Below are 57,671 nucleotides of genomic sequence, written 5' to 3' on the forward strand. Positions count from 1 at the left end.
TAATAGACCAACGCGGAAGGGATAAAGGTGGCGCAAATTGCCGCCGCGCCGAGCTTGCCGACAATCGGCAGGCGTTTGCCGAACTCACCGCAGGCAAAGCCGAAGAAGGCCAGCGTGGCCACCATGACCACGATGTCGCTCGGCAGTTTTCCGCCCAGGCAATCTATCGCAATCAGCGCGCCCGCCAGAACGAACAGTGGCAGAGGAATAATGCCGATTTTCCAGGTATCCATAATATGCCACCAGCGCTCTTTGAGCGATGGCCGCTGAATATCAATCGGGTCGTGGGTAACAGAGAATGAATCGTCAGTTGTGCTCATAATAAGCCCCTTAGTTATTTTGTGCGTCCAGCTTAGAGTCACAAAGGCTTACTTTATGTGAGGAATGGCATATTAAAAGCGAAGTTTTAATGGCCGCTATGGTTTTAATGGTTTCTTTTATTTAATGTGATTTATGCCTTATTTATTACCGTGGTTTTTATGGTTTCTTTTCTTAACTGAACAAAGAAATAACATTTATTCATTTAGCCTTAAGAGGATAAGACTTTCGAAAAATCTTTTACAGGCTGCGCTGTGCAAGGGATCACAAGTTTTCGGCAAAGCGGGCATCCTGGCCTTAAAAGATGATATATTCAGCCGACCTGTTGATATCTCGCGTGATAGTTATGAAAGTATCGTTTCAGATCAAGCTGTTTATTTCGCTGGTCGCCTTTTTCTCAGTGCTGTTCGCATTACTGGGCGGATATTATTATGTCGATGTCGGCAGGCAGCTTTATCAGGAAATGAGCGCGCGCGCAAAAATACAGGCCGAAGAAATTGCGCTTATTCCTTCTCTGCGAAAAGAAGTCGAACAAAAGGATATCCAGGGCATCCATGACTTTATGCAGAAAATAGCCGCCCGCAGCGACGCCAGTTTTATTGTGATTGGTGACAATAAAGGGCTGCATCTTTTCCATTCCGTGTTTGCCGACCGGGTAGGCAAAACGCTGGTTGGCGGAGACAACGACGAGGTATTACACGGCAAAAGCACCATCACCATCCGCAAGGGCGGGTTAGGCATTTCGCTGCGCAGCAAAGCGCCCATTTTTAATGATGCCGGGCAGGTGGTAGGGATTGTTTCGGTAGGCTATCTCACAAGCTATCTGGACACCATCACCGTCAGCAAGGTGGTTAATATCCTGATTGCCGCCGTGCTGCTGCTTATCGCCCTGTTTATTTTCTCCTGGTTCTTCACCCGCAGCATCAAGAAGCAGATATTCTCTCTGGAGCCGCGCGAAATCGGCCTGCTGGTGCGTCAGCAAAAGGCGATGATGGAATCCATTTATGAAGGGGTGATTGCCATCGACGACGATCTCCGCATTGAGGTGATTAACCAGGCGGCGCGTAAATTATTAGGCTTACGCCAGCCCGCCCGCGAACTGCGGGGTCAACTCATCAGCCAGGTGATCGCGCCCGTCCCGTTCTTTAACGCGCAAACCATGCTTGCGAAAGACACCCACGATGAGATCTGTCGCTTTAACGATCTCACGGTCATTGCCAGCCGGGTGCGGATCATGCTGGAAGATGCGTTGCAGGGCTGGGTGATCACCTTTCGCGATCGCAACGAGATCGACTCGCTCAGCGCCCAGCTCAGCCAGGTGAAGCGCTATGTTGATAACCTGCGCATTATGCGCCATGAACAGCTGAACCGCATGACCACGCTGTCCGGCCTGCTGCATATGGGCCGTTATGACGAGGCGATCCGCTACATACAGGCGCAGTCGGAACACGCTCAGGAGCTGCTGGACTTTATCTCGTCCCGCTTTAGCTCCCCGACGCTGTGCGGTTTGCTGCTTGGAAAGGCCGCCCGCGCGCGTGAAAAAGGCGTTGAGCTGAGCTTCGATCCGGCCTGCCGGGTGGACAAACCCTTCCTGCCGCTGCTCGAATCGGAACTAGTCTCGATCATCGGGAACTTGCTGGATAACGCCATCGAAGCGACCCAACGCGCCCCGCTCCCGCATGCCCCGGTAGACGTGCTAATAAAGTTGAACGAGCAGGAACTGATTATTGAAGTCGCCGACCAGGGCGTCGGCATCACACCGGAGATCCGCGACCGGATCTTTGAGCGCGGCATCACTACCAAAACGCGCGGCGATCACGGTATTGGCCTGTATCTGATTGAAAGCTACGTCACGCAGGCTGGCGGTGCAATTGAAGTTGCCGATAACACCCCACGCGGTGCCATTTTCTCACTGTTTATTCCCGCCACGGGAACGGTCCGGCACCCCGTACAGGAACTGGAAGATACCGACTATGCAACATGAACTTATCGACGTACTGATTGTTGAAGACGAGAACGAACTGGCGCAACTGCACGCGGAGCTTATCGGTAAACATCCGCGCCTGAGGCTGGTGGGGATTGCCGCGTCACTGGCCGACGCGCAGGTACAACTGGAGAGCAAACAGCCGAAGCTGATGCTGCTGGATAACTATCTGCCGGACGGCAAAGGCATCACCCTTATCAGCAACCCGATGCTCACCCGCGCCAACTGCTCGGTGATTTTCATCACCGCCGCCAGCGATATGGACACCTGTAGCCAGGCCATTCGTAACGGCGCGTTCGACTACATCCTCAAGCCGGTTTCCTGGAAACGCCTGAGCCAGTCGCTGGAACGTTTTGTGCAGTTTGCCGAACAGCAGCGCGTCTGGAAGATTGTCGACCAACAGAACGTGGATTCACTCTATCAGCTACAGGCGAAAAATTATCGACTGGACAACGGCAGCAAAGGGATAGAGGAGAACACGCTGGCGCGGGTGCAAACATTGTTTAACAACAAGGCGGCGCACTGCTTTACGGTGGATGAGGTGGTGAGCGAGACGGGACTGAGTAAAACCACCACCCGGCGCTATCTGGAACACTGCGTGGAGGTGGGTTTTCTGACGGTGGAGATGCTGTACGGGAAGATTGGGCATCCGAGAAGGATGTACCGGCGTAGTGCGACTTAACTCCCCTCACCCCGGCCCTCTCCCCAAAGGGGCGAGGGTGAAAAGACGGCTCCGTGCAATCCCCTCTCCCCTTTGGGGAGAGGGTTAGGGTGAGGGGCCCTACTTTAACACGTACCCATACAGTCGCTTGATCCCGTCGGCATCCTTCTCGCTGTAAACGCCCTGCAACTCTGGCGAGAAACCCGGCAGCATATTAATGCCCTCTTCCAGCGCCAGGAAGTAGCGCTGTACTGCTCCACCCCAGACTTCCCCCGGTACCACGCACAGCACGCCCGGCGGGTATGGCAGCGCACCTTCGGCGGCAATGCGTCCTTCGGCGTCACGAATACGCACCAGTTCGACGTTCCCGCGAATGTACTCCTGGTTGGCATCCTGCGGGTTCATCACCACGGCAGGCAGGCTCTCCTGACGGAACATCGCCTTCTGTAAATCCTTCACGTTAAAGCTGACGTAGAGATCGTGCATCTCCTGGCACAGCTGACGGATCGTATAGTCGCGGTAACGCACCGGGTATTTCTGATAGATGGTCGGCAGCACATCCACGAGCGGCGTATCGTCTTCAATATGCTGTTCAAACTGCCCCAGCATCGCCACCAGTTGCATTAGCTTCTCCGCGCTCTCGGCTGGCGTCAGCAGGAACAGGATGGAGTTGAGATCGCACTTCTCCGGCACAATGCCGTTTTCGCGCAGGTAGTGGGCGAGAATGGTCGCCGGAATGCCGAAATCGGTATAGTGCCCTGTTTCCGCATCAATGCCCGGCGTGGTCAGCAGCAGCTTGCACGGATCGACGAAATACTGCTCGCGGGCATAGCCTTCAAAACCGTGCCATTTTGCACCCGGTTCAAAACTAAAGAAGCGACGCTCGCTGGCGATAGCCTGCGTGGGGTGATCCTGCCATGGCCGCCCCGCCACTACCGGTGGGATAAAGGGTTTGATCATATGGCAGTTGGCGATAATGGCCTTGCGCGCTTCAATGCCCAGCTCGACGCACTCAGCCCACAACCTGCGTCCGCTCTCACCCTCGTGGATCTTGGCGTTCACGTCCAGCGCCGCAAACAGCGGGTAAAACGGGCTGGTGGAGGCATGCAGCATGAACGCATTGTTCAGCCGCTTGTGCGGGCAGAAGCGCGACTGACCGCGAATATGGTTATCCTTTTTATGGATCTGTGAGGTTTGCGAGAACCCGGCCTGCTGTTTGTGGACCGACTGGGTCACGAAAATTCCCGGATCGTTCTCGTTCAGTTCCAGCAGAAGCGGAGACGTTTCCACCATCATCGGGATAAATTGCTCGTAGCCAACCCAGGCGGAGTCAAAGAGGATGTAGTCGCAAAGGTGACCGATCTTGTCGATCACCTGACGGGCGTTGTAGATCGTGCCGTCGTAGGTGCCGAGCTGAATGATCGCCAGACGGAACGGGCGCGCCTCGGCGGCTTTCTGCGGCGAGACGTCACGGATCAGTTCCCGCAGCCAGGCCTCATCAAAGCAGTGTTCATCGATCCCGCCGATAAAACCAAACGGATTACGGGCTGCCTCAAGATAGACAGGCGTTGCCCCGGCCTGGATCAGCGCCCCATGATGGTTGGACTTATGGTTGTTACGATCGAACAGCACCAGATCGCCACGGGTCAGCAGCGCATTGGTCACCACTTTATTGGCCGCCGACGTGCCGTTCAGCACGAAGTAGGTTTTATCCGCGTTGAACACTTTCGCCGCGAACTTTTGCGCGTGCTTGGCAGAACCTTCGTGGATCAGCAAATCACCGAGCTTCACGTCGGCATTGCACATATCGGCACGAAACACGTTTTCACCGAAGAAGTCGTAAAACTGCCGCCCGGCGGGATGTTTTTTGAAAAAGGCGCCGTGCTGGTGACCCGGACAGGCAAAGGTGCTGTTTCCCATCGCCACATACTGGCTCAGGGTGTCAAAAAAGGGTGGCAGCAGGTTCTCTTCATACCGGCAGGCGGCAGATTCCAGTTCCAGCAATTCCTGTGCTTTACCCGAGATGATCGCCGTGACACCCTCTGGCACCTCTCCTGGCTCTGTTGAGAACATAAATACCGGTAGCTGAAAGCCCGTACGCTTCAGCAACGCAAGAATGCCGCTGTAGCTTTCAACAACCGTAATGACGACTGCCGCCACATCGGTGAAATCGGTGTTATCCAGCATAACCTTTTCGCGATGCGTAGAAACTTTGGATACCAGCTCACGGCTGACGGCAATTTTCATGGTTTTCATAAGCGCAAATACCCTCACCGAACGGTGAGACAGGAAGGAGAAAATTCGCGCAATCATGTCACCTTTTATTTTCAGGTGCAAGAAGGAATCAGTATGCGTTACGCCTCCCAAAGCTAAGCATAATCAGGGACGGACGTGCCATAATCATGCAATGCCAGTGCTTAAATAACAGGAGTTAAACGTGGTGATTGGACCCTTTATCAATGCGGGAGCCGTATTGCTGGGCGGTGTACTTGGGGCAGTATTAAGTCAGCGGCTGCCGGAGCGTATTCGCGTCTCCATGCCCTCCATTTTTGGCCTGGCGTCGTTAGGGATTGGTATCCTTTTAGTGGTGAAATGCGCCAACCTGCCGGTGATGGTACTGGCGACGCTGCTCGGCGCGCTGATCGGCGAGTTTTGCTATCTGGAAAAAGGCATTAATCACGCGGTAGGCAAAGCCAAAAATCTGATTGCCCGACCGGGCAAGGCAAAGCACGGCACGCACGAGTCGTTTATTCAGAACTACGTTGCGATCATTATTCTGTTCTGCGCCAGCGGCACGGGGATATTCGGTTCGATGCAGGAAGGGATGACCGGCGATCCCAGCATATTGATTGCGAAAGCGTTTCTGGATTTCTTTACTGCCACCATCTTTGCCACCACTCTCGGCATCGCCGTCGCCGCGATTTGCGTACCGATGTTGCTTATTCAGCTGGCGCTGGCCACCTGCGCCACGCTGATCTTGCCGCTGACGACGCCTGCGATGATGGCGGACTTTACCGCCGTCGGCGGCCTGCTGCTGCTGGCGACAGGGCTGCGCATCTGTGGCATCAAGATGTTTGCAGTGGTGAACATGCTCCCTGCCCTGCTGCTCGCGATGCCGCTTTCCGCGCTCTGGACGCACTTTTTCGCTTAAGTTTGCGACGAAATGGTGAGAGAGTGTGCAGCCTGCAACGAAAACAACAAATTTCGTTGACGTCGGAGGGAGGATCGGGTTTAATGCGCCCCGTTGCCCGGATAGCTCAGTCGGTAGAGCAGGGGATTGAAAATCCCCGTGTCCTTGGTTCGATTCCGAGTCCGGGCACCACTATTTAAAGAACCCGCCCAAAAGGCGGGTTTTTGCTTTTTTGACTAGTCCAGTTGTTCAATGCTTCCCCTCTTTTGTTCTTAGACAACGCGGAGCTTATAGCGCTTCGGCGTAATATCCCACGGCTTCATACAGCAAATCGCTGATAGCAGGCGCTTCATTCATGTCGCGAAGCGTTGAGCGCTGTCAATAACAGCATGGAGCAGGAGGGAAACTATGCCAGTACCAATGGTAAAGAAAGGAAAAACGGTTCTTTCTTTATAAAAGAATTTTACGAGCCAGGACTGCAGCGTTTCGCTTGTCTTCTCCCGATCGTCTAAAAGCAAAGCCATTAGAAGATCGGGAGAGACGATTTAGTCATTTTCAGACTTACGGTAACGGAAGGGCTAGATTTGCTCTGGCACAACGCCTAGCGCTTCGGCGATCAGCCATTCAGCTTTGGGCAAGCTATGGGTAAACGCGTTTACCAGAGTGGATGATGCCAGCCCTAAGTTTCGAGAAACGGCAGAAAGCGACATTCCGCGCTTTTTCAGTGCCGCAATAATACCGGCGGAATACCTGTCTGGTTGCATTATGATCATGCCGCCTCCCCATCATAAACTTCTAACCATCGGCGGTACGTAGTCAGCGTGAGGCTTTCATTTCCGCCGCGAAGTAGTTGATCAGGTCATACAGCAGCCAGTTAAGGAATTTCTCTGTTTCTTAGGAAAACCTCTGCTCCGCCAGCATCTGCGTCAGGGCAAGGCTGTGGTGACAAAGCTCTGTGTATTTAGGCCCAATTGGGGACGTTTGCCGAGAGGGTAGCAACGGTCAGGCTTACAACAAGATGGGGAAGGAAAGGTTCAAACGGCGTGTGCTGGAGCAGCATTAGACAAGCGTTGAGTCTGCCGCTAAGCGCCATTTTTAATGTCAGATCTTTACTTTCAATCAGGGTTTAGGCGAACTTTTCGCAGTAGCTGGCGAGGACGGTGAAGTCCGTAACAGCGTTGAAGGGACGGCAAGTAACGAATTTGTTTGAGCGGGGATTTTAGCCATAATGGCAGCCTCCAATAAGTGATTGTTTTAACCACCACCGCAGAGACCAACCTTACGAGTGGTGGCACCGAACTGAGTTGGTCTTACCGGCCTTACTGGACACCGGCGCGTTTTGCGACGCCTCCGCCCGGCCCACCATTGAGATGTAGTCGGATGAACGACATAAAGCGCGTCATATGTCGCCAGTAAGGAATATCTTCAGGAGACCAATCGCGGCACCTGAATTTGCGGGTGCTCGCAAACGATACCGCGTTTAGTTAGCAGCAGCAAGAACTCATCTCATCCATACTTTCTGTACGGTCAGGCTCTGGTACTCGAAGATACACTTCATGTATAGTTATCTATATGATTAACTATAGAGAAAGAGAAATGACTATGGATTTTCTAACAAGTACCATTTTGTCGGGATTACTTTATGACGGATTAAAATCTGGCGTAACGATTAGTGCGGTCTGGTTAAAAGATACTCTTAGAAACTGGCTGATTGACGATAATACTGCGCAAATAATGGCGGATAAAATTACTCAACTGGGCATAAATGATGATTTAAGTGGAAAAGCAATAAAAACCAGAATTGATAACGATCCTGAGTTATTGAGGCTATTAATGGAGATTAAAACTGCACCGCAGACTATTAACCATGTTAGTACTCATCATGGTAGCGGTGATATCGTGCATGGTAATAAAATCATCAATAACTAAAAGTAAGGTCATCAGAAATGAATAATGAATTGCGCTCTTCACATTACGGTTCTGGTGACATTGTCCTTGGTAATAAAATAACATACCCATCAGAACTTACCCCCGAAAACCTATTCCCTATTGCAGAGGACATATTTAGAAAGATACGTAACAGCGATATAGCCACGGCCAAGACCATTATAGACGCTATAAAAAAATTACCTGCCACACCTGTCGCCAGAAAATTTGTAGATGTATTAAATACAGCAATTCTTGCATCAGAAAATGCTTTAACCTCTGGAATTGATGAACTGTATACTCTTGCCAAAGAAGATGATTTATCAGATAAACTAAGAGACGTTGTTTTTTCTGTTATTATGCTTATAGAGTTTAAAAATAACAATCATGAAAATGCTATAGCCATATACTCACAGTCTCCAAAGAAAAAATACTCACACATGTTTTATCTTCAGTGCCTTGCAACTGAAGATGAAATTAACGATTTCTGGAATGAGAACCAGCCTCTCGTTAGTGTAGATGAACTTTATGCAATATCTATAGGTGCCAGCCGGGTAAAAAATCAAATATCAGCAAAAAATTTTGCAACGATCTTAGTTGAAAGAGTACCAACACCTATAAACTCTATTCTGCTTAATTATATTACCGTACTGGAACTTGCAGAAAAATATCACAATATAGATTTACTATCTCTGGATAAAGATGTCTATGATCAAGTAATTAGCTGCATAAATGACACAATCACATTCTTAGAAGCATATCCAGAGAACAAATGGTTGCTTTATTCTTTAAGTAATTTAGTTATGCTTGTTAAAGCAAATCATTATCAACTTATTCAAACAATAGCTAAATATAAGGATAAAATATCAGCCATTAACCAATCTGTTACTGACTTTGTTGATATGCTATTCTCTTTCGATGAAACAGCTCCTCTCACTTTACGTGATATTAAAGAAGATGATGAGTTAACATCAGGCTCTCTGATTGTATTATTAGAGGCCGCTGCAAAAGGAACGTATATTAAGGAAAATATAAAGCAGCTTATTCTGAATACTGATTTAAAACAAGATGATTATATTAAAAACTTGCCTTTCAACTATCAACTTATCTCGTTAAAAGCTAAACTATTATTAAATGATAGTAATGATCACATTAATAAAAATAGAATCAAAGAAGATCTTGCTATTTTCATTCCATTAGCACATAAAGATAAAACATCTCTTTCCGGCAATGGCTTAGTTAATTTATGTGATGATCTACTCTGGTTAGATCTTGCTAAAGAGAGCTGTGATCTTCTCGAACCTCGTTTACCTGAAAATTTATGGCCGTCACGCTTAGTTATAGCCTATTTTGAGTCACTTATTCGTGCAGAAAAGCTAACTACATTAACAGAATGCCTGAGCAGGATAGATAAAACATTATGGGATCACTACACATGGCTCCTTCAGGCCAGAATAGATATTGCATATAACAGTTGGCCTCAGGCAATAATAGCCCTAGAAGAGGCTATTAAGAAAAATGATGATAATTCATACCCTTGGCTTCTACTGATTCGTTGTACCTTAAAAACTGCTCCAGCTACAGCCATTACTATTCTAGAAAGAATACCGAAAACTGTTTTCTCATCTTTCGATACTCATACCTTGTCATTATTGAGACTTATCTCAAATAAAGTAGATCCTCATTTTTCAGAAAAAATAATTTCAGAGAAATTTATTAGCTCGCCACAAAAATTTGCATCTATTCTTTTACAAACACATTTTTCATCTTTAACAGGTTATCAAGCTAAAAAAGCTAATGAATTAAACACGCAATATCCAGATAAAGTTATAAGAGCTATAAAACTGATCCGTAATGGAGTGGAAGAAGAGAAAGTTATTCTTGATATAACACCTGATAAAGAACAAGGTGCCTTATTATCTGCTCACACTGAATATGGAGATCTTCTTGCTAATTTAGCTATAAATGAGGAAGATGTTTATGTCATGGATAGAGTAAAAATAATAGAAGAATTAAATCCTTATCATGTTATTTTCAGATATGCACTAAATATTGTCTCTGAAAAACCAGACATTAACTTCCCGATAAAAAAGATAGAAGTTCCTTCAGACCCAGAGTTAATGTTTCAAAAAATAAAAGACGAATTTTCGCAATATGATCATCAATCAAGAGAAGAACATATTATCAATTGTCAGAATGTGCCTTTATATCTTAAAGCTAATGAACTTGAAAAAGGAAAACCTGTAAAATCTATTTTGAAGCTACTAACCTCTCAGAGAGTCAATAAATCTTTATCATTACCCGAGGGTGAAGTCGATCATCCAGAACAATTTATTACTGATATTCATGGTATCATTTATTTCGCTTTAACGCATTCAGACATAACATTACGCAAAAGTAGATCCAAACTAATAATCACAAATGAGACTAAAACTTGCATTGATAATTGGTTAACTGAAGTTGAAAATCCTTCTTATCTATCTATCGGTGTGCGCGATGATCATCTTTTTAGGATAACGGCAGAAGACATTCAAAGTTCAACAGCATCCATTCGTGACTCCCTGAATAACTTACTTGACTACTGCGAAGTTCACTCAGTTCCGGTAGCGGATACGCCAGATACTTTATTAAATGTAAAAGAGTTTTTAGACGCATCTGTCTATTCTACAATGAAATATGTTCTGTTCACAAAAACACCATATTTTATTATTGATGACTCCTTTAGTGCCCTGACAAAGTCTTTAGACTCTGAAATAAAGATAGTAAATTCGATAGTGTTTACATCCCATCTCTTAGAGCATCTACCGCTACCTATAAGGTTAAAAAATTTCCAATGTCATGTAGAAACTTATCTTCCTATGTATATAAGCTACAAGGATTGTATTGCATTGGCAAATTCAGATGATGAACAACATGTCACTTTAGTGACTAAAATATTTCAAATACACGCCAATCCATTTAATAACTTTAATAGCTTATGTTCATTGTTTACTCATGCTGTCTCTTTGCCATTATTTTCAGTTTATATCAACCATTATAAGAAAAGAAGACCATTATCTCTGGATAACGCTATAATTGTATTATTCAATACTTGTTGCCAAGGTGTCGTTAATGCTTCCGATGGACGTACCGCAGAGGAACGTTTAGTAACATTTACTAAGCTTATTGTTGATGACCGTATATACCCTCAAGGATTTATTTCATTTATTTTTTCAATTTTCAGTTCATTTGCACAGGGCCATTTTCTTGATATTAGCTATATGAACAAACTAATAAATGACGTTAAAACAAAAGAATCACTCGGGGTCAACTCAACTATGGCAAATGAAGCTTCTAATTAAAGTTAAATTTTCCCCAAAAAAAATCAGATGTATAGCAGCTATATTAATAGCTGCTATGCTTCATCAAAAATAACCATATAAAAGTGTAAATAATCCACTATTATATTTTTGATATCACAAATCAGGAATAAACCCTTCTTCCCGCAGAACCTTAATCACTCCACGTATCAGATACGAATTAGAAAATTTCGCCGTATAGGTACGCGCCCCTTCTTCTACAGGCTGGAGCAGTCCCCGTTCAATTAGTTTACCAAGCTGGTAAGTCACCTGCGTCGGTTTCAGATCAGGCAACACAGCACGTAGATCGCCCGCTTTTATCGTCCCCAGTTCAACCGCACGTTTCAGAACCTTTGATTCCAGCGGATTTATCAACCCTCTTTCCGACGAAAAATCGATGGCCGGATACAGGATCTTTTCGCTCAGGAAAGCGTGGTTCGTCAGTTGATCGACTTTCTTCAGCTCAGAGGAGATCCCCGAAAGCACATATAAGCACCATTCTTCCAGCCCCTGCTCTGTTCCCTTATCGGCTAACGAAAGCATGGCGTAATAGCGTTCCCGATCGTTACAGAATACGGCTGTCGGATTGAGAACCCGACCACCTGTCTGAACGTTAAAACCATACTTGATAAGCAACGCATAGGTCAGCAATCTGACCGTTCTGCCATTACCGTTGCCAAAGGGATGTATCCAGCCGAAACGATGATGTACCAGCGCAATCTTCATCAAGTCATACTTTGGCTTATCGGCGCGGTTAATAAAGGAGGTCAGTTCCGCCATATAATCAGGGACGCGGATGTGGTCCGGCGGCAAATGGTCAGACTGAGCGATGCTGACGTTATGTTGCCGATATGCACCGGGCGTTCTGTCGCCTTCCTGTTGCAATCCGGCTACCGCCAGACTATGCAACTCGCGGATAAAATATTCCGTTATCTCATCGCCGTTGCTCAGATATCCGTCGATGTACTCCATCGCGGCTTCAATATTGTTGATTTCTTTGAGCTGATCCGTCGAACTCTGCGTTCCTTCAACCTTGCTTTCAACATAGTCGGCAAGCGTGGTGTGGTTTCCCTCAATTCTTGCAGAACCAAGACTCTCCAGCATGTGGAATACGGCCTTCAACTGCGCAAACAGGATAGGATGAACGTCGGTTTCCAGCCGCAGGTGCCGGAGCAGCTCCAGCTCCGTCAACGCGTCGACCAAAGGGGAGTCAAAGCTGGGGTTCAGAAGTGAGAGTTCAAAGTGATTGAATTGAGCCATGATGTTTAGTTATCTCAACTGGTGTATGGAGATATCTCAAAAGTATAGCAAAAATATTAATATAATCCACAGATTAGAAAGAGCACCGTTTCTAATTATCTCAAAAAGCGTTATTCCAACATATCAAATGTAAGTTTGAAAGATGTTCAATGCGAAGGGGGATAGAGTTTGCCTGCGCAATGCAGCATGGATTTTTTAGCGCCGCTATGCGTGGAGTTCCGGGCGTTATGTGTGGAGTTCCATCCACTATATGTGGACCTCAGACCGTTATGTGTGGACCTGACTCCACACATAACGAAGCCTAATTCGCTAAATAATGATTTTTCGTGATAACCCTCACAAAACCAAAGTGATTTTTTATGGGGCCTTCGTGGGGGCGCTGTTTGCGAGAAATATCAACAAAACCAATAATAAACAGCATGTTAATCGTGGATATGTTCCCGAGTCCGGGCACCAAAATTTATATTAACGGACCTCCACGGAGGTCCGTTTTTGCATTCTGAGCCCGCCAGAATCACTACTTCTGCATTCCCTTAACGACACCCTGACCACTGCGTCAGCAGCGCATGCAGTTTAGCCGGCTCCAGAGGCTTGCGAAGCACCAGGTACCCCTCCTGCTCCGCCTCCAGCAGAACCGGTGAATTAAATTCGCCGCTGACTATCGCGCCGCTCATATCCGGCAGACGGTCAAAAAGCGCTTTCAGGATATCGAAGCCGCTTTCGCCGGATCGCAGGCGCTGGTCGCACAGCACGGCGAACGGCGTAAAGCCGTCGTCGATGATGGCAAACGCTTCTTCAGCGGAGGCCGCACAGCGTACATCGATTCCCCAGACGCTCATCAGGCTCTCCCAGGCAGACGTCACCAGCGGGTCATCATCGACGACCAGGCAGGAACCGTGCAGCGGTGCATAGCGTACCGGCGTGGCGGTGTTATCAGCGGCGGGCGGGGTGTCCAGCGCGCTATCTTCGCCAGCATATTGGGTAAAGCGCATCCAGAAGCGGGAGCCTTTCCCTTCAATGGATTGCATCCCGTATTTCACCTTCATCAGCTTGGCACAGCGGGCGACTACGGCCAGTCCCAGCCCGTGTCCGGCGCTGTCGATCTTCCATGCCAGCTCGGGGCGGTAGTAAGGTGAGAAGATTTTGCCCTTCTCTTCATCGGCGATACCGACTCCCGTGTCCCACACCTCCACCATACACTCGTCACCGCGCGGTCGGATGGCGACCAGCACCCCGCCCTGGAGCGTGTAACGAAGGGCGTTTTGAATCAGGTTAATCAGGGACTGTCGTACCAGCAGCGAATCGCCCATCACGTAGATACGGCGTTTAGGCCGCCGGATGCACAGCCTAAGCGCGCGGCTGTTGGCCTCTTCGCGAAACAGCGTGATGACCGAGTCGAGCAGAGCACCGATATCCACTTTGGTCGGGACAGAGAGGACATTCCCGGATTCTATTTTGCTCAGATCGAGCAGAGAATTGAGCATTAAATGTACCGAGCGAACGCTCTGCTGCAGGTCAAGAAGCTGTGGCGTCAGGCTGTCGTCCCGGTTTCGGTGGAGGATGGCTTCGATCAGAAAGCCCATAGCGTGTACGGGCTGGCGCAGATCGTGGCTGGCGGTGGTCAGAAACTGATTTTTATCCAGCAGTGCCTGCTCCGCGTCCTCTTTGGCCTGACGAAACTGTTCCGCCAGGCGTGAGCTTTTTTCCTCAAGCAGTGCCTGCTGAATAAAGAACGCATGGGAAGTTAACGCATGGCGGTAAATTGCGAAGCCGTAAAGCAGATTCAGCATGAGCACGATGAACATCAACTCATCCAGCCGCCAGATAATACCGAGGTTCAGCACCCCCCAGGAGGCGAAGAAAAAGCGCGTAAAGGTGCTGATGACCGGCGTCAGATGCGTCGCATTGGCGGCGACGATAGCGGCGATGCTGATATTAAGTAACAGGAAAAAGTCAAAATTCTGCGTCTGTGGGGTAATTAAATAGAGCGAAGAAATGCCCAGCCCGTGAATAAAGGCGATATTATTAATACGCGGAAGCCAGCGTCGCAGGACGTCCCTATCACCGTTTTCTTTCGCTTCACGCTGATAGCGTCGGTGCAATAGTCTTATCGCCACGGCACATAGCAGATAAATAATTATCCAGATAATCGTTGGGCCGAGGTCGTCCCCAAGCATATAAATCCAGATGGCGAAAGGAATACCCACAAAGGGCACAGCACTAAAGCTAAATACCAGCCGCAGAAAGGTGTTGTTTAGCAAACGGATCTGCGCCGGAGCAGAGATACCTTCGTTTTGTAAGCTCTGGAAAAACCTCATTCCGACGGTTCCTGCTTGCCGTGCAGAAGCGTGATGGCTTCGACCCGGCTGTTAACACCTATCTTTTTCAATATATTGCTGATGTGTTCTTTGACCGTGGGCTCAGAAATTGAAAGCTGTGCGGCGATTCGTTTATTTGGCAGGCCGCGCATAATCATATTTAATACGTCTATTTGTCGCGGCGTTAAGTTAAATTTACTTAACTTCTCATTATTTGCCTTAACGGAAATTTCGTTTCCCTCAGGATACCAGGTCTGATTATCAGTGAGTGCGAAAACGGCCCGCGAGAACATCTCAGGTGGCTCGCTTTTCAATACAAAACCGTGTCCCCCGGCGGCATTAACTTTGCGCCAGATGTCATTATTGTCATCCCCGCTGACCACCAGGAGTCGTACCTGTGGGTAAAGTTGTTTTACTTCTTTGAGTAATTTCAGGGCCGTTCCGGAAGAGAGCCAAAAATCGATTACCAGCAAACGTGGCGGGCCATGATCCCTAATTTGGCGGTAGCAATCATCCTCATTCGTCACCACACACGCCTGTTTAAACTGGCAATGTGTAATCAGAAAATTGGCGATGCCGCTTGCTACCAATGGATGGTCATCAACGACTAACGCATAATTCTGTCCCAAAGGAGCCTCCTTTTACCTTCGCATATCTTAGAGTACAGATGAATTATTATCTACCCACCCTACTTTAAGAGGGTTTTTTCGATTAGGAAAGAGAAATATATTATTCGCTGATTTGGGTAAAAGAAAACATAAATACAATCAGTGGAATTAACTGGTTGGATATCAAGGATAATTTATGAAAAAACCACTAATCGTTTTAACCGTTACGTTGATGCTAGCCGGTTGTTCCACGTTGAAAACCGATCAGGCTATTCCACTCCTGCAAGCGGAGACCGCTAAAATGCTGGGACTGGGCTCATCGGATGAAATAACCGTGACCAACGTTAATGGCGCCCAGCCGGACGCACTGGGAGGACAAAAACTGTCTTATCGCGCCACGACAGAAAAAGGGCGTATTTTCGATTGTTCATCAATGATGATGCCGGGGATTTTAGGATCCGCACCGAAGCTAAGCGCGCCAACCTGTACACCTGTTGTCACACATAAATAATTAACGCCGCATCAAAAGGCGTACATAAATAACGCCTTTTACATTTTCTGACGTATCTGAGTTTTCATAAAAACGATTTTCCAGACATCACGCTAATGAGTACGGAGATAGCCCGTGAATAACTCTACATCGCATGCTTTAGCGGTTAAGACGCCGCTTTCCAGACTTTACCTCGCTCTATTTTCCGCGCCGCTGTTACTGTTTTTACCTGCCGATATCGCGCGTGCAGCCGATGCCTTTTTTGATGGCGACTCGCGTATTACCGAAACGCTGGGTTACACCGGAGATGTTTATGTTGGACGTAATCAACGCGGAAACCTGCTGATCGATAATGGCAAAATCACCGCCTATAACATCAATATCGGTCGGCTGTTCGACGGCAAAATTTATGAAAGCGTGGTCACGGTCCGTGGGCCAGACGCTGAGCTTAACGCGGTGAACGATCGGTACGTCCTGCGCGGCGACCTGAATCTTGGCCTCGGCACCCTGCGAGTCGAAGAGGGCGCGCTGGCGAGCGCAAAGGAGATCGTTGTCGGCACCATCCGGGGCTACGACAGCCACCTTATCGCGACGGGTGCCGGCTCTCGCGTGACCAGTAATTTTCTGAGCGTAGGCACCGATCTGGGCGCACGCTCCACGCTGGCAATTGAGGACGGTGCGGCGCTCAATACCGCCTACGATGCGCGCATCGGGAATGGTACCGGGCCGGGTGAAACCGACACGCTGAGCCCGAAAGCCACCGTCACGGGGAGTGGCTCACAGTGGAACGTTGGCCGTACGTTGACGCTTTATGGCGACCTGGACGTACTGAACGGCGGAGCGGTTAACGTTGGCGGCGTGCAGGTGGCGGGCGTCTCCGGCGCAGGGAAAACCGCCGAATTGGTTATTGCGGGCAAGGACTCGCGCTTTACCAGCGGCAGCAGCGTGAGCGTGGGCGATTACGGCAATGGCGTGCTGTCTGTGATTGACGGCGGTTCATTTTCCGCTGGCAGCAATGCGCTGATCGTGGGGACATCGGGTTCCGGCTCGAACCGGGGTGCGCTCATCATCGGCAGCCGCGGCAATATGGACACCGGCACGGGTTTAACTGAGCCAACGCCTGGCACGGCGGGCGGCGCAGGTACCCTCGATGCGAAGACGGCAATCAGCCTGCGTGGCGGACTGTTCGGCAGCTATGTCTACTTCAACCATACCGACGGAAATTACATCTTCAGCAACACGATGAGCGGTGAAGGTGATGTGATCAACACCTCCGGGCAGACGACGCTGAACGGCGATCTTTCCGCACTCAAGGCGAACGTAACCGCGCGGGGCGGTAAAGTTATCATTGCCAGCAATATTAATACCCAGCCAGAAGACGATATTTTTGATGTTCAGACGCTTAGCGCCGAGAACGGCGGTACGCTGATCCTCAACGCGACGGCGGGTTCAGACGTCAGCGACGGGGTCGGTTACAGCAGCGCCGCGTCAATCAAGTCCGGCGGCACGCTGGGCGGCAACGGCACGCTGGGCCAGACCGAGATCCTGTCTGGCGGGCATATCTCGCCTGGCGACGGCAATATCGGTACGTTGACGCTGAAACGCTATCTGAACTTTATCGGCGAATCCTTCTATGACGTGGATATCGCGGGCGATGGCAGCAGCGACCAGCTACTGGTATCGGGCAAAACCACCATCAGCGATCGGGCTAAGGTACAGGTCACCGCGCTGGATCCGCAAACCAGCTATAAAACGGGCCAAAGCTACCGCATTTTGACCTCCGACGGGGGAATTGACGGTGAGTTCGCAGGAGCGATTTCCAAATCCGCCTTCCTGGACGTGGCGCTTGAGCAAAGCACCAACGCCGTCGATCTGACCATCGCGCAGAAAGAGACCGGAGGCGAAAATCCTGGGGGCGAGAACCCGGGCGGTGAGAATCCCGGAGGCGAGAACCCGGGCGGTGAGAATCCTGGCGGCGAAAACCCGGGCGGTGAGAATCCTGGCGGCGAAAACCCGGGCAGCGGCAAGCCGGGCATTTTCCAGACCGTGGCCCAAAGCAGCAACCAGTGGAATACCGCTGGCGCGCTCTCCACGCTGACGCAAAGTGGCCCGTCGCTGGCGCTGTATAACTCGCTGTTGCTGCTGAGCGCGCCGGAAGCGCGCGAGGCGTTCAACCAGCTGTCTGGCGAAGTTTATCCATCAATGCAGTCCAACCTGATCGCTGGCAGCACGCAGGTGTTTAACGTGTTAAACCAGCGTATGCAGCGCGCGTTTGATAACGACAGCCTGCCGATCCCACCGTTAGCCATGTCGCTGGTGCAGCAGCCGGAGCCGCAAAACAATGGCGTCTGGGGCCAGACCTTCAGCTCCTGGAGCCGAAACAGCGGCGACGGAAACGTGGGCAAGCTGGACGGCAACACCACCGGCTTCCTGCTGGGGGCAGATCGCAAGCTGGCGGACCATAACGTGCGTGTCGGCGGCTACTTCGGCTACAGCCGGGGTGATTACGACGTCGACAGCCGTCGCTCCTCAACGGATACCGACAACTATCACCTTGGCCTGTATGCGGCGGGTCAACAGGATGCGTTCTCCCTTCGCGGCGCGCTGGGTTACACCTGGCACAAGATCGAGGGCGAGCGCAATGTTGATTTCAGCGGCTTCTCGGATCGGCTGAAGTCAGATTACGACGCTAACTCGCTGCTGGCGTTTACCGAAGCGGGCTACCGTTTCGGCCAGCCAGACAGGAATATTGAGCCGTTCGTCAATTTATCTTACATCCGGCTGCATACCGACAGCTTCAGGGAAGACGGCGGTGCCGCTGCGCTGAGCGTCCGTAACGAAACGATGAACACCTTCTATTCCACACTCGGGGTGCGCGGTGTGACCGAGCTGCCGAAGAACGTTAACCTCTACGGTTCGCTGGGCTGGCAGCACGCTTATGGCGATAAGAATACCTCTTCGCGCATGGCGTTTGCGGGCAGCGACGCGTTCATTACTCAGGGGCAAGCCGTGGATGAGGACGTAATGGTGGGTGATATCGGCGTGAGCGTACAGCTGTCGCGTGCTGCGACGCTGGATGTGGGTTATCAGGGACAATATGGTGCGGATACCCGCGTCAACTCTGTTAACGCCAATCTGCGCTGGTCGTTCTGAATTATTTCCATTAAAAGAACCCGCCCTCGTGGCGGGTTTGTGCTTTTGGCTTCTGACGAAGCTAGGGATCGTTCCCAGCCGCGTCCAGCAGTTTGTTTTTGAAGATAAACAAACACGCCTCGTTGAAGTTCCCTGCCCCTAACCGCTCCGATAGCGCCGTTCGCTTGCGATAGAGGCTTTTAACCGACATATTCAGCTTATCTGCAATCTCTTCCATTGACCTCCCTGCCTTCAGCAACCGGAGCATTATCGCTTCATGTCTACTCAGCCGTAAGTTAAGCAGCCATTTGGTTGTCAGACGCCAGCCTTTCATATCAAGCACCAGATTGAATAACGACGCCATATCCTGAGGCGTAAGCGACGTGTTCATAAACAGCTTCATACTGTGCAGATCCTCCTCTCGAGGGCGCATATCCAGCATAACGCAGCAGATCGTTTTTCTCGTTCTGGCCGGATGGCGTATCAGGTAATCATATAAACGGAGCGGCGTACGGCTATCAATCAGTACAGTATATTCATTTGCGTCGGTATCAAATATGTTTCTGTCTATCGAACAGAGGCAAATTATATCCGGGAAAAATAGCCGCATCCCCCTGACAAGGAAACAATCCTGAGTCACTAACACTATTGAAGTCGCCACTAATCATCCCTTTTAGATTAAAGCAAGCCCGCCTCTTAAGAAACAAGGACGCTTTCGTTTATAGCGCTTTACATTAACGGCAAATGTTTTCTGGCTTTGATCATCCCTCAATATGACATTGGTGAGCTAGACTTTTTGCAGACTATCACTCAATGCCTGTCGTTAATTATAAATAAAAAAGAATTTCAGAAAAGTCACTTCTCTGAACATTAAGAATTTTTGTCATGAAACTTCCCAAACATGCCCCAGAAAGTACTTTAATTAACTCAGCAGAACTTCATTCCAAATATAAAAAAACTGCAAACAGCAAAAGGAAAAACATTTAATATCAATCAGTTAAAAAGAACAATCCTGCACTAAATTATCTAAAAAACTTACTTCTTCCAGAATTATCTCAAAACCTCCCAGCCGCTTTTCAACTTATTTATCCCCCAACACATCGGGTGTACATTAAGCCCAATCAGACCACTGAGATGACGGCGCATAATTACCTTTAAGTAAGTACCCCATAACGTAGCATCATTCAGATTTAATGTTCTCCTTTATGCCCTTTAACGCAGAGTTAAAAGGCGGCCGTGTTATGCAATGGATTCACGATAAACAAATGGCAAATAGATATGGAAAGATCGCTTAGCTTCACTACGTTATTCTTTTATCGCACCACAATATTATTGCTCCTGCTTTTACTCTTTCCTGTTCTGGTTCAGGCTGATGAATCCGTTTATGAGCATCAGATACAACAGGCACGTAACGGTAATTACGCTCTGTTTCTTGATTACCTACAGCGCTATGAGCAACAGCATGCTTTAACACCTGGACAGGTTGCGGACTGGTTACAGGTAGCCTCCTGGGCAGGACGCGATGATGAGGTTATTCGAGTCTGGCAGCGTTATGGTATTTATATGCCGCTGCCCGCTCGCGCCATCGCTGCTGTCGCCCAGTCCAGAAGAAACCAAAAAGCCTGGCCATCCGCCTTATCGCTGTGGAAAGAGGCGCTCAGCCTTGCGCCGGATAACGACGATTACCGCATCGGCTATGTTAAGACCCTGGCCGATGCCCGCAGAGATCGCCTCGCGCTTTCGAAAGCCCGGCAGCTGGTTAAGGACGATCCTTCTCCCGCGCACCTTGAGACGCTCTCCTATGTCTGGATGCGCCAGGGAAAAAACGGGGACCGGCTGCTGGCGGACATGCGCGCGCTGAACGCCGCACCAGGGAATAACGCCCTTCTTCGCGAGACGATCGATGCGCTAACGGATAACCGGGTAAGCACACCCGCACTCTGGCTGTCGCAAAGCGCAGCGATGTCCCCCGCGGAGCGTCGCCGCCTTGAGCGTAACGCCGCGGCTGAAAAGGTACGCCTGGCGGATGTGCCTGGCAGAACGGAAAAAGAGCGGCTGCGGCTGGCACAAAACGCATTAGATCGCTATCACGTCCTGCTTTCCCGCTGGCAAAACGAACCGCAGGCGGCTGAAGACATCATCCTTGCCCGTATCGATCGGCTTGGCGCGCTGTATGCGCAGGGTGATTACCGGCAGGTTATTAGCGAATATGAGGCGCTGACGACCGCACAGCATCCGGTGCCAGACTGGGCCATCGGCTGGGTGATCTCTGCATATTTGCAGGAGAAAAACACCGTCGCCGCCTTCTCGCTTGTACAACGCTATCCACACTACGCCTCCGATCCGCAGGATGAGGAGCATGCGCTTTTCTACGCCTGGCTGGATACGGGGCAGTATCAAACCGCCCGCCGCTACGTTGAGCGCGAGACCCGCAGCGTTCCCTGGACCCGCTACGATTTCGGATCCCCGACCGCTCAGCCGAACGATCGGTGGCTCACCGGACAGTCACTCAAACTTAACTATTTGCTGGCGACCAACGCCCTGCCCGAGGCCGAAAAGCTGTCGTATCGTCTGGCGTCAACGGCGCCGGGAAATCAGGGATTACAGATTGATTATGCCGCCCTGCTTCAGGCCAGGGGCCTGCCGCGCGCGGCCGAGCAAAAGCTTAAACGAGCAGAGGCGCTCGAACCCACGAATCTGGAGCTTGAAAAACAGCAGGCTTACGTCGCAATGGACCTTCAGGAGTGGCGCCAGATGGATTTACTGGCTGATGACTTAATTGCTCGCGCCCCCGCCGATCGCAGCGCCCGCCGCCTGGACAGGCTCAGAGCGGTCCACCATATGTCAGAGCTGCGTCTGAACGCGGGTAAAGGATTGCACTCAGATAACCCCGTCAGCGGTAGCCACGACATGAGCTGGGACGCCACGCTCTATGGCCCACCCGTGGCGGATAACTGGCGGCTATTTGCTGGCGCCCGCTATGCACAGGGGAATTTCGACGAAGGTAAAGGCATCAGCCGCCACCTGTTGGGCGGCGTTGAGTGGCGCCCACGTGACCTCACGCTCGAAGCCGAGCTCTCCAGCAACCGCTATCACGGCACAAACAGGCCGGGCGCACGGCTCTCAACAACCTACAGCCTGAGTGATAACTGGCAGGTCAGCGGTAGCCTCGAGCGCTTATCACGCGCGACACCCTTACGGGCATTACGCAATGGGATCAGCGCCAACCGGGGTGAAGGTGGGGTGCGCTGGTATCAAAACGAGCGACGTGAATACCAGTTCAACGCCGCCGTCAGCCGCTTCTCAGACCACAACCGCCGTCAGGAATACACCCTCTCTGGGAAAGAGCGTCTCTGGCAGACCCCGACCCTGACGCTGGATCTCGAACCGGGGATCGCCGCCAGTAAAAACAGCCTGCGGAATACGCTCTATTACAACCCGGCACGGGATCTGTCCGTGACGGCAGCCCTGTCCGTTGACCATGAGATGTACCGCCACTACGACACCCTCTGGAACCAGCAGTTCGTGGCAGGCGGCGGCAGCTACTGGCAGAAAAATCAGTCGCCTGGCGCCATTACCCTGCTGGGTTACGGGCAACGCATTCAGTGGAACAACGTTGTCGATACTGGCGTGATGCTGAACTGGGATAAACGCCCTTACGACGGCAAACGCGAGAGCAATCTCTCCGTCACGTTAGATGCGACTTTACGCTTTTAAGGATGAATATGCTGAATACACGTTTTTCTGTAAGCCTGATCGTCATCGGCTGGCTCTGCCTCAGCGCGAGTCTCTGCGCGCAGCCGCTCTCCTTTATGGCTCCTGAAGAGAGGCCGCAGCTGGAGGCCAGCAAACCCTGGCCGGAGAATCAGTTTCTGGTCCTGGCCTACCACGACGTCGAAGATGATGCTGCCGATCAGCGCTACCTCTCCGTTCGCACCAGCGCGTTAAACGAGCAGATAAGCTGGCTTTTGCACAACGGCTATCACGCCATCAGCGTGCAGGACATTGTGGATGCGCATGAAGGAAAAAAAGCGCTGCCGCCGAAAGCCGTTTTGCTCAGCTTCGACGACGGCTACAGCAGCTTTTACACCCGCGTTTGGCCCCTGCTTCAGGCCTGGAACGTTCCTGCGCTGTGGGCGCCGGTGGGCAGCTGGGTGGATACGCCGGCAAATCAAAAAGTTAACTTCGGCGGTCTGATGACGCCCCGCGATCGGTTCGCGACATGGGACATGGTACGCGATCTCAGCCGCTCCCCGCTGGTTGAAATCGGCTCGCATACCTGGGCCTCGCATTACGGCATCCCGGCCAACCCGCAGGGAAGCCGTGAACCCGCTATCGCCAACCGTTTTTTCGATAACGCGACGGGGCATTACGAAACCGATGAACACTTCAACCAGCGGATCGCCGCAGACGTACGGAAAGTCACCGAAAAAATCACCCAGGTGACGGGAAAAGCGCCGCGTGCCTGGGTGTGGCCCTATGGGGCTGCCAACGGTACATCGCTCGCTATCGCCCAGAAACAGGGCTATCAGCTGGCCTTTACCCTGGAGGACGGGCTGGCAAACGTGCGCGACCTCGGCAACATCCCGCGCCTGCTGATTGCCGGAAATCCGTCGATAAAAACCTTTGCCAACACGGTTAGCCGCGTTCAGGAGTTTGACCCGGTGCGCGTCATGCATGTTGATCTCGATTATGTCTACGATCCCGATCCGACCCAGCAGACGAAAAACATCAACAAACTGGTCCAGCGGGTCTACGACATGAAAATCAGCCATGTGTTTCTCCAGGCGTTTTCGGATCCGCGGGGCGACGGCAGGATCGGCGCGCTCTATTTCCCCAACCGCCGGCTTCCGGTCCGGGCCGATCTCTTTAATTTTGTCGCCTGGCAGCTACAAACCCGCGCGGGAGTGAAAGTCTTTGCGTGGATGCCGGTCCTCTCTTTCGATCTCAGTCCAGCCCTGCCGCGCGTGCAGCGCCGGGATCGTCAAACGGGAGAGTTGACCGTGGCCGCCGAGCCCTATATCCGGCTCTCCCCCTGGAGTCCACAGGTTCGCCAACAGGTGACGGAGATCTATGAAGATCTGGCCCGCTATGCCAGCTTCAACGGGATCTTGTTCCATGACGACGCGGTGCTGACGGACGTTGACGATGCCGGGCAGGAGACGACGCGCCAGAAAAGCCAGCAGCTTATCGGGTTTACCCAGGCCCTTAGCCAGACGGTGAAGGACATCCGTGGCCCGCAGATCAAGACCGCGCGCAATATGTTCGCCCTCCCCATTCTGCAGCCCGAAAGCGAAGCGTGGTTTGCGCAAAATCTGGATGATTTTCTGTCGGCCTACGACTGGACGGTGCCGATGGCAATGCCACTGATGGAGTCCGTCCCGGCAGAAGAGAGCAATGCCTGGCTGACGCGTTTAGTCAACGCCGTCGCCGCACGCCCCGGCGCGCTGAATAAAACGATTTTTGAGCTACAGGCCAGGGACTGGGCGCAGAAACCGCAGCGTGCCGTAGCCGATGAACGTCTGGTGGAGTGGATGCAGGTGCTCCAGCTGAACGGCATCAAAAATTACGGTTATTACCCCGACGACTTCCTCAACAACCAACCTGATATTTCGCGTATCAGGCCTGAATTTTCTTCGTACTGGTATCCTGACAATGACTGATCGCATTATCGCCTTCTCTATTTTGTGTCTGGTATTCGGGTTGCCGTTAGGCGTAGCCGCGCTGTTTACCGGCGAACTGATTCTGGACTTTGTCTTTTTCTGGCCGCTGTTTATGTCCGTGCTCTGGGTAACCGGCGGCCTCTATTTCTGGTTTCAGCTTGAACGGCACTGGTCGTGGGATAACGCAACACCCGCGCCTGCCTTAGCCGGTGAACCGTTAATCTCGATTCTTATTCCCTGCTTTAATGAGGAACGCAACGCACGGGAGACCATTAGCGCCGCGCTGGGTCAGCGGTACTGGAATGTTGAGGTTATCGCCATCAACGACGGCTCTTCGGACAATACCGCGCAGGTGCTGCATCAACTGGCGCAGGAGCAGCCGCGCCTGCGGGTGATTAATCTCGCGGAGAATCAGGGGAAAGCCGTGGCGCTCAAGGCTGGTGCGGCGGCGGCCCGGGGCGATCTGCTGGTCTGCATTGACGGCGACGCCCTGCTCGATCGCGATACGGCCGCGTATCTGGTGGCACCGCTGATTCAGTATCCCCACGTTGGGGCCGTCACCGGAAATCCGCGTATTCGCACGCGCTCAACGCTGATTGGTCGTATTCAGGTGGGCGAGTTTTCTTCCATTATTGGTCTTATCAAGCGAACGCAGCGGATCTATGGCCGGGTCTTTACGGTCTCCGGCGTCATCGCCGCCTTTCGCCGACAGGCGCTGGCGGATGTCGGGTACTGGAGCCCGGATATGATCACAGAGGACATTGACATAAGCTGGAAGCTTCAGCTGCGCCACTGGGATATTTTTTTCGAGCCGCGGGCGCTGTGCTGGATCCTGATGCCGGAGACGCTCAAGGGGCTGTGGAAACAGCGTCTGCGCTGGGCTCAGGGCGGTGCAGAGGTGTTTCTGGTTAACCTGCGCAAAATGGCCCGCTGGGAGCATCATCGGATGTGGCCCCTGTTTCTCGAGTACGCGCTGTCAACGCTGTGGGCGTTTGCCTATGGAGCGACCGTGGTGTTGTTCATTCTTAGCCATATTATCCCTCTTCCCGCGAACCTGGCCGTTGCGAGTCTGTTTCCCCCGGCGTTTACCGGGCTGCTGCTGGGGGTGATGTGCCTGCTGCAATTCCTCGTCAGTTTGTATATCGAGCGGCGCTACGAGCGGAAAGTGGCAGGCTCGCTGTTCTGGGTGATTTGGTTCCCGATGGTGTACTGGATGATTGGCCTGTTTACCACCCTCGTGGCATTTCCGAAAGTCATGCTTAAACGTAAACGCGCCCGCGCGCGCTGGATCAGTCCGGACCGGGGAAAAGGGAGCATTCAATGAACGAGAATACGTTAATTTTGACTGAACATCGGCTGGCACCGCGTCTTTTCGATGCCGCATTAACGCTGATAGCCTGGGGAGGATTCCTGTTTTTCCTGTATGCCAGGCTGTGGATGCAGTTAACCGAGGAGAGCGATCACCGCTGGAGCGTGATTATCGCCTCTTTTAATACAGTGCTGGTCTATCTGCTGATTGCCGCGTTCAACGGCTGGCTGCTGATCCTGTGGTATCAGTACAATCGCCGCCGCGCGCATGTGAGGCGGCGTCATCCGCAAATGTTGCGCCATGACGAGCTTGCCCAAAGTTTTAACGTCACGCCGCAAATTATGTCCGAGATGAGCCAGTACAACCTGCTGACGGTCTATCATGACCAGATCGGCCGGATCATTGATCTGAAGATCAGCGAGCAGCAGGTCGAGGAAGAAGAGTAATAAAAAGCCCCCGCAGCATACCCTGCGGGGGCTTTTTTATAACAGGGAGACGTTATTTATCCTTCACCACAATCAGCGGTTCAATATCGCTCTCTTTCTTCACCACCAGCGAGTCATCCCCACGCAGACAGGTTCCGCCATAGTTTCCGCCCACGGTAAAGGTGCAGACCTGTATGTATCTGCCGTCAACCTTTGGCAGGCACCATAGCTGCTGGTAGATATTTTTGCGGTCAACAAACTTGCCGCTGGACTGGTCCAGCAGTTGATCCTGGGCGCCGATCAGATCGATATTGCTCCCGCAGCGTCCGGCTATCGGTTTAACGGCATAGCCTGTCCGTTTCAGCAGCGCATTCACCTCAAAATCGGTATCCAGCAGGTAACGGTGGTTCGGGAACAGCTGCCACAGCACCGGCAGGATCGCCTTGTTACCTGGGATCACCGTCCACAGCGGTTCAAAGACCAGCACTTCCGGGCGCAGCAGGACGTCAATCAGGCGCACTTCACCTTGCGGGTGACCGGTACGGATGGGCACGGCGGCGTACTCGGTTTCGCTCACCTCGCGGATCTGCTCGATCGCCGTTTCCCACGCCCAGGTTTTCCATACGCAGTTGACGTGACGGCCTTCATCATCAATCAGTTGCCCGGCGGCATCCCAGCTCAGCGCGCCCAGTCCATGCAGGATTTTGGTTTCAAACCCGGCCTGGATCAGCGAGCGCTGAATAAAGAGCGCGTGGTAATCCTCTTCGATATCGTTGTCCTGCATGATATGGACGAACGGCCGCGCGTGGCTGTGCTTCCAGGCGCCGGTCAGCTCCTCCAGCAAGCCTTCCGCCGGATTGTGGCCGGTGCCGCGATAGCCGTTTTTCACCCACTCTTCAAGAATCAGCCCGCCCTCGGTATGGCAGGAGGCGGAGTCCGCGTTGTACTCGTAAACCTTAATGCCGCGCTCATCCATGCAGAAATCCATACGACCGGTGATCATATGGTGACGACGCCACTGCCACGAGAGGCGCAGACGCGGCCAGAGAATTTTCGGGATGTCGAAAAGCGCGAGTAAGCTGTCGTCTTTCAGCACCTTGTCGGTGGCATGAAGGTACATCAGGTGCAGTTCGTTGGTGGCTTTGATCAGCTCCTGCTCGGCACTTTCGGTAATGGTGAAGTACTGGCAGGGATCGTTGTTAATAACGTGGCCGTTCGCGCGAACGTACGCCTGTTGCAGGGCGTCGTTTTCATTGAGCCATTTTCCGTCGAACTGACGGTTGTTCTTCAACCGCGCGCCGCTGATTTTCAGCAGCTCACCGTCGATCTCCGGCTGAGGAATACTGTGTTCCGTCTCCTCCGTCTGGATCATCCAGCCGAGGATCTCGGTATCGCTGAACGTATCATGAAGCGTATAGCAACCGTTCTCAACGCTCAGACGCAGCTCGCGCGTCCACTGCTGCCCCATCGGCAGCGGGGAGTGAATAACGTTCTGCTCGGCAATGCGCACTTTGTCGTCCAGCAACTGGGTGATGACGGCGACGTGGCCGGTCTCTTGAAACTCACCGCCCTTTTGCCAGATGAGCAGCGCACCGGCCTGCGGCGCGCGTTTTGAGCCATTAGCAAAGGCCTGTAGCGGCAGGATGTTGTCATTCACCACCTGGCGTAAAAAACGCAGGGAGAAGATCTCCCACGCCATCCCGACGTCGGTAAAGACAAACCCGTGGTTGAGAAACAGGAAACGGCGCGCAAACTCTACGCACTGCCATTTATGGCCCATGTATTCGTTGCCGATATAGCTGCGGAATTCCGCGTCTTCCGGATAGTGACGCGGATCGAGACTGCCGTAATTTGAAGAGTAAATCGCCACGCCACCCGGCGCATAGCCTAATAACGTCCCGAAGGGTGCGTCACTGCTTAACGTTCCTTTACGCATGTGTCCAACCTAAAACAGGCAGGCGGCAATTTTTTTGTGGGGTTGTCGTCGTCTGCACGTTGTAATTAACTGACAGAGGTGGCGTTATCATACACCCGCCCTGCCCATTACGCTCGCATCGTTAAACGGTTCCCCTATCTCCTGCTACACTGCCTCAACACAACACCAAAAAGGCAGGCCAACATGTCAGATAACACCTATCAGCCACCGAAAGTGTGGGAATGGAAACAGAATAACGGCGGCGCGTTCGCCAATATCAACCGTCCCGTCTCGGGCGCTACGCACGAGAAAGAGCTGCCTGTGGGCGAGCACCCGCTCCAGCTGTACTCTCTGGGTACGCCGAATGGACAGAAAGTTACCATCATGCTGGAAGAGCTGCTGGCGCTGGGCGTGACGGGCGCGGAATACGACGCATGGTTAATCCGCATCGGTGAGGGCGATCAGTTCTCCAGCGGTTTTGTCGACGTGAACCCGAACTCGAAGATCCCGGCACTGCGTGACCACTCTACCACCCCGCCGACGCGCGTCTTTGAATCCGGCAATATCCTGCTCTATCTGGCCGAGAAATTTGGTCACTTCCTGCCAAAAGATCCGGCTGGACGTACGGAAACCCTGAACTGGCTGTTCTGGTTACAGGGCGCGGCCCCGTTCCTCGGCGGCGGTTTTGGCCACTTCTATAACTACGCGCCGGTGAAGATTGAGTACGCTATCGATCGCTTCACCATGGAAGCTAAACGCCTGTTCGACGTGCTGGACAAGCAGCTGGGGCGCGGTCGTTATGTAGCGGGTGAGGAATATACCATTGCGGATATGGCAGTCTGGCCATGGTTTGGCTGCGTGGCGCTGGGCAGCGTCTACAACGCCGCCGAATTCCTCGACGCCGGGAAGTACACCAACGTGCAGCGCTGGGCAAAAGATGTGGCGAATCGCCCGGCCGTTAAACGCGGGCGCATTGTTAACCGCACCAACGGCGAGCTGAACGAGCAGCTGCATGAGCGCCATTCAGCGAGCGACTTCGATACCCAGACGGAAGATAAACGTCAGGATTGACCCATGACCGGGCGGTTCGCCGCCCCTCTTCTGCGATGAGAAAAATGAGTCAGCACGCGTGCGCAAGGATCCTCGAATGTCAGACCAGACGCTAAAAGCGACCCGACAGCAGAGCATCATCACCCTGCTGAGTAAAAGTGACTGGCTGACCACCGATGCCCTGGCTGAAAAGCTCTCCGTCAGCAAAGAGACGATCCGCCGGGATCTGAAGTCGTTACAGCAGCAGGGGAAACTTCTGCGCCAGCACGGGCGTGCGCGTCTGATTCACCCGGACAGCCGCGACAGCGGTGAACCCTTTGGCGCACGCCTGAAAAGCCATTATGCCGACAAAGCCGATATTGCCCGACACGCGCTGGGCTGGATCAGCGAAGGGATGACCATCGCCCTCGACGCCAGCTCGACCTGCTTTCATCTGGCGCGCCAGCTTCCGGATATCGAACTCACCGTGTTTACCAATAGCCTGCCTGTCTGCCACGAGATGGCGAAGCGCGAGCGGATCACGCTTATCTGCTCCGGCGGAACGCTTGAGCGTAAGTATCGCTGCTATGTTAATCCGGCGCTGGTGACGCAGCTTAAAGGGCTGGAGATCGATCTGTTTATCTTCTCGTGTGAAGGGGTTGATGAGCATGGCGTCCTTTGGGATCCGTCCGAGCACAACGCGGGCTTTAAGGCGCTGCTGTTAAACCGGGCCAGCCAGTCGCTGCTGCTGATCGACAAAAGTAAATTTATGCGGGCAAGCGAAGTGAAAATCGGTCAGCTGTCGCAGGTGACACAGATTATTCAGAGCGATAAATGTCAGGCCGCCAGAGACGGCCTGACGCGATGATGTTACGCGGAGAGACGGAACTTCTGCACTGAGCGCTGGAGTTCTTCGGTCTGCCGTTCCAGTGCGGCCGCAGCGGCGGAAACCTGCTCCACCAGCGAGGCATTCTGCTGGGTCACGCCGTCCATCTGCGTGATGGCTACGCCGACCTGAGAAATACCTTTGCTCTGCTCCTCTGACGCGGTGGCGATCTGCTTCATAATGACGGTCACCTCCGTCACGTCGCGCAGGATAGCTTCCATCGTCGTGCCGGTATCGTTCACCAGCTGCGCCCCCTGCTCCACACGGGCAACGGAATCCGCAATCAGCCCTTCGATCTCTTTTGCCGCATTCGCGCTGCGGCTGGCCAGATTACGCACCTCACCCGCCACGACCGCAAAGCCGCGTCCCTGCTCCCCGGCCCGAGCCGCTTCCACCGCGGCGTTCAGCGCCAGAATATTGGTCTGGAAGGCGATGCTGTTGATAACGGTAGTGATTTCAGCAATTTTCTTCGAGCTGTCCGAAATGCCGCTCATGGTCGTGACCACATCGTCTACCAGCGACCCGCCGCGGCTGGCCGTACTGGAGGCGACATCCGCAAGCTGGCTGGCCTGGCGCGCGCTTTCGGCGTTCAGCTTCACCGTTGCGGTAAGCTGTTCCATGCTGGCCGCGGTCTCTTCCAGCGCAGCGGCCTGCTCTTCGGTACGCGAAGAGAGATCGTTATTCCCGCTGGAGATCTCCGTTGCCCCGCGCCAGATATTCTCGCTGCCGGAACGAATCGTGCTGACCGCCTCCCGCAGGCTGTCCTGCATGGCGCTCAGCAGCGGAACCAGTTGCCCCACGCAGTTGCGGCCAATGGGCTCAATCGGCTGGCTGAGATCGCCCTGCGCAATCTGGCGGAACTGCTGACGGATACGCTCCAGCGGTTTTACCAGCAGCGCCACCAGGTAGCGGTCGGTGAACAGCAGGATCAGCAGACCCACGATCGTGGCGGTGATAATCACCGTCCGGGTCATGCTGGTCAGGCTGTCGACCACAACGCGCGTACTGTCGAGCGCCTTCACCGCAGAATTGTTAAAGTTCTCAACCGCGGCGCCAAACGCGCGGCTTAGCGGCGGCGTAACGTTGTTGGCATGCTGACGATAGCCTTCGAGCGTCGCCTGCTTTGCCTGCACCATCTGAGGCGTAACGCCCCGATCGAGCAGCGCCTGCCAGGTGGAAATCACCTGTGCAGAGACCTTTTCATCCATCGGGCCCGGGGAGATAGCCTTCATCTCTGCCAGCTTTTTACTCATGTTATCCAGCGCCTGCTGAGCAGGAGCCAGGTCCGGCGTGCCGCCCGCTGCTTTAGCTTCCATCGCCCGGCTCAGGCGGGTGACGAAACGGAAATACTGATCGTTGCCCTGGCTCAGCACCGTCATTTGCCTGACCAGCTGGCGGTCAACGTCATTACCATCAGAAACACGAGACAGAGACCAGGTGCTGTAAAGCCCCACGCCTGCCCACATGACACAAAAGATCCCCAGTACCGTCAGCATGACGAAACGGATGGTGAAATTACGAAGCATCTTCATTGAGTATTCCTTGCCGTGAGGGTGAATTCGCCCAGGGGCGAGTACTACCCTCGTTATCGGCAGGGACAGGGGAAAAGATAACCCTTTGTGATGATTTATTTAAGCAGGGCTTATCATTCCAGATATTTTTTAAACCAGCTTAACGTTCTCGACCAGGCCAGCTCGACTGCGGGCTGGTCATAGCGTGGGGTAGAATCGTTGTGAAATCCATGGTTTACGCCGGGGTAGATATACGCTTCATAAACCTTATTATTTGATTTCAGCGCGGCTTCATAGGCAGGCCAGCCCTCGTTAATATTTTTGTCCAGCTCGGCATAATGAAGCAGGAGCGGCGCGCTAATTTTTGGCACATCCTCCACCCGCGGCTGACGACCATAGAAGGGCACCGCGCAGTCGAGTTCCGGATACGCTACGGCGGCGGCATTCGATACGCCGCCGCCGTAGCAAAAACCGGTAATCCCCACCTTACCGGTGGCTTCCGGATGATTTTTCATAAACTCTATGGCGGCAAAAAAGTCGTTCATCAGCCTTGTCGGGTCGACCTTCTGCTGCAAAACCTTTCCTTCGTCGTCGTTGCCGGGGTATCCCCCCACCGAGCTCAGGCCGTCGGGAGCCAGCGCGATATACCCCGCTTTCGCCACGCGTCGTGCCACGTCTTCAATATACGGATTCAGCCCCCGGTTCTCATGCACGACCACTACCGCGGGCGTTTTCGCGGTAGCTTTGGCCGGCTTCACCAGGTAACCGCGCACTTCGCCGTGACCATTGGGCGAGGGATAAGTGATGTATTCCGGAAGAATATCGGGATCGGTGAATTTAACCTGCTCCGCGAGGGCGTAGTTGGGTTTAAGCATATTAAACAGCATCAGCGCCGTTACGCCGCCTGCGGCATAGCGCGCCGCGAGATTCAGAAATTCGCGTTTGCTGATTTTACCGTGGGCGTAATAGTCATAGTAATCAAGCAGCTCTTGCGGAAAATCTTTGGCAGTCAGGCGCGTCATCGCTTATCTCCATGATTTATGATTTGATAAGCTTAGAATAAAAACGCTGTTTCGAAAATTCACCGATAAGAAAGGAGACATCATGTCCTGGCACCCTTACACCGGCCGATACGAAAACATGCAGTACCGATACTGCGGCAAAAGCGGCCTGCGCTTACCGGCGCTGTCGCTGGGTCTGTGGCACAGCTTTGGCCACGTTCAGGCGCTCGATTCCCAGCGCGCGCTGCTGCGTAAGGCCTTCGATCTCGGCATTACCCATTTTGACCTTGCCAACAACTACGGCCCCCCTCCAGGCAGCGCTGAAGAAAATTTTGGCCGCCTGCTGCGAGAAGATTTTGCCGGGTATCGCGACGAGCTGATCATCTCCACCAAAGCGGGCTACGACATGTGGCCAGGACCGTATGGTTCGGGTGGTTCACGTAAGTATCTGCTCGCCAGCCTCGACCAGAGCCTGAAACGCATGGGCGTGGAGTATGTGGATATTTTCTATTCTCACCGCGTAGACGAAAACACGCCGATGGAAGAGACCGCCGCCGCGTTGACACACGCGGTGCAGAGCGGAAAAGCGCTGTACGTCGGCATTTCGTCCTACTCCACGGAACGCACGACGGCGATGGCCGAATTGCTGCGCGAGTGGAAGATCCCGCTTTTGATCCACCAGCCGTCTTACAACCTGCTTAACCGCTGGGTCGACAAGACTGGTCTGCTGGACGCGCTGGAGAAAAACGGAACGGGCTGTATCGCCTTTACCCCGCTGGCGCAGGGCCTGCTGACCGGGAAATACCTGAACGGTATTCCGGACGGTTCACGTATGCAGCGCGAAGGGAAAAAAGTGCGCGGCCTGACGGAGAAAATGCTGACGGAAGCCAACCTGAGCAGCCTTCGTCTGCTGAACGAGATGGCGCATGCGCGCGGGCAGACGATGGCGCAGATGGCGCTAAGCTGGCTGTTGAAAGATACACGTGTAACGTCAGTGCTGATTGGCGCGAGCCGCCCGGAGCAACTGGAAGAGAACGTTCAGGCGCTGAATAACCTGTGCTTTACCGAAGATGAACTGACGCGGATTGACCAGCACGTGGCGGATGGTGAGCTGAATTTGTGGCAGGCGTCGTCGGATAAATAAATAGTGCGGTCCGATGCTTTCGCCCCTCACCCTAACCCTCTCCCCAGAGGGGAGAGGGAACTTGAACACCCTCTCCCCTCTGGGGAGAGGGCAGGGTGAGGGGCCTGGTAAATTTATTTCTTACTGATCTTATCCAGATATCCCATCACAAACGCCGACAGTACAAACGTCAGGTGGATAATCACATACCACATCAGCTTATTATCCGGGACGTTTTTAGCATCCATAAAGACACGTAACAGGTGAATAGACGAAATCGCCACAATCGACGCCGCGACTTTATTTTTCAGCGATGAGGCGTCCATTTTCCCCAGCCAGTTGAGCTTTTCTTTGTGCTCGGCGATATCAAGCTGAGAGACGAAATTCTCATAACCGGAGAACATCACCATCACCAGTAATCCTCCTACCAGCGTCATATCCACCAGCGACAGCAGAACCAGAATCAAATCGGCTTCTGCAACGGAGAAAATGTTTGGCAGGACGTGGAATATCTCCTGGAAGAACTTGATCGTCAGGGCGACCAGCGCCAGAGAGAGACCAAAATAGACGGGTGCGAGCAGCCAGCGAGAGGCATACATTGCGTTTTCAAAGAAGCGTTCCATAAAATCCTGTCTGCAAACGAAACCAGCGCTCAGTATATCTCAACTATACCTCGTTGGGATCCACATCCGGACGCGCATACTCCGGCCAGACCAGTGCGACCAGTTCCGGGTAGGCTTCCAGGCTAAACTCGCGAAAACACTGGCGCAGATTTAATACGTCTAAATCGGAATACGACACCTTCTCGCCATTCAGACAGCGCTTTTTGATATTGTCGTAATATTTATAGACCGCCGAATTAAGGTCGCTACAGCGGCGCTGCGCGTCGAACAGGCCGGGCGTATCATTAATTTCGGCCATTTTCATTCGCTTAATTGTCGCATGGAGGAAATCGATATATTCGTGATTCACCCGCCAGTACCAGACTGGCGTCACAGCGTTCATCAAGACGGAGAAATGATCTTCCCCCTCCTCTTTGGACATCAATTCAGGCTGCGGTGGTTCACTGGCGTCATTTGACACTTTCGTTTTATTGAACTCTTGCATCAATAAAAGCACGCCAGCGGTCAGTAATAGTAACGTTACGACCGTGAAGAAAATGCTGTTCATGGGTAGGCTCCATTTTTTTTGATTTTAAAATTGCCTCATGATATTGTCAACGAATCTCACCCTTTTTCCAACCCCACCCTTTTGAAATTAAAGGAAATTAAAATGCTGCCCGACAATCTTGTCCCGGCAAAGTACCACATTACGCCTGTGGAACAGCCTTCGACGGAAGCAGATAAAGAGGCGAATTTCACTCAAGGAAAAAGAAAACTCTCCGACTATGAAGCCGATATATTAATTGGTGTTTCACGCACCGGCAAATCCCGTAATATGGTGCTGGAAGAGCACGATCGCCATTTAAAAGAACGGTTATTTCGTGCCATCAAGATTGAAGCCTTAGTTCATCTGCTAAATGATTTACAGGCCGAAGGGGAAATAGATGCCCAGGCTCTAAGTCAAATAATGGCCGAGAAAACACAGCAAATAAATGAAGCTGGCAATGAAATTTGGCTTAACTTAATTACGCGTGAAAAAAGCAATCCCATTTTTTATAACCTGGGGGATGATTAACGTGAATGATGATAGCGGTAATAACGTTTATTTGACTTTAGATGATAAGAAAAGCGATGAATTTATCTTAAAGCAGAATCTCGACGCCCTGAAAAAGATAAAAAATGACGAGATGACGCGAATAACGCAGGACTTGGTTTCGATTCCGGCCACGCTGGTGCGCCTGAAATGGCAGAACCGTCGGGAAATTTATGCCTTGCAGGCCAAAGAGGAGATTTACGGCGCGGTGATGAACGCTATTATTGAGCTGCGCCCTGAGCTTAAAGAGAAGATCCTTGGGCGACTGGAGACGAACTATCAGTACCTGCTGGCACGCGAGACAGCCACCCTGCGCCTGACCCGTAAACTCTCGGAAGGCAACTATCGCACATCAAACGTCACCTGCGTGGCGCTCGATGAAGAGGCGTCAACAACATCTTCTAACTGCTGACAACGTGGTTCGCCCGGCGGCGCTAGCCTGAGATTGTAGGCCGGGTAAGGCGAAGCCGCCACCCGGCACGGAAGGCGGCTTCGCCTTCGTTTTACTTCGCGGCCGCTTTCTCTTCGCCGACCAGACCAATCTTCAGGTATCCCGCCTGATGCAGCGTGTCCATTACCTTCATCATGGTTTCATAATCGACGGTTTTATCCGCGCGGAAGAAGACGGTGGTGTCTTTCTTGCCGCCGGTCAGCTGGTCCAGCGCCGGAATAACCGAGGCATCCGTCACCGGATCGTTGCCCAGGAACATGGACTTATCGGCCTTCACGGACAGGTAGACAGGCTTTTCCGGACGCGGCTGCGGCTGGCTGGAGGACGCAGGCAGATTCACCTTCACGTCCACCGTCGCCAGCGGCGCGGCAACCATAAAGATAATCAGCAGAACCAGCATGACGTCGATAAACGGCGTCACGTTGATCTCATGCATTTCACCGTTATCGTCCAGATTTTCATTAAGACGCATTGCCATACAATCAACCTACGCGCAGTTTGGACGCCGCATGCACCGGTTTAACGGCGCTGGCGTTCAGGTCCAGATCGCGGCTTTGCAGCAGCAGAACCTGCGCGGCAACGTCACCCAGTGTGGCTTTGTAACTGCCAATCATGCGCGCGAAGATGTTATAGATAACTACCGCAGGGATAGCGGCAACCAGACCGATAGCCGTTGCCAGCAGCGCTTCTGCGATACCCGGCGCGACGACCGCAAGGTTAGTGGTCTGCGTCTGGGCGATACCGATAAAGCTGTTCATGATGCCCCAGACGGTACCGAACAGGCCGACGAACGGGGAGATAGCGCCGATAGTCGCCAGGTAGCCGTTACCGCGGCCCATATGACGACCCACGGCCGCAACGCGACGCTCCAGACGGAAGCCGGTACGCTCTTTAATGCCTTCGTTATCTTCACTGCCTGCGGAGAGTTCCAGCTCGTTCTGCGCTTCGTTCACTAACAGGGTAGTCAGGCTTTTCGCATGGAAGGATGAGGTGATATCAGAAGCCTGATCCAGAGAGCGGGCTTCCGTCAGCTGCTTCTGCTCACGCTTGAGGCGGCGTTTTTGTGAAAGAAGTTCGGCGCTCTTGCTGAAGAAGATAGCCCAGGTGATCACGGACGCCAGAATCAGGCCGATCATCACAACCTTAACGACGATGTCAGCATGTTGATACATGCCCCAAACGGAGAGATCCGTCTGCATCAAATTATTACCCACTCTGTATCTCCAGGACGCAAATCACACAATCTGAACGTAATAATATCAAAACGTCGTCGAATTGATAGTAGTTCTCATTAGTATTTACATAGTGCCGTAATTTTCGCTCACTTTCCTTGCGCTTACGCAGTAAAAATTTCTTATGCGAATATTTGATAATATTTTCTGCTTATTCGATAAGCATCCGGATGCACATTCTGACAATCGTGGTAGTCTGGACGTCCAGACGTATAAAAATAGGGTTAGCGAACATGACTAAAAAGCAGCTTGAGACCACGCTGGTGCAGGCAGGACGCAGTAAAAAATACACCCAGGGCTCGGTCAACAGCGTGATCCAGCGTGCCTCCTCGCTGGTGTTTGATACCGTCGAAGATAAAAAAATCGCCACGCGTAATCGCGCGAAGGGCGGGCTGTTTTACGGTCGCCGTGGCACGTTAACCCATTTCTCGTTGCAGGAAGCCATGTGCGAACTGGAGGGCGGCGCGGGCTGCGCGCTGTTCCCGTGCGGTGCGGCGGCGGTCGCCAATACCATTCTGGCGTTTGTGGAACAGGGTGACCACGTCCTGATGACCAATACCGCCTACGAGCCAAGCCAGGACTTCTGCACCAAAATACTCAGCAAGCTCGGCGTCACCACCAGCTGGTTCGATCCGCTGATTGGGGCCGGTATTGCCGGGCTTATTCAGCCCAACACGCGCGTTGTGTTCCTGGAATCTCCCGGCTCCATCACCATGGAAGTGCATGATGTCCCGGCCATCGTGAAGGCGGTGCGCAGCATAGCGCCGGAAGCGATCATCATGATCGACAACACCTGGGCGGCAGGTGTGCTGTTTAAAGCCCTGGAATTTGACATCGATATCTCCATTCAGGCGGCGACCAAATACCTGATTGGCCACTCAGACGGCATGATCGGTACGGCGGTATCTAATGCCCGCTGCTGGGAGCAATTGCGTGAAAACGCCTACCTGATGGGCCAGATGGTGGATGCCGATACCGCCTACATGACCAGCCGGGGCATCCGTACGCTCGGCGTGCGTCTGCGTCAGCATCACGAAAGCAGCCTGCAAATTGCTCAGTGGCTGGCGCTGCATCCGCAGGTGGAGCGCGTTAACCATCCGGCGCTGCCGGGCAGCAAGGGCCACGAATACTGGCAACGTGACTTTACGGGCAGCAGCGGGTTGTTCTCATTTGTTCTTAAGAAGCGCCTGAATGACGCCGAGCTGGCAAGCTATCTGGATAACTTTACCCTCTTCAGCATGGCCTATTCATGGGGTGGGTTTGAATCGTTGATCCTGCCCAATCAGCCGGAGCAGATTGCAGCCCTGCGCCCGGGCGGCGAGGTGGACTTCGAGGGGACCTTAATCCGCCTGCATATCGGGCTGGAAAATGTGGACGATTTAATTGCGGATTTATCGGCAGGATTTGAGCGCATCGTGTAAAGTGCTGGCTGACATGTACTCCCTGGACGCTATTCTGAACACCGCAAGCAGAAAAGTCTGTATGAGATGCGCCTGCGATCAACCCCGACAGGCAAAATTGGGAGTACAATAGCGTTATATCTGCTGTTCCACAGGAAAGTCCATGGCTGTTATTCAAAATATCATCACGGCGCTCTGGCAACACGATTTTGCCGCGCTGGCGGACCCACATGTCGTCGGGATTGTCTATTTTGTGATGTTCGCGACGCTGTTTCTGGAAAATGGATTACTGCCAGCCTCATTTTTACCCGGTGACAGCCTGCTCCTGCTCGCAGGGGCGTTAATCGGCAAGGGCGTGATGGACTTCGCACCAACAATGGTGATCCTCACCTCTGCGGCCAGTCTCGGCTGCTGGCTGAGCTACCTGCAAGGGCGCTGGCTTGGAAACACCCGCGTGGTGAAAGGCTGGCTGGCGCAGCTGCCGCATAAATATCATCAGCGCGCGACCTGCATGTTTGACCGTCACGGCCTGCTGGCGTTGCTTGCCGGGCGTTTTCTGGCGTTCGTTCGCACCCTGTTGCCTACCATGGCGGGTATTTCAGGCCTCTCTAACCGCCGCTTCCAGTTCTTCAACTGGCTGAGCGCCCTGCTCTGGGTGGGCGTGGTTACCACGCTCGGCTACGCGCTGAATATGATCCCCTTTGTTAAGCGCCATGAAGACCAGGTGATGACCTTCCTGATGATCCTGCCGATTTTCCTGCTGGTTGCAGGGCTGGTGGGGACCATTGCGGTGGTGATCAAGAAAAAGTATTGCAGCGCATAAATAAAAGCCGGGTGGCGCTACCGCTTACCCGGCCTCCGTTTCCCCTCACGCTCCCTGCATGGTTCTGATACGTGACGCATCTTCCCCCGGCGTGACGCCGAAGTAACGCTTAAACTCCCGACTAAACTGCGACGCGCTTTCATACCCGACCCGCATCGCCGCGGCGCTGGCCTTCATGCCATCGTGGATCATCAGCATCCGCGCCTTATGCAGACGGTAAGTTTTGAGGTACTGCAACGGCGACGTGCTGGTGACGGATTTAAAGTTATGGTGAAACGCCGAGACGCTCATATTGGCTTCCGCCGCCAGCTGATCAACGCTGAGGTTTTCCGTGTACTGGCTCTCGATGCGCTTCAGCACGCGACTAATGAGGCTGAAGTGCGTTTGCCGGCTTACCAGCGCCAGCAGCGCCCCGCCGCCCGGTCCCAGCAGCACATGGTAAAGAATTTCTCGGATAATCTGCTTTCCGAGAATACGCGCATCCAGAGGCCTTTCCATCACGTCTAACAGGCGTTCAATCGCGCAGAGAATTTCCTCCGATAGGGTCGCGGAGTTGATACCGCTTGCCGCCATCGACGGCCGGAAAAGTTCGTCCTCCCCAATCTCCATCAGCAACTCCTGCAACTGGAGAATGTCGACGTTGACGCGGATCCCGGCCAGCGGTACCTCCTCTGTCGCGAAAGTTTCACATTCGAAGGGTAAAGGTACAGTCAGAAGCAGATATTCATTGGTGTCGTAACGGAACACGCGCTCATTGATATAGCCAATCTTATGGCCAGAAAAGAGAAACACGATGCCGGGCTGATACATCACCGGGGTGCGCGTTCCGGGCTGGGTACCGTAGAGCAATCGGATATCCGGCAACAGCTCAGCCGAATCATTTCCGTTATCTATCAGTCTTTTAATCTGCGACGTTAGCTGGCGGCAGATGGCATCACGGTTCATTTTCAGTTACTCCGGGTACGGTTTCCGACGCTGACAGTGTGCGCATTTTCTTACCGTTTCTCCAGAGCGCTGTAGAAATGGGCAAGACATCGGCAGGAATGTGCATTGAGAGGATAGCGCCTGCCCGCCACAATGTGCAGCATCAGGTTGCCTTCTGCGCCACCACGATTTTTTACCCACTACAGGGAACAAGCCATGAACAACTTTAATCTTCACACCCCAACCCGCATTCTGTTTGGTAAAGACGCTATCGCTGACCTGCGCGCGCAAATCCCGACGGACGCCCGCGTCCTGATTACCTACGGCGGCGGCAGCGTGAAAAAAACCGGCGTACTGGATCAGGTTTACAGCGCTCTGGAAGGGCTGGACGTACGCGAGTTCGGCGGTATCGAGCCTAACCCGTCTTATGAAACGCTGATGAACGCGGTAAAAATCGCCCGTGACGAGCAGATCACTTTCCTGCTGGCGGTGGGCGGCGGTTCCGTGCTGGACGGCACCAAATTCATCGCGGCGGCAGCGCATTACGCTGACGGCATCGACCCGTGGCATATTCTGGAAACGGGCGGCAGCGACATCAGCAGTGCGATCCCGATGGGCTCCGTGCTGACGCTGCCGGCCACCGGCTCTGAGTCCAACAAAGGCGCGGTCATCTCCCGTAAAACCACCGGTGACAAGCAGGCCTTTATGAACGAACACGTTCAGCCCGTGTTCGCGATCCTCGATCCGGTTTACACCTATACCCTGCCTGCGCGTCAGGTGGCGAACGGCGTGGTCGACGCCTTTGTTCACACCGTTGAGCAGTACGTCACTTACCCGGTGAACGCCAAAATTCAGGATCGTTTCGCGGAAGGCATTCTGTTGACGCTGATTGAAGAAGGTCCGAAAGCGCTGAAAGAGCCTGAAAACTATGACGTGCGTGCTAACGTGATGTGGGCTGCAACACAGGCACTGAATGGCCTTATCGGTGCAGGCGTGCCACAGGACTGGGCGACCCATATGCTCGGCCACGAGCTGACGGCGATGCACGGCCTGGATCACGCCCAGACGCTGGCGGTGGTTCTGCCTGCGCTGTGGAATGAAAAACGTGACGCTAAACGCGCCAAACTGCTCCAGTACGCCGAACGCGTCTGGAACATCACCGAGGGTTCCGACGATGCGCGTATCGATGCCGCGATTGAAGCCACCCGTCACTTCTTTGAAAGCCTGGGTGTGCCAACGCGTCTCTCTGACTACGACCTGGACGGCAGCTCCATCCCTGCCCTGCTGGCGAAACTGGAAGCACACGGTATGACGCAGATCGGCGAGCACGGCGACATCACCCTGGACGTCAGCCGTCGTATTTACGAAGCGGCACGCTAAGCGTTTTTAGGATCCTGACTTTCGTTTTTTGACATTTCGTCCAGACTTAATGCACATCACATCGTCGGAGGTTCCCTCCGGCGATGAGCACCTGAAGGAGGAAAAATGGCAAACCAAACCGTAATCAAGCTACAGGACGGCAACGTGATGCCCCAGCTGGGGCTAGGTGTATGGAAAGCCGGTAACGACGAGGTCGTCTCCGCCATTCATAAAGCCCTGGAAGTCGGCTATCGGTCCATTGATACCGCCGCCGCCTATAAAAACGAGGACGGCGTGGGGACCGCGCTTGCCAGCGCTGGCATTCCCCGCGATGAGTTATTCATCACCACCAAGCTGTGGAACGACGATCAAAAGCGTCCCCGCGAAGCGTTGCAGGAGAGCCTGGAGAAACTCCAGCTCGATTTCGTCGATCTTTATCTCATGCACTGGCCGGTACCGGCTATCGACCATTACGTTGATGCCTGGAAAGGGATGATTGACCTGCAAAAAGAGGGGCTGATAAAAAGCATCGGCGTCTGTAATTTCCAGGTTCATCACCTGCAACGCCTGATTGATGAAACGGGCGTCGCGCCGGTGATTAACCAGATTGAGCTACACCCGCTGATGCAGCAGCGCCAGCTTCATTCGTGGAACGCCACGCACAAGATCCAGACCGAATCCTGGAGCCCGCTGGCCCAGGGCGGCGAAGGGGTGTTTGACCAGAAAATCATCCGCGAGCTGGCGGATAAGTACGGCAAAACCCCGGCGCAGATCGTCATTCGCTGGCATCTGGATAGCGGTCTGGTGGTGATCCCGAAATCGGTCACGCCATCGCGTATCGCCGAGAACTTCGACGTCTGGGATTTCCGCCTGGATAAAGACGAGCTGGGTGAGATTGCGAAGCTGGATCAGGGCAAGCGGCTTGGGCCGGACCCGGATCAGTTTGGCGGGTAGTTTCCCCTCACCCTAACCCTCTCCCACAGGGAGAGGGAATGCTTTCCACCCTCTCCCTGTGGGAGAGGGCCGGGGTGAGGGCATCATCGTTATCCGATCTTACGTTTTCCCGTTTTTTTCGTCCCCGAAGCCCCACCGTTCGAACGCTGATGCACAATTGGCGTGTGCTTGGTCAGCGCCGGGCGCGTATTGCGGTTCTGGCGGCGCGCTTCGCGCATCTCTTCCAGCGTTGGCGCAGGCACCAGGCAATCACGACGCGAGCCGATCAGGTGCTTTTTCCCCATCTCTTCCAGCGCCTGACGGATCAGCGGCCAGTTTTTCGGGTCGTGATAGCGCAGCAGCGCTTTGTGCAGACGGCGCTGTTTATCCCCTTTCGGCACCACCACGTCTTCACTCTTATAGCCAATCTTACTTAGCGGGTTTTTACCGGTGTAATACATGGTCGTCGAGTTAGCGAGCGGCGACGGGTAGAAGTTCTGCACCTGATCCAGACGGAATCGACGCTGCTTCAGCCACAGCGCCAGGTTCACCATGTCTTCATCACGGGTGCCGGGGTGCGCGGAGATGAAGTATGGGATCAGATACTGCTCTTTCCCCGCCTGTTTTGAAAAGGTATCAAACAGCTGTTTAAAGCGGTCATAGCTGCCCATGCCCGGCTTCATCATTTTGGACAGCGGGCCCTCTTCGGTGTGCTCCGGGGCGATCTTCAGATAACCGCCAACGTGGTGCGTCGCCAGCTCTTTGATGTAGCGCGGATCTTCCACCGCAATGTCGTAACGCACGCCGGAGGCGATCAGGATCTTCTTGATGCCTTTCAGGTCACGGGCGCGACGGTAAAGGTTGATCGTCGGCTCGTGGTTGGTGTCCATATGCTCGCAAATGCTCGGATAGACGCAGGAGAGACGACGACAGGTCTGCTCAGCGCGCGGCGATTTGCAGCGCAGCATGTACATGTTAGCCGTTGGACCACCCAAATCGGAGATTACGCCGGTAAAGCCCGGGACCGTGTCGCGAATCGCTTCGATCTCGTTAACAATCGACTCTTCGGAACGGCTCTGAATAATACGACCTTCGTGTTCGGTGATCGAACAGAAGGAGCACCCGCCGAAGCAGCCGCGCATGATGTTGACCGAGAAGCGGATCATCTCGTACGCCGGAATACGGCTGTTGCCATATGACGGATGCGGCACACGCTTGTACGGCAGGGCAAAAACGCTGTCCATCTCTTCGGTAGAGAGCGGGATCGCCGGCGGGTTAACCCAGATATAACGCTCGCCGTGCTTTTGCATCAACGCGCGGGCACAGCCCGGGTTGGTTTCATGGTGCAGAATACGGGAGGCGTGTGCGTAGAGCACCTTGTCAGCTTTGACCTTCTCATATGACGGCAGCAGCACATAGGTCTTTTCCCACGGCTTCGGACGCGGCGGCTGCACCACCACGGCCTTTGCTTCCGCTTTCTTCGGCTCAACTGGTTTGTTATCCGCGCACGGCAGATCGTCACCGTACGGGTGCGGGATAGGGTCGATTTTGCCCGGCATATCGATAATGCGGGAATCCACCCCGCTCCAGCCCGGCAGCGCCTCTTTCACCATGATCGCGGTGTTGCGCACGTCGCGGATCTCGCTGACCGCTTCCCCCTGCGCCAGGCGATGCGCCACTTCCACCAGCGGACGCTCGCCGTTGCCGAAGATCAGCATGTCGGCTTTTGAATCCACCAGCACCGAACGGCGCACGGTGTCAGACCAGTAGTCGTAGTGCGCGGTGCGGCGCAGGCTCGCCTCGATGCCGCCCAGGATCACCGGCACGTCTTTCCATGCTTCTTTGCATCGCTGGGTGTAGACGAGGGTCGCGCGATCGGGACGTTTACCCGCCACGTTGTCAGCCGTATAAGCGTCGTCATGGCGCAGCTTACGGTCCGCGGTATAGCGGTTGATCATCGAGTCCATGTTGCCCGCGGTCACGCCAAAGAACAGGTTAGGTTTACCCAGACGCATAAAGTCGTCTTTGCTGTTCCAGTCAGGCTGAGAAATAATCCCCACGCGGAAACCCTGAGCTTCCAGCATACGGCTGCAGATCGCCATGCCAAAGCTCGGGTGATCGACATACGCATCACCCGTCACCAGGATGATATCGCAGCTGTCCCAGCCCAGTTGATCCATCTCTTCCCGGGACATCGGCAGGAACGGCGCCGGTCCAAAGCAGGCTGCCCAGTACTGGGGCCAGGAGAAGAGGTCGCGATCCGGCTGGATCAGGGAAATTGCGCTCATAATGCTTCCGAAGAAAAAATAGACAAAAGGAGCGGGATTATACGCTGGTTTATCGGGGGAAATGAAGGGGTATTTATTGCCCGGTAACGCTACGCTTACCGGGCCTACGGGCCTGTAGGTCGGGTAAGGCGAAGCCGCCACCCGACTCGTTTTACGGTGCCGGATTCACCAGCATCTGCCCTACCGACCCCCTGTCCATCATCTCCAGCGTCTGGCTGTGGAACAGGAACGGGAAGTGCGGCCATGACGGCTGTCCATAGTAGACGAGCAGTTCTACCTGCCCATCCACCCAGACGGTGTCTTTCCAGCCCCTGTCTTCCGGGAACGGCATCGCCCCGTTGACGTTGCGGATCAGGAATGACACCCCTTCAATATGGAAAGACTGCGGCATCTCCGAGCGGACTGTCCAGCGCTCCCAGGTTCCCTGCTGGGCGGTGATATCAATACGATTTACGTCCCACAGCGCGCCGTTGATGCCCGGATCGTCGCCAAGGCTGATATCGCGACTGCGTACTGCAGGGCCGGTCACAATTTCCTGCGGCAGCAGGCGCATCGGCAGACTGTCGGTCACCAGCGGCAACAGGCCGGTCGGGCGCAGCGTCAGCACCAGCGTGGAGACCAGAACGCTCGACGGTTCAAAGAAGCCGCGAATGCGGTCAACAATGCTTGCCGCTTCGCCGCAGGTCACGGACACTTCATCCCCGTTGGTCATATCCACGAGGATTTCACGACGTTCGCCCGGCGCCAGCGCCAGCTGTTTGACCGACACCGGCGCAGGTAATAACCCCTGATCGCCTGAAATCACATGCAGGGCGCGGCCGTCGCTCATTTGCAGCAGGTAGCGGCGCGAGTTAGAGGCATTCAACAGACGCAGGCGCACCCAGCCACGAGACACTTCGACATACGGGCTTTGCGCGCCGTTAACCAGCAGCGTATCGCCCACAAAGCCACCGCTGCCCGGCTCGCTGTACTCCGGCGTACCGAAGTTATCCAGACTCTTGTCCTGAATAATGATCGGGAAATCATCAACACCGTAGTGATTCGGGATCGGCAGCGTTTTACTGACCTCATCTTCAATCAGCCACATCCCGGCCAGGCCGTTATAGACCTGCTGGGCGGTGCGGTTCGGGGTGTTGGCGTGATACCACAATGTCGCCGCGCTCTGACGAATCGGGAGGACGGGCGCCCAGTCGGCATTCGGCGACATCATGCGCGCCGCGCCGCCCATCAGCGGCCCCGGCACCTGCAACCCACTGACGGTCATTGCGACATTTTCCGTCGTCCGGTTACTGTAGATGAGCTTGACGTCATCCCCATTCCACACGCGAATGGTCGGCCCGAGGTAGCGTCCGTTAATGCCCCATACCTGCGCGCGCGTTCCCTGGGTAAAGGACCAGTGGCTACGCTGAAGCGTGAGGAATAGCGGCTGTCCGCGACGGGATTCAATCAACGGCGGAATAGGCAGCGGCTGTTGCTGCCCGGCGGCGCTGGCTGTCCGCGGCATCGCACCCGCACAAAGGGCGATACCCGAAGCCTGAATAAACTGACGCCGACTGAGTGACATATAAGCTCCATCTGAAACGACTAACAACGCGGGAATTCGTTTTCCCTTGAACGAAACCGGGTTAAATCTTACCGGCGGCTTCTCGCTCTGCAACTTCTTTATCGAGCTGTGCAATGTGCTGAGCCATCAGCTCGCGGCAGTGCGTGGCCAGCTCGCGCACCTGGTCTTTACCGTATTTGGAGGTATCCACCGGCGGTAGCATTTCGACAATGACCAGTCCGTTTTTCAGACGGTTAAGATTAATCTTATTCGATGTATTGGAAACGCACACGGGAATAATTGGAACGCCTGCCGCAATTGCAGCATGAAACGCGCCGGTCTTGAACGGCAGCAGGCCGCGACCGCGGCTGCGCGTCCCTTCCGGGAACATCCAGATTGAGATCCGGCGCTTTTTAAACTGATCCACCACTTCCGCAATGGTGCCATGCGCTTTCGCACGGTTGTTGCGGTCAATCAGCAAGTTACCGGTGAGCCAGTACAGTTGGCCGAAAAGCGGGATCCACAGCAGGCTCTTTTTCCCGACGGTTACGGTCGGCGGAATAACAATATTTGAGGCCGTCACCATATCGTAGTTGTTCTGATGGTTAGCGATATAGATGGCGTTACCGAAATTCTCCGCCCCTTCAGGCAGACGCTTTTCAACCTTCAGGCCGAACAATGGCGCAAGGCGACCAAACATGTGCCCGAACGTCGCGACATGTTTTGGGTTACGCGGGCTGAACAGGCAATAAATCGATCCGAAAATACAGACCAGAATGCAGTAAATAACGGTAAGAATAAGACGAACAATGTATAGCATAGCGACCTCTGAAGCCCTGACAGCTGACAATTATACTTCACCTGTGGCCAGGTAAGGACTTTATTACGAGCGCGTATTGTTAATCGCAACGCACGAATTAACAACGTTTTTACGGGAAATTTTATGGTAATCCCCCTCCGGAAAGAGGGGGGGATGAAACAGGTTACTCTTCGCTGTCGTCCGCTTTGCTGCGCGCCGGCGAGTCGATCTCCACGCGGTCGATGCGCTGCAGGCCACGCATCAGTGAGCCGCGACGTCCGCGCTCGCCAACCACCTTCTGCAACTCTTCCGGACGCAGTTTGATCTTACGTTTGCCGACATGAATGGTCAGCGTGCTCTGCGGCGGCAGCAGGAAGAGATGCGCCAGGCTATCTTCGCCTTTTGCCGCTTCCGCTGACGGGATACTGATGATCTTGTTGCCCTTCCCTTTCGACAGCTCCGGCAGATCGCTGACCGGGAACATCAGCATGCGTCCGGCAGCGGTGATCGCCAGCAGCATATCGCTTTCGTTCTCGATGATCAGCGGCGGCATGACGTGGGCGTTATCCGGCAGGCTGATCAGCGCTTTACCGGCGCGGTTACGCGATACCAGATCGTTAAAGGTGCAGATAAAGCCGTAGCCAGCATCAGACGCCATCAGCAGTTTTTGATCGTCGGCTTCCATCAGCATATGGTCAACCGTGGCGCCCGGCGGCAGCGTCAGCTTGCCGGTCAGCGGTTCGCCCTGCCCGCGCGCGGATGGCAGCGTGATCGGATCAATGGCGTAGCTGCGGCCCGTGGAGTCGATAAACGCCACCGGCTGGTTGCTCTTGCCCTTCACCGCCGCCTTGAAGCTGTCACCGGATTTGTAGCTCAGACCCGGCGCGTCGATATCGTGGCCTTTGGCGCTACGCACCCAGCCGCTCTGGGAAAGCACGATGGTCACCGGCTCGGACGGCAGCATGTCGTGCTCGTTCATCGCCTTCGCTTCTTCGCGCTCATGCAGCGGAGAACGACGGTCGTCGCCAAAGGCGTCGGCATCGGCCTGCAACTCTTTCTTCAGCAGGGTGTTCATCTTGCGCTCGGACGCCAGAATCGCCTGAAGCTGATCGCGCTCTTTTTCCAGCTCGTTCTGCTCGCCGCGGATCTTCATCTCTTCCAGCTTAGCGAGATGGCGCAGCTTCAGTTCGAGGATCGCTTCAGCCTGGGTTTCGCTGATGCCAAAGCGCGACATCAGGGCAGGCTTAGGTTCGTCCTCGGCACGAATGATCTCAATCACTTCGTCAATGTTGAGGAACGCCACCAGCAAACCTTCGAGGATATGCAGGCGCTTAAGCACTTTCTCCAGGCGATGGTTCAGACGGCGGCGCACCGTATCGCGGCGGAAGGCTAGCCATTCGGTGAGGATCTCCAGCAGGTTTTTCACCGCCGGACGACCGTCCAGACCAATCATGTTCAGGTTGATGCGGTAGCTTTTTTCCAGATCGGTAGTGGCGAACAGGTGGTTCATCACCTGCTCCATATCCACGCGGTTAGAGCGCGGCACGATCACCAGACGGGTCGGGTTTTCGTGGTCCGATTCGTCACGCAGGTCGTCCACCATCGGCAGCTTTTTATTGCGCATCTGGGAGGCAATCTGCTCCAGCACCTTCGCGCCGGAGACCTGGTGCGGCAGCGCGGTGATCACCACGGCGCCATCCTCTTTGGTCCATACCGCGCGCATGCGCACGGAGCCGCGGCCGTTCTGGTAGATTTTACGGATTTCCGCACGCGAGGTGATGATCTCGGCTTCGGTCGGATAGTCCGGCCCCTGCACGATATCCAGCAGATCGTCCAGCGAGGTTTTTGGCTGCTCAATCAGGGTGATGGCGGCTTTCGCCACTTCACGCAGGTTGTGCGGCGGAATGTCCGTCGCCATGCCCACGGCGATACCGGTCGTGCCGTTCAGCAGGATGTTCGGCAGACGCGCAGGCAGCATTTTCGGCTCCTGCATCGTACCGTCGAAGTTTGGCACCCAGTCGACCGTACCCTGCCCCAGCTCGCCCAACAGCACTTCGGCATATTTAGACAGGCGGGATTCGGTATAACGCATCGCCGCGAAGGATTTCGGATCGTCCGGCGCCCCCCAGTTCCCCTGGCCATCCACCAGCGGATAGCGGTAAGAGAACGGCTGGGCCATCAGCACCATCGCTTCATAGCAGGCGCTGTCACCGTGCGGATGGTATTTCCCCAGCACGTCACCAACGGTACGGGCGGATTTCTTGAACTTGGCGGTCGCATTCAGCCCCAGTTCGGACATCGCATAGACGATGCGGCGCTGAACGGGCTTCAGGCCATCCCCGATAAACGGCAACGCCCTGTCCATGATGACGTACATGGAGTAGTTCAGGTAGGCGTTTTCCGTGAATTCATGTAGCGCGAGGCGCTCTGCCATATCGCTCATTACGTGTAATTCCTCAACTCAGAAACCGATGGGTTTCAGGCAATATTGCCGCAGATACTACCTCATCTGGCGAGTTGAGTCACAAAGAAAAAGGGCCGCTCATGCGGCCCTTTCCGGGTTATTTGTTCAGCTTGATAACCTGCTTCACGTCGATTTCAAACTCGTTCCAGTCTTTATCGATTTTACCCTGGAGTTCGACTTTATCCTGTGGCGTCACCGTCACGCCGTTCCAGCGCTTGTGGTCGATCTCCACCACCACCGTGCCGCTTTCATCGCGGAAGGTGTAACGGTCATCGGACAGGCGCTCGGTAATATTACCGCGCAGCTTCACCCAGCTGTCGTCCTTCATATCTTTGACTTTAGCCGCGGTAGTGAGGTTGGCGTTATTATCGACAAAGCCACCCTGCTGGGTTTGCGTCTGGGTCTGTGTCGCAGATGGGCCAGAGAAGCCACCCTGTGCAGCAAAAACAGGGGCAGTGGTCATCATCATAATGGCAGCAATTGCAGCGTATTTTTTCATCTTAATCTCTCCCTTTAATGTCGTTTCACAATCCATTAAACAGGGTAAACCTTAACAACTTCTTAAGGGGAAAATTTATTTATTTTTACTGTACAGCAGGCGCTTGCAGAAGGTTTACTGACGGCATCAAGGAGGAAATATGCGCATTTTACTGGTAGAAGACGACAAGCTCATCGGCGATGGCATCAAAGCGGGCTTAAGCAAAATGGGCTTTAACGTGGACTGGTTTACCGACGGTAAAACCGGGCAGGCGGCCCTGTACACCGCGCCGTACGATGCCGTGGTGCTGGACCTGACGCTGCCGGAAATCGACGGGCTTGAGATCCTGCGCGCCTGGCGCGAAAGCGGTAAGAGCGAACCGGTGCTGATCCTCACCGCGCGGGATGCGCTGAATCAGCGCGTCGAAGGGTTACGCCTGGGGGCGGATGATTACCTGTGTAAGCCGTTCGCGCTGATTGAAGTGGCAGCCCGCCTCGAAGCGCTGGTGCGCCGCAGCCACGGGCAGGCGCGCAGCGAGCTGCGTCACGGCAAGGTCACGCTCGATCCGGCAAGTCTTGTCGCCACGCTGGAGGGCGAAACGCTGGTGCTCAAACCCAAAGAGTTCGCCCTGCTGGAACTGCTGATGCGCAACGCGGGCCGCGTGCTGCCGCGCAAGGCCATCGAAGAGAAACTCTACAACTGGGATGATGACGTCTCCAGCAACGCCGTCGAAGTCCACGTTCATCATTTACGCCGCAAGCTCGGCAGCGAATTTATCCGCACCGTGCACGGCATCGGTTATACCCTGGGTGACGCATGAAACTGACCCAACGCCTGAGCCTGAAGCTGCGCCTGACGCTCCTCTTTTTGCTGCTGTCCCTGGCGGCCTGGTTTGCCGCAAGCGTGGTGGCCTGGCACCAGACGACCGACAAGCTCGATAAGCTGTTCGATACCCAGCAGATGCTGTTTGCCAAACGGCTGCTGACGATGGACGTGGACGAACTCCGCGCCCCGGAACGCATGCGCGAGGTGCCGAAAAAAGCCAAACACGGCCATCTTGACGACGATGCGCTGGCCTTCGCAATCTTCACCGCAGACGGCAGCATGGTGCTTAACGACGGTGAGAACGGGCGCGACATACCTTATCACTACCGCCGGGACGGATTTGATGACGGTCGGTTGCAGGATGACAACGACGAATGGCGTTTCCTGTGGCTGACCTCCCCGGACGGGAAATACCGCGTGGTGGTTGGCCAGGAGTGGGAGTACCGACAGGATATGGCGCTGGACGTGGTCAGCTCGCAGCTGACGCCGTGGCTGGTGGCGCTGCCCGTAATGCTGCTGTTGCTGATTGTCCTGCTGAGCCGGGAACTGAAACCGCTGAAAAACCTGGCGCAGACCCTGCGTTCACGCTCGCCGGATGCGACCGATACGCTGCCCACCCACGGCGTGCCGACGGAGGTTCGCCCGCTGCTTGATGCGCTTAACCATCTTTTCGCCCGTACGCAGGAGATGATGGCCCGCGAGCGCCGCTTCACCTCGGATGCCGCTCATGAGTTGCGCAGCCCGCTGGCCGCGCTGAAGGTGCAAACCGACGTGGCGCAGCTTTCCCTTGACGATCCCGGGGCGCAGTCTAAAGCGCTGGGGCAATTGCATGCGGGCATCGACCGCGCCTCCCGGCTGGTGGATCAGCTTCTCACCCTGTCGCGCCTGGATTCACTGGATAATCTTGATGACGTCGAACCCGTGATGATGGCCGATTTGCTGCAATCCGCGGTGCTGGATATCTGGCATCCGGCGCAGCAGGCGGGCATTGATATTCGGCTCAACGTCAACGCGCCCGAGGTGATGCGTCACGGACAGCCGCTATTGCTGAGCCTGCTGGCGCGTAACCTGCTGGACAACGCCGTTCGTTACAGCCCGCGCGGCAGCGTGGTGGACGTGACGCTGAACACCCAAAGCTTTACCGTGCGCGACAACGGCCCGGGCATTTCAACCGATGCGCTGGCGCGTCTCGGCGAGCGCTTTTATCGTCCACCGGGCCAGGACGCCACCGGCAGCGGTCTGGGGTTGTCTATCGTGAAGCGCATCGCGGCGTTACACGGGATGCGCGTCTCGCTGGGCAATGCGCCTGAAGGGGGCTTTGAGGTGACCGTCAGCTGGTAGCCATTATTGCGATGAGCGCAAAAGACTTTGCACATTTTGCTTATTTTTCCGCTCCGTCCTCGCGCGTAGAATACCTGGCATACTCTCAGCATCGAGGACAAATAATGAGCAACATTCTGATTATCAACGGCGCGAAAGAATTTGCGCACTCTAAAGGCCAGCTCAATGACACCCTGACCGAGGTCGCGGATGGTTTCCTGCGCGACGCCGGACATGATGTTAAGGTCGTGCGCGCGGACAGCGATTACGACGTGAAGGCCGAAGTGCAGAACTTCCTGTGGGCCGACGTGGTTATCTGGCAGATGCCGGGCTGGTGGATGGGCGCACCGTGGACCGTGAAAAAATACATGGACGATGTGTTTACCGAAGGTCACGGTTCGCTGTATGCCAGCGACGGCCGCACCCGCTCAGACGCGTCTAAAAAATACGGTTCCGGCGGCCTGTTGCAGGGCAAGAAATACATGCTCTCCCTGACCTGGAATGCCCCGCTTGAAGCGTTCACCGAGCAAGATCAGTTCTTTGAAGGCGTAGGCGTAGACGGCGCGTATCTGCCATTCCACAAGGCGAATCAGTTCCTGGCTATGGAGCCGCTGCCGACCTTTATCGTCAATGACGTAATTAAAATGCCGGACGTCCCACGCTATATCGCAGAATATCGCAAGCATCTCGCGGAAATTTTTGCTTAACTGGTAGCCTGGAATTAGAAGGAGTTAATTATGCTTACCGTTATTGCTGAAATCCGTACGCGTCCTGGCCAACATCACCGCCAGGCGGTGCTGGATGAGTTCGCAAAGATCATCCCGACCGTACTGAAAGAAGAAGGCTGCCACGGCTACGCGCCAATGGTGGACGCCGCCACCAGCGCAAGCTTCCAGGCGACCGCGCCAGACTCGATCATCATGGTTGAGCAGTGGGAAACCGTCGCGCACCTTGAAGCGCATTTGCAGACCGCGCATATGAAAGCGTGGAGCGACGCGGTGAAAGGGGACGTTCTGGAAACCCATATCCGTATTCTGGAGCAAGGGGTTTAAGTTCTGTGAAATTTGCCGGGTGGCACTGCGTTTACCCGGCCTACAACTTCCCTCCCAGGCCCGGTAAGCGTTAACGCCACCGGGCTTTTTTTATCACCTTAACACTCAACTGCTATGCTTATTCTGACTTCATGTTAAACAGGAGGATGGAATGGGTCTTTTTAATTTCGTAAAAGAAGCAGGCGAAAAGCTGTGGGACAATCTGACCGATCATAAGGGTCAGAGCGACAAAATCACCGAGCACCTCAAGAAACTCAACATTCCCGGTTCCGATAAGGTTCAGGTTGACGTCACCGACGGCAAAGCCAGCGTGACGGGCGACGGGCTGACGCAGGAGCAGAAAGAAAAAATCCAGGTCGCCGTCGGCAACATCGCAGGCGTCAGCGAGGTGGAGAACAACATCACCGCGACAGATGCCAAAGATGAAGCTACTTACTATACGGTAAAATCCGGCGATACCCTGAGCGCGATCTCTAAAACCGTGTACGGCGATGCTAACCAGTACAACAAGATTTTTGAGGCTAACCGCCCTATGCTCTCCAGCCCCGATAAAATCTATCCCGGCCAGACGCTGCGTATTCCTAAAGCATAACGTCTAAAACAGTCGGTTCACGTCGCGCAGAGGAACAGAATGAAAATAGCTTGTCTTGGCTGGGGTTCGTTAATCTGGAAAAGCGGCGCGTTACCGGTAGCCGGTGAGTGGCAGACCGACGGGCCTTCTTTGCCCGTCGAGTTCTGTCGGGTCAGCGATGGCGGTGAACTGGCGACCGCCATCTGTATGAATGCCCCTGCCGTGCCGGTGCTTTGGGCATGGCTGGAGGCCACAACGTTGAGCGTGGCCTGCCGCGCTTTGCGTGAGCGCGAAGCCATTCCCGAGGATCGCTGCGATGGTATTGGCTCGCTGCTAATCACCGGACGCGACACGGGTATCCTGACAACATGGGCCAGGGAGAAAGGTATTGAAGCGATCATCTGGACCGGGCTCCCGCCGAGAAGCGCGTCACAGGAAGGCAGGGTTCCTGCCGTGGACGAAGCCATCGCTTATCTCGACGGCCTCAGCGGAGAGACCCGCAGCCATGCGCGGGACTATATTTGCCGCGTGCCTGCCCAGCTTGATACGCCCTACCGGCGCGTCATTAAAGACGTGCTTGGATGGTAATCCCCCGGCCAGTTACCAGTACAGTTTCCAGCTCCGGGTGAAACGCACCAGCGCCTCAACGTAGAAGTAATCTCCCCAGCTTGCGCACTCATCCACGCCTTTGTTGCTCCCGAGGTGGTAAACCGAGTGTTTAAGCAGCCCGTTGCCCTTTTCTTCTCTCCCCATCAGATAGTGTTTCGTCAGTGACGACATAATCCCTTTAGCCCACTCCATATAGCGCTCGCGATCCGGATCCGTGACCGGCAGGTGTTTCACCAGCTCCAGCAGCCCACATACCGCAATCGCCGCCGAGGAAGAATCACGCAGCGCGTCGGTGCCCACCAGCGCCAGATCCCAGTGGCAGACGTAGTCTTCGGGCAGGCGATTGAGGAAGTAGTTCGCCAGCCGTTTTGACAGGGCGATCATCGTCTCGTCGCCGGTATAGATATAGCTCAGCAGGAAGCCGTAAATTCCCCACGCCTGCCCGCGTGACCAGCAGGAGTCGTCGGCGTAGCCCTGCTGGGTGTTGCCGTAGCGCGGTGCGCCGGTTGTCACATCCATATAGTAGGTGTGGAATGTGGAGGCATCGTCACGAATGAGGTACGTCGCCGCCTGCATGACGTGCGCTTTTGCGGCGTCGGCAAAGCGCGGATCGCCCGTCTGCTCCGTTGCCCAGTAGAGCAGCGGCAGGTTCATGTTGCAGTCGATGATCATCCGCCCGGCCTGGTCCGGATCGGAGAGATCGCCCCACGCCTGGATGATCTTCGCCTTCTCGTGGAAGCGTTCCAGCAGAGCTTCCGCCGCCAGCAGCGAGAAGCCGCGCGCCTCGCGGTTTCCGGTCAGCCGCCACGCGGCTACGCAGGAGAGCGTGTAGAGGAAGCCTAAATCGTGGGTGTTGGTGTCGTTGCGCCCGGCGATGCGCAGGCCAAACGAGCGCACGTGTTTTTCCGCCATCGCGCGGAATTTTTCCTCGCCGCTCATCTCCCATGCCAGCCATAGCTGCCCGGTCCAGAAGCTGGTGGTCCACTCCACGTTGTCAGTCAGCGGATAAAAACCGTTCTGGCAGGTTTCCGCCGGGAATTTGTCGCCGAACTCCGTTAAATGACGGCTAATCAGGTCCAGAACGTGGCTGCGCGCCGAATTCAGTTCATCGCTGAATGCGCGGGAGTCAACGGGCGCAGCGATAACAGGCAGACGTTCTTCTTTGATACGACTTAACATATTTCGGTTCCTTCTTTGACGGCGTAATTTATCGTGTTGACGTTTCTGCTACGTTCAGCGCACGAGCCCCGCGCCATTTGCTCTGACAGGCGGATAACGTAAAAGCAGAAATAAGGGTAAAGGTCAGCGCCGTTGCGCCCATGATGATATAGGTGTGCTCAAAGCCAATACGGTCATACATATACCCGGCTGGGGAAGAGACCACCACGTTGCCAACGTAGAGCATTGCCTGATAGCCGAGTAAATACATGGTGGCATTGACGCGCTTGTCGAAATGCTCGGCGATATATTTAAATACCGACACCAGCAGGAGACAAATTTCCAGACCGTACAGCGGCTTAAGCACTGAAATTAACAGGTGAGAATCACACATGCCGGAAATAATCAGACGCGCCCCGACCACCAGCCCGACAATTAATAGCCCGCGTTTGGCGCCAATAAAGTTCACAAACAGCGGGACCACCATATACATGACAAATTCCATGCCCGACTGCACGGTCCCGAGATAACCGAATACCGCGTTGCCCTCATGAATATCATCGAAGAAGGTGACGAAATAGCGCGAGAACTGCTGTTCGGCGATAAACATCATCCACGCCACGCCCGCCACGTACAGGCAGAAGGCCCAGAATTTGCGGTTTCGCAGCAGGGCGTAAACGTCTGACGGGGCGATTTTCTCTTTCGTCAGCACCTCGCCCGCGTGAATGGAGTTAGTGTTCACTTTCAGGCTCAGCAGGACGATCAGCATCACCACCGACGCCACGCTGCCGAGAATAAAGTTATACGCCGGTGAGAGGTTAAACAGCAGGCCGGAGAAGGACGATGCCACCGCCCAGCCGAGCGAACCCCACATGCGAATTTGCCCGAACTCCATGCCGTTTAAGCGGCTAAAGCGGTCAGAATACGATTCGCACGCCGCCACACCCGCGTACCAGGCAAAGCTTAAATAGAGCGCGCCGATAATAATCCCCAGCAGGGTATTAGACATTAACAGCGGCTGGTATACGTAAATAAAGAACGGCGCCATCAGGGCCGACATGATCACCACAAAATAGAGCAGGTATTTGCTCATGCCGATCTTATCGAGAATATAGCCGTAGATCGGTTTAAGAATAACGGAGAATATCCCGTTCACCGCAAAAACGGTTCCAATCACCGAGCCGCTGAGATTGGCTTTCTGGCCAAGCCAGATCGCCAGCAGTCCAATACTGGCAGACCAGGTAAAGAAATAGAGAAAGATAAAGCTACTGATTTTGTAATATTCAGTTCTGTTAGTTGTCGATGTGCTTTTCATATCATCCTCGCCGACGTGTAGGGCCAGATTTTTATAATGTGAACGACAGCTTACGTTCGCTTCCGGGTTCGCTAATGACGACCCGGCTATGGGTTATATTCAGCTGCGGCGTCGCCGCAACGGGCTGTTTTCCGTCAGCCAGAACGGCGCAACAGAGCCAGCTTTCCCCTTGCGGGAGGTCGGCCTTTAACAACGGAATGGAAGCGCACTCCGCAAACATAATGCTGCTGTTCGGCGGCGTGACGATGCTGTCTGGCTGGCGGTGAATGACCGGCGAAAGATCGACAATGACGCTGCTGCCGTTTTCAGCCATCAGATAACAACCGCGATCGCGCACCTGGTGGGCGGTTTTCATCACCGCAAAGCCGCCCTCGACGGTTTGCAGAGTGCGCGCGCTGTTGATGC

At 54.0% G+C, this 57,671-nt stretch carries 49 protein-coding genes, 1 tRNA gene and 1 pseudogene (2 of these 51 running past the window's edge); 27 read left to right on the forward strand and 24 right to left on the reverse strand.

The genetic code is table 11. From position 1 onward, the window contains the following. A protein-coding gene (locus ACOTZP_RS11845) for a 2-hydroxycarboxylate transporter family protein (RefSeq protein ID WP_271075143.1) crosses the window boundary here: on the reverse strand, window positions 1-320 show its start. 1,042 nt of this gene lie to the left of the window's left edge; only the first 320 of its 1,362 coding nucleotides appear in the window; the start codon lies at window positions 318-320; its stop codon lies beyond the left edge, outside the window. 344 nt (window positions 321-664) lie between these two features. Here ACOTZP_RS11845 and ACOTZP_RS11850 point away from each other — a divergent pair, with 344 nt between their 5' ends. Then, window positions 665-2,302 (forward strand): ATP-binding protein, encoded by a 1,638-nt coding sequence (locus ACOTZP_RS11850; RefSeq protein WP_022649372.1) that lies wholly within the window; start codon window positions 665-667, stop codon window positions 2,300-2,302. Further along, window positions 2,292-2,984, forward strand: a complete 693-nt coding sequence (locus ACOTZP_RS11855; RefSeq protein WP_022649373.1) for a response regulator — start codon at window positions 2,292-2,294, stop codon at window positions 2,982-2,984. The genes ACOTZP_RS11850 and ACOTZP_RS11855 overlap by 11 nt, the downstream gene beginning before the upstream one ends. Before the next feature lie 99 nt (window positions 2,985-3,083). On the opposite strand, the gene ACOTZP_RS11860 is transcribed toward ACOTZP_RS11855, so the two are convergent. Then, complete coding sequence (locus tag ACOTZP_RS11860) at window positions 3,084-5,219, reverse strand: ornithine decarboxylase (protein WP_404347688.1); 2,136 nt, start codon at window positions 5,217-5,219, stop codon at window positions 3,084-3,086. Window positions 5,220-5,400: 181 nt separating this feature from the next. Here ACOTZP_RS11860 and ACOTZP_RS11865 point away from each other — a divergent pair, with 181 nt between their 5' ends. Continuing rightward, window positions 5,401-6,114, forward strand: coding sequence for a DUF554 domain-containing protein (locus tag ACOTZP_RS11865; RefSeq protein WP_003862452.1), 714 nt, complete (start codon window positions 5,401-5,403; stop codon window positions 6,112-6,114). A gap of 95 nt (window positions 6,115-6,209) precedes the next feature. Then, window positions 6,210-6,285 (forward strand) — tRNA-Phe (locus ACOTZP_RS11870). Window positions 6,286-6,671: 386 nt separating this feature from the next. Here ACOTZP_RS11870 and ACOTZP_RS11875 read toward each other — a convergent pair. Together ACOTZP_RS11875 and ACOTZP_RS11880 are read right to left on the reverse strand one after the other, a co-directional pair. Then, a complete protein-coding gene (locus ACOTZP_RS11875) occupies window positions 6,672-6,866 on the reverse strand; it encodes a helix-turn-helix domain-containing protein (RefSeq protein ID WP_226870056.1) in 195 nt (64 codons plus the stop codon). A 43-nt stretch (window positions 6,867-6,909) separates the two neighbouring features. Further along, window positions 6,910-7,320 (reverse strand): annotated as a pseudogene (locus tag ACOTZP_RS11880) (hypothetical protein). 369 nt (window positions 7,321-7,689) lie between these two features. On the opposite strand from ACOTZP_RS11880, the gene gapS6a reads away from it, so the two are divergent. Then, window positions 7,690-8,022 (forward strand): GapS6a family protein, encoded by a 333-nt coding sequence (gene gapS6a, locus ACOTZP_RS11885; protein WP_223863115.1) that lies wholly within the window; start codon window positions 7,690-7,692, stop codon window positions 8,020-8,022. A 17-nt stretch (window positions 8,023-8,039) separates the two neighbouring features. Next, window positions 8,040-11,360 carry a GapS6b family protein gene (gene gapS6b / locus ACOTZP_RS11890; RefSeq protein ID WP_271075141.1) on the forward strand — a complete coding sequence of 1,107 codons (3,321 nt, stop codon included), beginning with the start codon at window positions 8,040-8,042 and terminating at the stop codon, window positions 11,358-11,360. Between the two features lie 114 nt (window positions 11,361-11,474). Here gapS6b and ACOTZP_RS11895 read toward each other — a convergent pair whose 3' ends face one another. From ACOTZP_RS11895 to ACOTZP_RS11905, 3 genes are all read right to left on the reverse strand, one after another. Next, window positions 11,475-12,617, reverse strand: a complete 1,143-nt coding sequence (locus tag ACOTZP_RS11895; RefSeq protein ID WP_047057490.1) for a Fic family protein — start codon at window positions 12,615-12,617, stop codon at window positions 11,475-11,477. 533 nt (window positions 12,618-13,150) lie between these two features. Beyond that, complete coding sequence (locus ACOTZP_RS11900; protein WP_271075140.1) at window positions 13,151-14,935, reverse strand: hybrid sensor histidine kinase/response regulator; 1,785 nt, start codon at window positions 14,933-14,935, stop codon at window positions 13,151-13,153. After that, window positions 14,932-15,564 carry a response regulator transcription factor gene (locus ACOTZP_RS11905; protein ID WP_271075139.1) on the reverse strand — a complete coding sequence of 211 codons (633 nt, stop codon included), beginning with the start codon at window positions 15,562-15,564 and terminating at the stop codon, window positions 14,932-14,934. Before ACOTZP_RS11905 ends, ACOTZP_RS11900 begins: the two co-directional genes overlap by 4 nt. 175 nt (window positions 15,565-15,739) lie before the next feature. Here ACOTZP_RS11905 and ACOTZP_RS11910 point away from each other — a divergent pair, with 175 nt between their 5' ends. Then, window positions 15,740-16,054 (forward strand): lipoprotein, encoded by a 315-nt coding sequence (locus ACOTZP_RS11910; protein WP_421633717.1) that lies wholly within the window; start codon window positions 15,740-15,742, stop codon window positions 16,052-16,054. Window positions 16,055-16,168: 114 nt separating this feature from the next. Beyond that, window positions 16,169-19,186 carry an autotransporter domain-containing protein gene (locus tag ACOTZP_RS11915; RefSeq protein WP_271075138.1) on the forward strand — a complete coding sequence of 1,006 codons (3,018 nt, stop codon included), beginning with the start codon at window positions 16,169-16,171 and terminating at the stop codon, window positions 19,184-19,186. A 61-nt stretch (window positions 19,187-19,247) separates the two neighbouring features. On the opposite strand, the gene ACOTZP_RS11920 is transcribed toward ACOTZP_RS11915, so the two are convergent. Further along, window positions 19,248-19,775, reverse strand: a complete 528-nt coding sequence (locus ACOTZP_RS11920) for a helix-turn-helix transcriptional regulator (RefSeq protein ID WP_271075155.1) — start codon at window positions 19,773-19,775, stop codon at window positions 19,248-19,250. 668 nt (window positions 19,776-20,443) lie between these two features. Here ACOTZP_RS11920 and pgaA point away from each other — a divergent pair. The 4 genes from pgaA to pgaD are packed head-to-tail and all read left to right on the forward strand — an operon-like array spanning window position 20,444 to window position 26,583. Then, a complete protein-coding gene (pgaA, locus tag ACOTZP_RS11925) occupies window positions 20,444-22,882 on the forward strand; it encodes a poly-beta-1,6 N-acetyl-D-glucosamine export porin PgaA (RefSeq protein WP_421633718.1) in 2,439 nt (812 codons plus the stop codon). An 8-nt stretch (window positions 22,883-22,890) separates the two neighbouring features. Beyond that, window positions 22,891-24,828, forward strand: coding sequence for a poly-beta-1,6-N-acetyl-D-glucosamine N-deacetylase PgaB (gene pgaB, locus ACOTZP_RS11930; protein WP_332976232.1), 1,938 nt, complete (start codon window positions 22,891-22,893; stop codon window positions 24,826-24,828). Then, on the forward strand, window positions 24,821-26,152 hold the full coding sequence (gene pgaC, locus ACOTZP_RS11935; protein WP_022649386.1) for a poly-beta-1,6-N-acetyl-D-glucosamine synthase: 1,332 nt from the start codon (window positions 24,821-24,823) through the stop codon (window positions 26,150-26,152). Before pgaB ends, pgaC begins: the two co-directional genes overlap by 8 nt. Then, window positions 26,149-26,583, forward strand: a complete 435-nt coding sequence (gene pgaD / locus ACOTZP_RS11940; protein ID WP_063163591.1) for a poly-beta-1,6-N-acetyl-D-glucosamine biosynthesis protein PgaD — start codon at window positions 26,149-26,151, stop codon at window positions 26,581-26,583. Before pgaC ends, pgaD begins: the two co-directional genes overlap by 4 nt. 52 nt (window positions 26,584-26,635) lie before the next feature. On the opposite strand, the gene gss is transcribed toward pgaD, so the two are convergent. Further along, window positions 26,636-28,498 carry a bifunctional glutathionylspermidine amidase/synthase gene (gene gss / locus ACOTZP_RS11945; RefSeq protein WP_063150120.1) on the reverse strand — a complete coding sequence of 621 codons (1,863 nt, stop codon included), beginning with the start codon at window positions 28,496-28,498 and terminating at the stop codon, window positions 26,636-26,638. Between the two features lie 183 nt (window positions 28,499-28,681). Between gss and yghU the strand changes: the two genes are divergently transcribed. Next, on the forward strand, window positions 28,682-29,548 hold the full coding sequence (yghU, locus tag ACOTZP_RS11950) for a glutathione-dependent disulfide-bond oxidoreductase (RefSeq protein WP_023306934.1): 867 nt from the start codon (window positions 28,682-28,684) through the stop codon (window positions 29,546-29,548). A gap of 76 nt (window positions 29,549-29,624) precedes the next feature. Further along, window positions 29,625-30,374, forward strand: a complete 750-nt coding sequence (fucR, locus tag ACOTZP_RS11955; protein WP_023298593.1) for an L-fucose operon activator — start codon at window positions 29,625-29,627, stop codon at window positions 30,372-30,374. 2 nt (window positions 30,375-30,376) lie between these two features. Here the strand turns inward: fucR and ACOTZP_RS11960 are convergent, their stop codons facing one another. Together ACOTZP_RS11960 and yghX are read right to left on the reverse strand one after the other, a co-directional pair. Then, window positions 30,377-31,924 carry a methyl-accepting chemotaxis protein gene (locus ACOTZP_RS11960; RefSeq protein WP_022649391.1) on the reverse strand — a complete coding sequence of 516 codons (1,548 nt, stop codon included), beginning with the start codon at window positions 31,922-31,924 and terminating at the stop codon, window positions 30,377-30,379. Window positions 31,925-32,037: 113 nt separating this feature from the next. Beyond that, on the reverse strand, window positions 32,038-32,925 hold the full coding sequence (gene yghX / locus ACOTZP_RS11965) for a YghX family hydrolase (protein WP_271075135.1): 888 nt from the start codon (window positions 32,923-32,925) through the stop codon (window positions 32,038-32,040). Between the two features lie 82 nt (window positions 32,926-33,007). On the opposite strand from yghX, the gene ACOTZP_RS11970 reads away from it, so the two are divergent. After that, window positions 33,008-34,048, forward strand: coding sequence for an aldo/keto reductase (locus ACOTZP_RS11970; protein ID WP_271075134.1), 1,041 nt, complete (start codon window positions 33,008-33,010; stop codon window positions 34,046-34,048). Between the two features lie 113 nt (window positions 34,049-34,161). Here the strand turns inward: ACOTZP_RS11970 and ACOTZP_RS11975 are convergent, their stop codons facing one another. After that, window positions 34,162-34,650 (reverse strand): TIGR00645 family protein, encoded by a 489-nt coding sequence (locus ACOTZP_RS11975; RefSeq protein ID WP_006811956.1) that lies wholly within the window; start codon window positions 34,648-34,650, stop codon window positions 34,162-34,164. A 43-nt stretch (window positions 34,651-34,693) separates the two neighbouring features. Then, window positions 34,694-35,197 (reverse strand): ESA_00282 family adhesion-associated protein, encoded by a 504-nt coding sequence (locus tag ACOTZP_RS11980; protein WP_023298598.1) that lies wholly within the window; start codon window positions 35,195-35,197, stop codon window positions 34,694-34,696. 102 nt (window positions 35,198-35,299) lie between these two features. Between ACOTZP_RS11980 and ACOTZP_RS11985 the strand changes: the two genes are divergently transcribed. Both ACOTZP_RS11985 and ACOTZP_RS11990 read left to right on the forward strand, forming a co-directional pair. Next, complete coding sequence (locus ACOTZP_RS11985; RefSeq protein WP_023330187.1) at window positions 35,300-35,704, forward strand: hypothetical protein; 405 nt, start codon at window positions 35,300-35,302, stop codon at window positions 35,702-35,704. Further along, complete coding sequence (locus ACOTZP_RS11990) at window positions 35,697-36,134, forward strand: hypothetical protein (RefSeq protein WP_023298600.1); 438 nt, start codon at window positions 35,697-35,699, stop codon at window positions 36,132-36,134. Before ACOTZP_RS11985 ends, ACOTZP_RS11990 begins: the two co-directional genes overlap by 8 nt. A 91-nt stretch (window positions 36,135-36,225) precedes the next feature. Here ACOTZP_RS11990 and exbD read toward each other — a convergent pair whose 3' ends face one another. Together exbD and exbB are read right to left on the reverse strand one after the other, a co-directional pair. Further along, window positions 36,226-36,651 (reverse strand): TonB system transport protein ExbD, encoded by a 426-nt coding sequence (gene exbD / locus ACOTZP_RS11995; RefSeq protein WP_023298601.1) that lies wholly within the window; start codon window positions 36,649-36,651, stop codon window positions 36,226-36,228. A gap of 4 nt (window positions 36,652-36,655) precedes the next feature. Beyond that, window positions 36,656-37,387, reverse strand: coding sequence for a tol-pal system-associated acyl-CoA thioesterase (gene exbB / locus ACOTZP_RS12000; RefSeq protein ID WP_023306939.1), 732 nt, complete (start codon window positions 37,385-37,387; stop codon window positions 36,656-36,658). 251 nt (window positions 37,388-37,638) lie between these two features. On the opposite strand from exbB, the gene metC reads away from it, so the two are divergent. After that, a complete protein-coding gene (gene metC / locus ACOTZP_RS12005) occupies window positions 37,639-38,826 on the forward strand; it encodes a cystathionine beta-lyase (RefSeq protein WP_045623055.1) in 1,188 nt (395 codons plus the stop codon). 142 nt (window positions 38,827-38,968) lie between these two features. Beyond that, window positions 38,969-39,628 carry a DedA family general envelope maintenance protein YghB gene (yghB, locus tag ACOTZP_RS12010; RefSeq protein WP_015571869.1) on the forward strand — a complete coding sequence of 220 codons (660 nt, stop codon included), beginning with the start codon at window positions 38,969-38,971 and terminating at the stop codon, window positions 39,626-39,628. A gap of 45 nt (window positions 39,629-39,673) precedes the next feature. Here the strand turns inward: yghB and ACOTZP_RS12015 are convergent, their stop codons facing one another. After that, complete coding sequence (locus ACOTZP_RS12015) at window positions 39,674-40,573, reverse strand: AraC family transcriptional regulator (protein WP_017382749.1); 900 nt, start codon at window positions 40,571-40,573, stop codon at window positions 39,674-39,676. Window positions 40,574-40,768: 195 nt separating this feature from the next. Here ACOTZP_RS12015 and yqhD point away from each other — a divergent pair, with 195 nt between their 5' ends. Beyond that, window positions 40,769-41,932, forward strand: a complete 1,164-nt coding sequence (yqhD, locus tag ACOTZP_RS12020) for an alcohol dehydrogenase (protein ID WP_032626276.1) — start codon at window positions 40,769-40,771, stop codon at window positions 41,930-41,932. A gap of 105 nt (window positions 41,933-42,037) precedes the next feature. Beyond that, the gene (gene dkgA / locus ACOTZP_RS12025) at window positions 42,038-42,865 is read left to right on the forward strand and encodes a 2,5-didehydrogluconate reductase DkgA (RefSeq protein ID WP_271075132.1); all 828 of its coding nucleotides are present in this window, start codon (window positions 42,038-42,040) and stop codon (window positions 42,863-42,865) included. 89 nt (window positions 42,866-42,954) lie between these two features. Here dkgA and ACOTZP_RS12030 read toward each other — a convergent pair whose 3' ends face one another. From ACOTZP_RS12030 to ACOTZP_RS12050, 5 genes are all read right to left on the reverse strand, one after another. Next, the gene (locus ACOTZP_RS12030; protein WP_421633719.1) at window positions 42,955-45,132 is read right to left on the reverse strand and encodes a YgiQ family radical SAM protein; all 2,178 of its coding nucleotides are present in this window, start codon (window positions 45,130-45,132) and stop codon (window positions 42,955-42,957) included. A gap of 151 nt (window positions 45,133-45,283) precedes the next feature. Continuing rightward, complete coding sequence (ftsP, locus tag ACOTZP_RS12035) at window positions 45,284-46,696, reverse strand: cell division protein FtsP (RefSeq protein WP_271075128.1); 1,413 nt, start codon at window positions 46,694-46,696, stop codon at window positions 45,284-45,286. Window positions 46,697-46,757: 61 nt separating this feature from the next. After that, window positions 46,758-47,495: a 1-acylglycerol-3-phosphate O-acyltransferase gene (gene plsC, locus ACOTZP_RS12040; RefSeq protein WP_022649406.1), complete on the reverse strand. Its 738-nt coding sequence runs from the start codon at window positions 47,493-47,495 to the stop codon at window positions 46,758-46,760. A gap of 163 nt (window positions 47,496-47,658) precedes the next feature. Then, entirely contained in the window at window positions 47,659-49,917 is a 2,259-nt protein-coding gene (gene parC / locus ACOTZP_RS12045; protein ID WP_154052025.1) for a DNA topoisomerase IV subunit A, read from the reverse strand. A 118-nt stretch (window positions 49,918-50,035) separates the two neighbouring features. Further along, window positions 50,036-50,437, reverse strand: coding sequence for a YgiW/YdeI family stress tolerance OB fold protein (locus ACOTZP_RS12050; protein ID WP_022649408.1), 402 nt, complete (start codon window positions 50,435-50,437; stop codon window positions 50,036-50,038). A 139-nt stretch (window positions 50,438-50,576) separates the two neighbouring features. Between ACOTZP_RS12050 and qseB the strand changes: the two genes are divergently transcribed. The 6 genes from qseB (at window position 50,577) to ACOTZP_RS12080 (ending at window position 54,772) form a co-directional block, all read left to right on the forward strand. Then, on the forward strand, window positions 50,577-51,236 hold the full coding sequence (qseB, locus tag ACOTZP_RS12055; RefSeq protein ID WP_022649409.1) for a quorum sensing response regulator transcription factor QseB: 660 nt from the start codon (window positions 50,577-50,579) through the stop codon (window positions 51,234-51,236). Beyond that, entirely contained in the window at window positions 51,233-52,582 is a 1,350-nt protein-coding gene (gene qseC / locus ACOTZP_RS12060; protein ID WP_023306956.1) for a quorum sensing histidine kinase QseC, read from the forward strand. Before qseB ends, qseC begins: the two co-directional genes overlap by 4 nt. Window positions 52,583-52,686: 104 nt before the next feature. Further along, window positions 52,687-53,268, forward strand: coding sequence for an NAD(P)H-dependent oxidoreductase (locus ACOTZP_RS12065; RefSeq protein WP_022649411.1), 582 nt, complete (start codon window positions 52,687-52,689; stop codon window positions 53,266-53,268). Window positions 53,269-53,298: 30 nt separating this feature from the next. Next, the gene (locus tag ACOTZP_RS12070; protein ID WP_003862506.1) at window positions 53,299-53,613 is read left to right on the forward strand and encodes a putative quinol monooxygenase; all 315 of its coding nucleotides are present in this window, start codon (window positions 53,299-53,301) and stop codon (window positions 53,611-53,613) included. Window positions 53,614-53,764: 151 nt separating this feature from the next. After that, on the forward strand, window positions 53,765-54,205 hold the full coding sequence (lysM, locus tag ACOTZP_RS12075) for a peptidoglycan-binding protein LysM (RefSeq protein WP_022649412.1): 441 nt from the start codon (window positions 53,765-53,767) through the stop codon (window positions 54,203-54,205). Window positions 54,206-54,244: 39 nt separating this feature from the next. Next, window positions 54,245-54,772 carry a hypothetical protein gene (locus ACOTZP_RS12080; RefSeq protein WP_023298611.1) on the forward strand — a complete coding sequence of 176 codons (528 nt, stop codon included), beginning with the start codon at window positions 54,245-54,247 and terminating at the stop codon, window positions 54,770-54,772. A gap of 12 nt (window positions 54,773-54,784) precedes the next feature. Here ACOTZP_RS12080 and ACOTZP_RS12085 read toward each other — a convergent pair whose 3' ends face one another. The 3 genes in view from ACOTZP_RS12085 to ACOTZP_RS12095 are tightly spaced (at most 31 nt apart) and all read right to left on the reverse strand, a layout consistent with a single transcriptional unit that may run on beyond the window. Next, window positions 54,785-55,972, reverse strand: a complete 1,188-nt coding sequence (locus ACOTZP_RS12085; RefSeq protein WP_023298612.1) for a glycoside hydrolase family 88 protein — start codon at window positions 55,970-55,972, stop codon at window positions 54,785-54,787. Window positions 55,973-56,000: 28 nt separating this feature from the next. Then, window positions 56,001-57,266, reverse strand: coding sequence for an oligosaccharide MFS transporter (locus ACOTZP_RS12090; RefSeq protein WP_022649415.1), 1,266 nt, complete (start codon window positions 57,264-57,266; stop codon window positions 56,001-56,003). A 31-nt stretch (window positions 57,267-57,297) separates the two neighbouring features. Continuing rightward, window positions 57,298-57,671, reverse strand: the 3' end of a protein-coding gene (locus tag ACOTZP_RS12095) for a DUF2264 domain-containing protein (RefSeq protein WP_271075127.1). It continues 1,441 nt past the right edge of the window; the window shows 374 of its 1,815 coding nt (coding positions 1,442-1,815); the start codon falls outside the window, past its right edge — the gene reads right to left on this strand; its stop codon occupies window positions 57,298-57,300.

It is taken from the genome of Enterobacter cloacae complex sp. SYL001, assembly GCF_049237025.1.
In the GTDB taxonomy this organism is placed as follows: Bacteria; Pseudomonadota; Gammaproteobacteria; order Enterobacterales; family Enterobacteriaceae; genus Enterobacter; species Enterobacter intestinihominis.

What these genes read in the sequence shown, in the direction of transcription:
- pgaC (WP_022649386.1), top strand. Translation starts at nt 24,821, where the DNA reads ATGACTGATCGCATTATCGCCTTCTCTATTTTGTGTCTGGTATTCGGG.
- ACOTZP_RS12015 (WP_017382749.1), bottom strand. Translation starts at nt 40,573, where the DNA reads ATGAACCGTGATGCCATCTGCCGCCAGCTAACGTCGCAGATTAAAAGA.
- ACOTZP_RS11985 (WP_023330187.1), top strand. Translation starts at nt 35,300, where the DNA reads ATGCTGCCCGACAATCTTGTCCCGGCAAAGTACCACATTACGCCTGTG.
- ACOTZP_RS12070 (WP_003862506.1), top strand. Translation starts at nt 53,299, where the DNA reads ATGCTTACCGTTATTGCTGAAATCCGTACGCGTCCTGGCCAACATCAC.
- parC (WP_154052025.1), bottom strand. Translation starts at nt 49,917, where the DNA reads ATGAGCGATATGGCAGAGCGCCTCGCGCTACATGAATTCACGGAAAAC.
- lysM (WP_022649412.1), top strand. Translation starts at nt 53,765, where the DNA reads ATGGGTCTTTTTAATTTCGTAAAAGAAGCAGGCGAAAAGCTGTGGGAC.
- yghB (WP_015571869.1), top strand. Translation starts at nt 38,969, where the DNA reads ATGGCTGTTATTCAAAATATCATCACGGCGCTCTGGCAACACGATTTT.
- ACOTZP_RS11855 (WP_022649373.1), top strand. Translation starts at nt 2,292, where the DNA reads ATGCAACATGAACTTATCGACGTACTGATTGTTGAAGACGAGAACGAA.
- exbD (WP_023298601.1), bottom strand. Translation starts at nt 36,651, where the DNA reads ATGGCAATGCGTCTTAATGAAAATCTGGACGATAACGGTGAAATGCAT.
- ACOTZP_RS11980 (WP_023298598.1), bottom strand. Translation starts at nt 35,197, where the DNA reads ATGAACAGCATTTTCTTCACGGTCGTAACGTTACTATTACTGACCGCT.
- ACOTZP_RS11910 (WP_421633717.1), top strand. Translation starts at nt 15,740, where the DNA reads ATGAAAAAACCACTAATCGTTTTAACCGTTACGTTGATGCTAGCCGGT.
- ACOTZP_RS11900 (WP_271075140.1), bottom strand. Translation starts at nt 14,935, where the DNA reads ATGAGGTTTTTCCAGAGCTTACAAAACGAAGGTATCTCTGCTCCGGCG.
- ACOTZP_RS11920 (WP_271075155.1), bottom strand. Translation starts at nt 19,775, where the DNA reads ATGCGGCTATTTTTCCCGGATATAATTTGCCTCTGTTCGATAGACAGA.
- ACOTZP_RS11875 (WP_226870056.1), bottom strand. Translation starts at nt 6,866, where the DNA reads ATGATCATAATGCAACCAGACAGGTATTCCGCCGGTATTATTGCGGCA.
- pgaA (WP_421633718.1), top strand. Translation starts at nt 20,444, where the DNA reads ATGGAAAGATCGCTTAGCTTCACTACGTTATTCTTTTATCGCACCACA.
- yghX (WP_271075135.1), bottom strand. Translation starts at nt 32,925, where the DNA reads ATGACGCGCCTGACTGCCAAAGATTTTCCGCAAGAGCTGCTTGATTAC.
- fucR (WP_023298593.1), top strand. Translation starts at nt 29,625, where the DNA reads ATGTCAGACCAGACGCTAAAAGCGACCCGACAGCAGAGCATCATCACC.
- gapS6b (WP_271075141.1), top strand. Translation starts at nt 8,040, where the DNA reads ATGAATAATGAATTGCGCTCTTCACATTACGGTTCTGGTGACATTGTC.
- ACOTZP_RS11850 (WP_022649372.1), top strand. Translation starts at nt 665, where the DNA reads ATGAAAGTATCGTTTCAGATCAAGCTGTTTATTTCGCTGGTCGCCTTT.
- ACOTZP_RS11970 (WP_271075134.1), top strand. Translation starts at nt 33,008, where the DNA reads ATGTCCTGGCACCCTTACACCGGCCGATACGAAAACATGCAGTACCGA.
- ACOTZP_RS12050 (WP_022649408.1), bottom strand. Translation starts at nt 50,437, where the DNA reads ATGAAAAAATACGCTGCAATTGCTGCCATTATGATGATGACCACTGCC.
- ACOTZP_RS12085 (WP_023298612.1), bottom strand. Translation starts at nt 55,972, where the DNA reads ATGTTAAGTCGTATCAAAGAAGAACGTCTGCCTGTTATCGCTGCGCCC.
- ACOTZP_RS11895 (WP_047057490.1), bottom strand. Translation starts at nt 12,617, where the DNA reads ATGGCTCAATTCAATCACTTTGAACTCTCACTTCTGAACCCCAGCTTT.
- ACOTZP_RS12030 (WP_421633719.1), bottom strand. Translation starts at nt 45,132, where the DNA reads ATGAGCGCAATTTCCCTGATCCAGCCGGATCGCGACCTCTTCTCCTGG.
- ACOTZP_RS11860 (WP_404347688.1), bottom strand. Translation starts at nt 5,219, where the DNA reads ATGAAAACCATGAAAATTGCCGTCAGCCGTGAGCTGGTATCCAAAGTT.
- gapS6a (WP_223863115.1), top strand. Translation starts at nt 7,690, where the DNA reads ATGACTATGGATTTTCTAACAAGTACCATTTTGTCGGGATTACTTTAT.
- ACOTZP_RS11990 (WP_023298600.1), top strand. Translation starts at nt 35,697, where the DNA reads ATGATTAACGTGAATGATGATAGCGGTAATAACGTTTATTTGACTTTA.
- yqhD (WP_032626276.1), top strand. Translation starts at nt 40,769, where the DNA reads ATGAACAACTTTAATCTTCACACCCCAACCCGCATTCTGTTTGGTAAA.
- dkgA (WP_271075132.1), top strand. Translation starts at nt 42,038, where the DNA reads ATGGCAAACCAAACCGTAATCAAGCTACAGGACGGCAACGTGATGCCC.
- metC (WP_045623055.1), top strand. Translation starts at nt 37,639, where the DNA reads ATGACTAAAAAGCAGCTTGAGACCACGCTGGTGCAGGCAGGACGCAGT.
- qseB (WP_022649409.1), top strand. Translation starts at nt 50,577, where the DNA reads ATGCGCATTTTACTGGTAGAAGACGACAAGCTCATCGGCGATGGCATC.
- plsC (WP_022649406.1), bottom strand. Translation starts at nt 47,495, where the DNA reads ATGCTATACATTGTTCGTCTTATTCTTACCGTTATTTACTGCATTCTG.
- pgaB (WP_332976232.1), top strand. Translation starts at nt 22,891, where the DNA reads ATGCTGAATACACGTTTTTCTGTAAGCCTGATCGTCATCGGCTGGCTC.
- yghU (WP_023306934.1), top strand. Translation starts at nt 28,682, where the DNA reads ATGTCAGATAACACCTATCAGCCACCGAAAGTGTGGGAATGGAAACAG.
- ACOTZP_RS11975 (WP_006811956.1), bottom strand. Translation starts at nt 34,650, where the DNA reads ATGGAACGCTTCTTTGAAAACGCAATGTATGCCTCTCGCTGGCTGCTC.
- gss (WP_063150120.1), bottom strand. Translation starts at nt 28,498, where the DNA reads ATGCGTAAAGGAACGTTAAGCAGTGACGCACCCTTCGGGACGTTATTA.
- ACOTZP_RS12080 (WP_023298611.1), top strand. Translation starts at nt 54,245, where the DNA reads ATGAAAATAGCTTGTCTTGGCTGGGGTTCGTTAATCTGGAAAAGCGGC.
- qseC (WP_023306956.1), top strand. Translation starts at nt 51,233, where the DNA reads ATGAAACTGACCCAACGCCTGAGCCTGAAGCTGCGCCTGACGCTCCTC.
- ACOTZP_RS12065 (WP_022649411.1), top strand. Translation starts at nt 52,687, where the DNA reads ATGAGCAACATTCTGATTATCAACGGCGCGAAAGAATTTGCGCACTCT.
- ACOTZP_RS11960 (WP_022649391.1), bottom strand. Translation starts at nt 31,924, where the DNA reads ATGAAGATGCTTCGTAATTTCACCATCCGTTTCGTCATGCTGACGGTA.
- ftsP (WP_271075128.1), bottom strand. Translation starts at nt 46,696, where the DNA reads ATGTCACTCAGTCGGCGTCAGTTTATTCAGGCTTCGGGTATCGCCCTT.
- ACOTZP_RS12090 (WP_022649415.1), bottom strand. Translation starts at nt 57,266, where the DNA reads ATGAAAAGCACATCGACAACTAACAGAACTGAATATTACAAAATCAGT.
- pgaD (WP_063163591.1), top strand. Translation starts at nt 26,149, where the DNA reads ATGAACGAGAATACGTTAATTTTGACTGAACATCGGCTGGCACCGCGT.